The 43,073-nt window shown below is 44.2% G+C and carries 32 protein-coding genes, 6 pseudogenes and 1 riboswitch; of the genes and pseudogenes, 5 read left to right on the top strand and 33 right to left on the bottom strand.

The window, feature by feature from the left end; translation table 11 throughout:
- Positions 1-65 precede the first annotated feature (65 nt).
- Entirely contained in the window at positions 66-1,202 is a 1,137-nt protein-coding gene (locus RAC86_RS08575) for a 5-methyltetrahydropteroyltriglutamate--homocysteine S-methyltransferase (RefSeq protein ID WP_015250894.1), read from the top strand.
- Positions 1,203-1,254: 52 nt separating this feature from the next.
- On the opposite strand, the gene RAC86_RS08580 is transcribed toward RAC86_RS08575, so the two are convergent.
- The 5 genes from RAC86_RS08580 to RAC86_RS08600 form a co-directional block, all read right to left on the bottom strand.
- On the bottom strand, positions 1,255-2,028 hold the full coding sequence (locus RAC86_RS08580; RefSeq protein ID WP_029318623.1) for a 3-hydroxybutyrate dehydrogenase: 774 nt from the start codon (positions 2,026-2,028) through the stop codon (positions 1,255-1,257).
- A gap of 16 nt (positions 2,029-2,044) precedes the next feature.
- Complete coding sequence (locus RAC86_RS08585) at positions 2,045-2,695, bottom strand: CoA transferase subunit B (RefSeq protein ID WP_003227231.1); 651 nt, start codon at positions 2,693-2,695, stop codon at positions 2,045-2,047.
- Positions 2,692-3,408, bottom strand: a complete 717-nt coding sequence (locus RAC86_RS08590; protein ID WP_003227229.1) for a CoA transferase subunit A — start codon at positions 3,406-3,408, stop codon at positions 2,692-2,694. Before RAC86_RS08590 ends, RAC86_RS08585 begins: the two co-directional genes overlap by 4 nt.
- 23 nt (positions 3,409-3,431) lie before the next feature.
- Positions 3,432-4,850, bottom strand: a complete 1,419-nt coding sequence (locus RAC86_RS08595) for a GntP family permease (RefSeq protein ID WP_088467445.1) — start codon at positions 4,848-4,850, stop codon at positions 3,432-3,434.
- A 153-nt stretch (positions 4,851-5,003) separates the two neighbouring features.
- Complete coding sequence (locus RAC86_RS08600; protein ID WP_015250893.1) at positions 5,004-5,852, bottom strand: methyltransferase domain-containing protein; 849 nt, start codon at positions 5,850-5,852, stop codon at positions 5,004-5,006.
- Between the two features lie 387 nt (positions 5,853-6,239).
- A riboswitch (purine riboswitch) is annotated at positions 6,240-6,341 on the top strand.
- Between the two features lie 127 nt (positions 6,342-6,468).
- Here RAC86_RS08600 and RAC86_RS08605 point away from each other — a divergent pair.
- Positions 6,469-7,662 carry a NupC/NupG family nucleoside CNT transporter gene (locus RAC86_RS08605; protein WP_014115704.1) on the top strand — a complete coding sequence of 398 codons (1,194 nt, stop codon included), beginning with the start codon at positions 6,469-6,471 and terminating at the stop codon, positions 7,660-7,662.
- Positions 7,663-7,703: 41 nt separating this feature from the next.
- On the opposite strand, the gene RAC86_RS08610 is transcribed toward RAC86_RS08605, so the two are convergent.
- The 3 genes from RAC86_RS08610 to RAC86_RS08620 all read right to left on the bottom strand — a co-directional run bounded on the left by RAC86_RS08610 (position 7,704) and on the right by RAC86_RS08620 (position 10,918).
- Positions 7,704-8,375, bottom strand: a complete 672-nt coding sequence (locus tag RAC86_RS08610) for a DUF3298 and DUF4163 domain-containing protein (protein ID WP_014115705.1) — start codon at positions 8,373-8,375, stop codon at positions 7,704-7,706.
- 142 nt (positions 8,376-8,517) lie between these two features.
- Positions 8,518-8,808 carry a hypothetical protein gene (locus RAC86_RS08615; protein ID WP_014115706.1) on the bottom strand — a complete coding sequence of 97 codons (291 nt, stop codon included), beginning with the start codon at positions 8,806-8,808 and terminating at the stop codon, positions 8,518-8,520.
- 49 nt (positions 8,809-8,857) lie between these two features.
- Positions 8,858-10,918, bottom strand: coding sequence for a catalase (locus tag RAC86_RS08620; protein WP_072565511.1), 2,061 nt, complete (start codon positions 10,916-10,918; stop codon positions 8,858-8,860).
- Between the two features lie 203 nt (positions 10,919-11,121).
- Between RAC86_RS08620 and citH the strand changes: the two genes are divergently transcribed.
- On the top strand, positions 11,122-12,402 hold the full coding sequence (citH, locus tag RAC86_RS08625) for a citrate transporter CitH (protein WP_072565512.1): 1,281 nt from the start codon (positions 11,122-11,124) through the stop codon (positions 12,400-12,402).
- Positions 12,403-12,499: 97 nt separating this feature from the next.
- Entirely contained in the window at positions 12,500-13,078 is a 579-nt protein-coding gene (locus RAC86_RS08630; protein ID WP_072566792.1) for a DUF421 domain-containing protein, read from the top strand.
- Positions 13,079-13,114: 36 nt separating this feature from the next.
- Here RAC86_RS08630 and RAC86_RS08635 read toward each other — a convergent pair whose 3' ends face one another.
- The 5 genes from RAC86_RS08635 to RAC86_RS08655 form a co-directional block, all read right to left on the bottom strand.
- Complete coding sequence (locus tag RAC86_RS08635) at positions 13,115-14,221, bottom strand: hypothetical protein (protein WP_072565513.1); 1,107 nt, start codon at positions 14,219-14,221, stop codon at positions 13,115-13,117.
- A 97-nt stretch (positions 14,222-14,318) separates the two neighbouring features.
- The gene (locus RAC86_RS08640; protein WP_072565514.1) at positions 14,319-15,740 is read right to left on the bottom strand and encodes a glycoside hydrolase family 1 protein; all 1,422 of its coding nucleotides are present in this window, start codon (positions 15,738-15,740) and stop codon (positions 14,319-14,321) included.
- Between the two features lie 20 nt (positions 15,741-15,760).
- The gene (locus tag RAC86_RS08645) at positions 15,761-17,593 is read right to left on the bottom strand and encodes a beta-glucoside-specific PTS transporter subunit IIABC (RefSeq protein ID WP_072565515.1); all 1,833 of its coding nucleotides are present in this window, start codon (positions 17,591-17,593) and stop codon (positions 15,761-15,763) included.
- A 313-nt stretch (positions 17,594-17,906) separates the two neighbouring features.
- Positions 17,907-18,740, bottom strand: a complete 834-nt coding sequence (gene licT / locus RAC86_RS08650) for a transcriptional antiterminator LicT (RefSeq protein WP_014115714.1) — start codon at positions 18,738-18,740, stop codon at positions 17,907-17,909.
- A gap of 94 nt (positions 18,741-18,834) precedes the next feature.
- Positions 18,835-19,515: a hypothetical protein gene (locus tag RAC86_RS08655; RefSeq protein WP_072565516.1), complete on the bottom strand. Its 681-nt coding sequence runs from the start codon at positions 19,513-19,515 to the stop codon at positions 18,835-18,837.
- Positions 19,516-19,721: 206 nt separating this feature from the next.
- Between RAC86_RS08655 and RAC86_RS08660 the strand changes: the two genes are divergently transcribed.
- Positions 19,722-21,008, top strand: a complete 1,287-nt coding sequence (locus RAC86_RS08660; RefSeq protein WP_072565517.1) for an MFS transporter — start codon at positions 19,722-19,724, stop codon at positions 21,006-21,008.
- Between the two features lie 17 nt (positions 21,009-21,025).
- On the opposite strand, the gene dbpA is transcribed toward RAC86_RS08660, so the two are convergent.
- From dbpA to RAC86_RS08760, 20 genes and pseudogenes are all read right to left on the bottom strand, one after another.
- Positions 21,026-22,465 carry an ATP-dependent RNA helicase DbpA gene (dbpA, locus tag RAC86_RS08665; RefSeq protein ID WP_014115718.1) on the bottom strand — a complete coding sequence of 480 codons (1,440 nt, stop codon included), beginning with the start codon at positions 22,463-22,465 and terminating at the stop codon, positions 21,026-21,028.
- Between the two features lie 81 nt (positions 22,466-22,546).
- Positions 22,547-23,695, bottom strand: coding sequence for a rhamnogalacturonan acetylesterase (locus tag RAC86_RS08670; RefSeq protein WP_377885495.1), 1,149 nt, complete (start codon positions 23,693-23,695; stop codon positions 22,547-22,549).
- A 371-nt stretch (positions 23,696-24,066) separates the two neighbouring features.
- Positions 24,067-24,195, bottom strand: a pseudogene (locus RAC86_RS08675) (hypothetical protein); the annotation flags it as partial.
- Positions 24,196-24,212: 17 nt separating this feature from the next.
- Complete coding sequence (locus RAC86_RS08680; protein ID WP_072565520.1) at positions 24,213-24,668, bottom strand: hypothetical protein; 456 nt, start codon at positions 24,666-24,668, stop codon at positions 24,213-24,215.
- A gap of 17 nt (positions 24,669-24,685) precedes the next feature.
- Positions 24,686-24,982: a YxiJ family protein gene (locus RAC86_RS08685; protein ID WP_072565521.1), complete on the bottom strand. Its 297-nt coding sequence runs from the start codon at positions 24,980-24,982 to the stop codon at positions 24,686-24,688.
- A gap of 112 nt (positions 24,983-25,094) precedes the next feature.
- Entirely contained in the window at positions 25,095-25,325 is a 231-nt protein-coding gene (locus RAC86_RS08690; RefSeq protein WP_236827532.1) for a hypothetical protein, read from the bottom strand.
- A gap of 77 nt (positions 25,326-25,402) precedes the next feature.
- A pseudogene (locus RAC86_RS08695) lies at positions 25,403-25,876 on the bottom strand (DUF2716 domain-containing protein); the annotation flags it as partial.
- A 79-nt stretch (positions 25,877-25,955) separates the two neighbouring features.
- Positions 25,956-26,331, bottom strand: a pseudogene (locus tag RAC86_RS08700) (YxiG family protein).
- A 52-nt stretch (positions 26,332-26,383) separates the two neighbouring features.
- Positions 26,384-26,752 carry a hypothetical protein gene (locus tag RAC86_RS08705; RefSeq protein ID WP_072565522.1) on the bottom strand — a complete coding sequence of 123 codons (369 nt, stop codon included), beginning with the start codon at positions 26,750-26,752 and terminating at the stop codon, positions 26,384-26,386.
- Positions 26,746-27,224: pseudogene (locus tag RAC86_RS08710) on the bottom strand (YxiF family protein). Before RAC86_RS08710 ends, RAC86_RS08705 begins: the two are co-directional and overlap by 7 nt.
- A gap of 143 nt (positions 27,225-27,367) precedes the next feature.
- Positions 27,368-27,922, bottom strand: coding sequence for a DUF4240 domain-containing protein (locus RAC86_RS08715; RefSeq protein ID WP_072565523.1), 555 nt, complete (start codon positions 27,920-27,922; stop codon positions 27,368-27,370).
- A 512-nt stretch (positions 27,923-28,434) separates the two neighbouring features.
- Positions 28,435-28,761, bottom strand: a pseudogene (locus RAC86_RS08720) (DNA-binding protein); the annotation flags it as partial.
- A 40-nt stretch (positions 28,762-28,801) separates the two neighbouring features.
- The gene (locus RAC86_RS08725; RefSeq protein ID WP_080490497.1) at positions 28,802-29,209 is read right to left on the bottom strand and encodes a YxiG family protein; all 408 of its coding nucleotides are present in this window, start codon (positions 29,207-29,209) and stop codon (positions 28,802-28,804) included.
- Between the two features lie 33 nt (positions 29,210-29,242).
- A complete protein-coding gene (locus RAC86_RS08730; RefSeq protein ID WP_072565525.1) occupies positions 29,243-30,073 on the bottom strand; it encodes a hypothetical protein in 831 nt (276 codons plus the stop codon).
- A gap of 34 nt (positions 30,074-30,107) precedes the next feature.
- Complete coding sequence (wapA, locus tag RAC86_RS08735; protein WP_072565526.1) at positions 30,108-37,142, bottom strand: tRNA nuclease WapA; 7,035 nt, start codon at positions 37,140-37,142, stop codon at positions 30,108-30,110.
- A 168-nt stretch (positions 37,143-37,310) separates the two neighbouring features.
- Entirely contained in the window at positions 37,311-38,246 is a 936-nt protein-coding gene (locus RAC86_RS08740; RefSeq protein WP_072566794.1) for a DMT family transporter, read from the bottom strand.
- A gap of 146 nt (positions 38,247-38,392) precedes the next feature.
- Positions 38,393-38,839, bottom strand: a complete 447-nt coding sequence (locus tag RAC86_RS08745; protein ID WP_061186842.1) for a universal stress protein — start codon at positions 38,837-38,839, stop codon at positions 38,393-38,395.
- A gap of 102 nt (positions 38,840-38,941) precedes the next feature.
- Entirely contained in the window at positions 38,942-40,351 is a 1,410-nt protein-coding gene (gene bglH / locus RAC86_RS08750) for an aryl-phospho-beta-d-glucosidase (RefSeq protein ID WP_079287698.1), read from the bottom strand.
- A gap of 21 nt (positions 40,352-40,372) precedes the next feature.
- Positions 40,373-42,211, bottom strand: coding sequence for a PTS beta-glucoside transporter subunit IIABC (bglP, locus tag RAC86_RS08755; protein WP_109491768.1), 1,839 nt, complete (start codon positions 42,209-42,211; stop codon positions 40,373-40,375).
- 343 nt (positions 42,212-42,554) lie between these two features.
- Positions 42,555-42,962, bottom strand: a pseudogene (locus RAC86_RS08760) (DUF2247 family protein); the annotation flags it as partial.
- Positions 42,963-43,073: the final 111 nt, after the last annotated feature.

Here is a 43,073-nt window from a genome sequence, read left to right on the forward strand (position 1 = left end):
GCAAGCTCTTCCTTATCCAAAGGAAGAGCTTTTTTATATTTGAATGGAAAGAAGGAATGGACAACATGTCACAACAAACAACACCCGCAGAACAAAAATCACTTCAAAGAAAAAAACCGCCGTTTCGCGCGGATCAAGTCGGAAGCTTGCTGAGATCTGAGCCCGTCAAAAAAGCGCGGCTGCAAAAAGCGGCCGGCGAAATTACGGCTGCGCAGCTTCGCCAAATCGAAAACGATGAAATCATCCGCATTGTGGAAAAACAGAAGGAAACCGGCCTGAACGTCGTGACAGACGGTGAATTCCGCAGAGCATGGTGGCACTTTGATTTCCTGGAAAACTTAGATGGCGTTGAGCCGTTTACTCCTGAGCAAGGCATTCAATTCCATAACGTACAGACAAAAGCACGCGGCATTAAAGTCACAGGCGATATCGACTTTTCAACTCACCCAATGCTTGAAGATTACTCATTTCTCCATAGCATTGCCGGTGACGCGACGCCAAAGATGACCATTCCAAGCCCGAATATGCTGTTTTTCCGCGGAAAACTGGAAAAGGATGCGTATAAAAAAGATTATCACCTTTTCCAGCATGATGTATCCAAAGCATATAAAAAAGCGATTCAAGCGTTTTATGACAGAGGCTGCCGCTACCTCCAGCTTGATGATACAGCGTGGGCCGTTTTCTTATCTGAAAAAGGCTTAAAACAAATCGAAGCGTTCGGAACAACGCCTGACGAGCTTCGCCAGCTGTTTGCGAAATCCATTAACGACGCGATTGCAGACCGCCCTGATGACTTGACGGTAACCATGCATATTTGCCGCGGCAACTTCCAGTCCACTTGGACAGCGGAAGGCGGCTATGACGCAGCAGCCGAAACCATTTTTGACGGCTTGAATCTTGACGGACTTTTCTTAGAGTATGATGATTCACGCTCAGGCGGATTTGAGCCGCTCCGTTATGTAAAACGGTCTGATCTTCAGCTTGTTCTTGGCTTAGTGACATCTAAATTCGGTGAGCTTGAAAATCCGGATGACGTGAAACGCCGTATCGAAGAAGCATCCCGTTATGTAAGCTTAGACCAGCTTTGCCTCAGCCCTCAATGCGGATTTGCTTCAACTGAGGAAGGCAACAAGCTGACTGAAGAACAGCAATGGGCGAAGCTCCGCCATGTGGTTGAGATCGCTAATGATGTTTGGAAATAAGCAAAGAAAAAAACACACTTGATTCCCTAGCGGAGCAAGTGTGTTTTTTATGTCATTGTGCGGTGTAGCCCCCATCAAGGACGACAGCCTGCCCAGTGACGCCCTTCGCCTTCTCGCTTGCCAAAAACACGGCATAATCCGCAATTTCCTTGACGGAAAGCAGTCGCTTTTGCGGCACAAGCGGAAAAATGACTTGTTCAAGTACAGAGTCGTAAGGGACATTTCTAGTTTTCGATAGATCGCTAAGCTGATTGCGTACAAGCTGGGTATCGACATAACCCGGACAGAGCGCATTGACTGTTATGCCGTGGGGCGCGCCTTCCAGCGCCCCTACTTTTGTGAGTCCAATGACGCCGTGCTTGGCGCTATTATAAGCGGATTTCCCTGCAAAGCCCACTAATCCATTAACAGACGCAATATTAATGATTCTGCCAAACTGCTGTTTTTTCATGATCGGAAAAACATGCTTCATTGCAATAAAGGGAGCCGTCAGCATGACCTTGATCAGCTGTTCAAAGGTGTCTGTCGGAAACTCTTCAATCGGAGCGACGTGCTGAATACCGGCATTGTTCACCAGAATATCCAAGCGGCCGTATCGTTTTTGGATGACGTTTACCGTATCAGCAACTTGCGCTTCCTTTGTCACATCATACGGAATGGCCGCCGCGTCAAAGCCTTCTTCTGCAAGCTTGGAGGCTGCTTGTTCACATGCTTCCGGACGGAGGTCTGAAACGATGACGCTAGCGCCTTCACGGGCGAATTCTCTTGCCATTTCGAATCCGATTCCGCCGGCAGCCCCTGTCACCAAAGCGACTTGTTTTCTCATGTCAAACACCTTCCCATTAAGAATTGAGTACAGACTGGCTTACAGCGAAATCAGCTTCTGTTTTTTCATAAACCTCTTTAATTGTGACACCATCCTGAAGCTCCGTCAGTGTCATGCGGCCGTTCACAAAATCAAATACAGCCAAATCCGTAATCAGCCTGTGTACGACTTTCTGGCCTGTCAGCGGAAGGGAGCATGTTTTTTTCACCTTTGATTCACCATGCTTATTGACGTGCTCCATGATGACAACGATTCGTTTCGCCCCGTTGACGAGATCCATGGCGCCGCCCATCCCTTTTACCATTTTGCCCGGGATCATCCAATTGGCCAAATCCCCCTGCTCCGAAACCTCCATTCCGCCGAGAATAGCCAAATCGATATGCCCGCCTCTTATCATCGCGAATGACTCAGCGCTGTCAAAATAAGAGGCGCCCGTCACTTCAGTGATCGTTTCCTTTCCCGCATTGATCAAATCCGCGTCTTCCGTTCCTTCCAGAGGATAGGGGCCGATTCCGAGCAAGCCGTTTTCCGACTGAAGCATGACGTGAACGCCATCGGGTATCTCATTTGCGACAAGCGTCGGCATGCCAATCCCGAGATTCACATTCATGCCGTCCTTGATTTCTTGTACAGCCCGTTTGACCATTCGTTTTCTCGCTTCCTTCACTTGGCCTCACCCTTTCCCGATGCTTGCTGAACTGTTCGTTTTTCAATCCGTTTTTCTTGGCTCGCGCCAAGCACGACATGTTGTACGTAAATTCCCGGCGTATGGATGTGATCTGGATTGAGCTCTCCTGCTTCCACGATTTCTTCCGCCTCGGCAATCGTGATCTTGCCTGCCATGGCGGCAATGGGATTGAAATTTCTCGCCGTTTTCCTAAAAACCAAATTGCCCATGGTGTCCGCTTTCCACGCTTTGACAATCGCCACATCGCCGGTAATGCCTCGCTCCAGCACATAAGTCCGGCCGCCGAATGTTTTATGTTCTTTTCCCTCGGCTATGGAGGTGCCGACGCCTGTCGCCGTATAAAATCCCGGTATGCCTGCACCGCCTGCACGAATTCTCTCAGCGAGCGTTCCTTGGGGAACAAGCTCGACCTCAAGCTCTCCGCTTAAAAACTGCCGCTCAAAAATTTTATTTTCACCGACATAGGAAGCGATCATTTTCTTGATTTGCTTGTTAGCCAGAAGCAAACCAAGCCCCCAGTCATCGACTCCGCAGTTATTGCTGACAACGGTTAAATCCTTTACTCCCTGATCTCTTATAGACAAAATGAGCTGTTCAGGGATGCCGCACAGCCCAAACCCTCCCGCGATCAGCGTATCCCCATCATGAATCAGTTTCGCAGCTTCCTTGCTTGATGACAGCACTTTTCCCATATTGATGCCCCTTTCGTTTTCTTCTACACTAGACCAGTCAGGCTGTAAATCGCGATCACAGCAAATACGGCAGCCGTTTTAATGAGCGTGATCGCAAAAATATCGCGATAGGATTGCCGGTGGGTCAAACCCGTCACGGCCAGAAGCGTAATAACGGCGCCATTATGCGGCAGTGTATCCATCCCGCCTGATGCCATTGAAATGACCCGATGCATCACCTCTGGCGGAATATTGTAAGCCTGAATCGCTTGTAAGTATTGTTCTGACATCGCGCTTAACGCAATGCCCATTCCTCCTGAAGCCGAGCCGGTGATTCCCGCCAGCGCAGTTGTCGTAACGGCGCCATTTACAAGCGGATCGGTAAAAGTATGTGAAATTCCGCTGCTCAGCTTATGAAACCCCGGCAGCGCGGCGATAATGCCGCCGAACCCGTACTCGGCACCCGTATTCATAGATGCCAGCAAGGCGCCGCCAATTCCTTCATTCAGCCCTTCCTTCAATTGGGCAAACACACTTCTCCAATCAAATAAAATCGTTGTGATGATGCCAATCACTAAAGCAATCTCCACCGACCAAATAGCAGCTGCTGAAGAAATATCAAGCCTGCCGAACTCCTTTAATCCTATGGAAGAAAAATCAAATCCATTCGGATACCACTTTGGCAGGTAAATGGTAAAATATTTATTCACTGCACCGACGAGAATAAGCGGGACAAAGGCAAGCGCGTGCCGAATCGGGCTTTTGTCCGGTTCAGCCGCGGACTCAATCGATTCAGGAGCAGGAGCATTCTGCGAATCAAAACCGCCATAGCCTTCGCCAGATGCCTGCGCTTTTTTCCGCCTTGATTCCAAATAGAGCATCCCAGCTGCCAGCACAATCACTGCGTCCATCAAGCCCAGCCAAGGGGCGGCATAAATGTCTGTTTTGAAAAACGACGTCGGAATGACATTTTGGATTTGCGGCGTTCCCGGAAGTGCGTCCATCGTAAACGTAAAAGCCCCTAAAGCAATCGTTCCCGGGATGAGGCGTTTTGGTATGTTTGCTTCTTGGAACATGTTTTTCGCAAAAGGATATACGGCAAATACGACAACGAACAGGCTGACACCGCTGTACGTCAAGACAGCACCCATCAACACAATGGCAAGTATCGCTCTTTTTGCCCCGACAAGCCGGACAATTGTTTTCGCGATTGTTGCCGCAAGCCCGGCCATTTCAACGACCTTTCCAAAAATGGCACCGAGCAAAAACACTGGGAAATACAATTTAATAAAACCCGCCATCTTCTCCATAAAAATTGATGAGAAAAAAGGAAGCACATGGCTTGGATCTGTCAGCAGCACCGCGAATAACGCGCAAATCGGCGCAAACAATATGACAGAAAATCCCCGATACGCCGTAAACATCAGCAAACCTAACGCCAATAGAATGATGATCAGTTCCACACACACATCCCCCGTTTCCGCGAATCAGAAAGCGTTTACATAAACCTGTCCGCATCGGCTGTTTCCGTCCCCTTTCCATATGTACGAGAAGCGTGGGCCAACTATTCCGATTAAAAAAGGAAAGCTCCTTTTTTCGGAGCTTTCCTCTGCCATTCATTTCATTCCTATTAGGATATCAACATCAACCGTAATATCGGCTGATTTCATCTCTTTCAGGAGGCTGACTCGATCTTTCGGCGCCGACCAGGCAAGCGGCGTCATCTTGAGAAGCCAGTGGATCGCCTGCTGGTCAAGCGTTTTAACATAGCGCAGCCTGAAAGGACGGCTGTGTGCTGCATTTGCTGTAAAACGCTCAACAGCTGCCGCATTGGAATACGTGCGCCTTGGTGAATCATTATATAAAAATTGCCTTAATTCTATTAAATAGTCGCTTCGCGGCACTACTTTTACGAGCATGCCATCATTCTTCAGCAGTCTATGAAACTCTGCATAATTGGACGGCGAAAAAATAGACAGAACAACATCAAATTGGCGATCATGAAAAGGAGCATGCGCCACATCGGCAACCGCCCACATCTGATCTTTGAATGCCTTAGAAGCTTTTAAGATCCCATCCTTCGAAAGATCTATGCCGGATCCTATCGCTGCTTTCCCTGCATAATCAAACCCGCAAAGCGCATTCAAATGAGAACCCTCACCGCAACCGCTGTCCAGGATGGTGAATGCCTCATGACCAGATTTGGGATGACTGATGAGTTCTGCAATCGCATCATGGAGCGGGTCAAAAAAACCACATTCTCCAATCAGCCTGCTCCTCGCTTCAAAAAGCTCGGCACCGTAACTGGTTTTGACCGGCTTCGTCAGAAAGTTCACGTAGCCGTGCCGAGATAGATCAAATGTATGTCCTCGTTCTGTACAAATCAAGCTTTTCCCTGATGCCGCATCCATAGAAGAATCGCAGAGCGGGCATCGAAACATGCTGAAATCAACTGTTCGCTTCATGATAAAAAACACCCCATTCATTCATTTTTAGATAAATGAAAAAGGCATAGACAAATAAACCTAGGCCTATCTCAAAAATTGGCCAGGTCTGGCAGTTTGTCTACACCTGTCATTATCTATAACGAATGAATTGGATAATCATGAAAAAAACTCCCTTTCTGCTGTATGGGTTTCCCCATTTCCATCATACAACAAATCTCCAGGAGCTGGAACCTTATAGTGAAGAAAAATCAGTACTGACATGCTGGTATCCCGCCAACATCATATCAGCATAGCAATCCAGCATGTTTTTCCTTTATTTTCTCATTTTAGAATATAAATTTTATTATTGTGAAAATAGTTAAAAAGGTTGATTTTCAAAAAGTGAAAGGATAAAATACTGCTATCATCTTAGAAAAAAGACATTCTTGTATATGATCAGTAATATGGTCTGATTGTTTCTACCTAGTAACCGTAAAAAACTAGACTACAAGAAAGTTTGAATAAATTTGAACGAGTTGAAAAGGACAAGTTCTTTTCTGTTTGCTCTTATTTTTCACACTTTCTGCACTTCCAGAATTTGTGAAGGATAGGGGCTTTTTTTGTTTCCATAATAAACCTCATAGGAGTTGCTATCATGTACTTTTTATTAAACCTTGTCGGTCTCATTGTGATTATGGCAGTTGTATTCCTATGTTCTCCGCAGAAAAAGAAAATCAAGTGGCGCCCGATCATTACGTTAATTGTTCTGGAATTGCTGATTACTTGGTTTATGCTGGGAACAAAAGTCGGGAGCTGGGCCATCGGTAAAATTGGTGATTTCTTCACTTGGCTGATTGCTTGCGCCAGTGACGGTATCGCGTTTGCCTTCCCGTCAGTCATGGCGAATGAAACAGTAGACTTTTTCTTTAGTGCACTTCTTCCAATTATCTTTATCGTCACATTCTTTGATATTTTAACATATTTCGGCATTTTGCCTTGGCTGATTGATAAAATCGGATGGGTGATTTCAAAGGCTTCCCGCTTGCCGAAATTAGAAAGCTTTTTCTCTATTCAAATGATGTTCTTGGGAAATACTGAAGCACTTGCGGTCATCCGCCAGCAGCTTACGGTATTAAATAACAACCGCCTGCTTACATTCGGCTTAATGAGCATGAGCAGCATCAGCGGCTCCATTATTGGATCTTACCTGTCAATGGTGCCGGCGACATACGTGTTTACAGCGATTCCGTTGAACTGCTTAAACGCGCTGATTATCGCAAACCTGCTGAACCCTGTTCATGTGCCGGAGGATGAAGATATCATCTATACACCGCCTAAAGAAGAGAAGAAAGACTTTTTCTCTACGATTTCTAACAGTATGCTTGTCGGCATGAACATGGTTATCGTTATTTTGGCAATGGTGATCGGATATGTCGCATTAACGTCTGCAGTCAATGGCATTCTTGGCGTTTTCGTACACGGCCTGACCATCCAGACAATTTTCGCTTACCTCTTCAGTCCGTTCGCTTTCCTGCTTGGGCTCCCAGTACATGATGCAATGTATGTTGCTCAACTGATGGGCATGAAATTGGCAACGAACGAGTTTGTTGCGATGCTTGACTTGAAAAACAATCTCAAATCACTTCCGCCTCACACAGTTGCAGTGGCGACGACATTCCTGACGTCATTTGCCAACTTCAGTACAGTCGGCATGATTTACGGAACGTACAACTCGATCCTTGACGGCGAAAAGTCAACGGTCATCGGGAAAAACGTGTGGAAATTGCTTGTCAGCGGAATTGCGGTATCTTTACTGAGTGCTGCGATTGTCGGCCTGTTTGTATGGTAGAAACATTGAGCCATATCCCTTTGCGGATATGGCTCTTTTGATTATTGATAAATAGAGGAAGGCACCTGCACATCCCGGATTCCGGCTGCATATGGTCCTAAGTCATACTGCCCGAAGACGATGGCGATTCCGTTTTTCGTAAAGTAAAACGTTGTGTCTTGATTAAGGGTAATATCCTCTTTCTTTACATCAGGGAAAAACAGCTCATCGTGTTTTTTGATATAGCTATACAGATAATCTTGCGTTTTGCTGACTTTTGTTTTGGTATTCAGAATCTGGTTCAGTGTCACCCGCTTTTGTGTTTTCAAGTCATAGTTGAAGGACTGAACAGACGTTAAACCATGGGCGCCGCCTGAATATATATAATTGAGTGTTTGAATGCTGAGCTTGCCCGCCGCATTGTATTTGACGCTGAAGGATGTTTGGTATTCCGCTTTGAATCCCTGCTGTTCGCCTGCTTTTTTGTTTTTCAGGTATTCCTGATATGATTGTTCAATGTAGGCTTTCAGCTCTTGATTGATTTTCTTTTCAAACGCGGCATTCCCGATGTGATGCACCTGAGGATACTTTAGCTCCTTGATCTTTTTGTACGTATGGCTGCTGACAGTCGGTGTTTTCGCTTGAACCGCTTTTAAAGATGGGGCTGCATATGCCAATACAGAAAAAAGCAAAACAGCAATCCCCGCGGCTTTCAGCATGTGATTCCATTTCATACGATCTCCTCCTTTGATGTCGTTGCTTATCATTCCCTCTTTTAAGCAATACACACTTTTATAGACTGATAAAATCAAAAGAAGTTTCTAGGTCTAACAGCTCGATTTCCCCAATAAAAAAAGAGACAACACATGTCTCCTTTTATTGTTTACGCTCAGCAATGGCTTCGTGAACCGCTTGGGCCAAATCTATATTTCCAAACATTTCTAATACCGCAATGACGGCCTGGTCCGGAATGTGCTCTGATTCGTGTTTCGGCACGACCAGTTCGTCCATGGTTTTTTTCAAGCTTTCATTGAGCTTTTGCTGCGGATACGCTTTGGCGTACAGCTCCAGCGGATCAAGATCATGGTTCACGCACCATTGGGCAAACACCAAAATCATCATATTTTCATCGCGTTCGTAAGCTTCAGCGAGCTGTTTTTCGTTCATCTGTCATGCTCCTTATGAAAAGTATCTTCCTTTAAGATACAGGAGCGGATCAAATTCGTCTATCCCAATGGCGGTGAGCGGCGACCGCCTCAATAAACGCCTTGCTGAAGGCGGTGTAGTCAGCTTCATCTTTAGCAGTCACGATGCCCGGGCCTTCTGTTGTCCCGACAGAGGATTGAAGAAGATCAATTCCTTCATTTGCCGCACCGATCGCCTTATAGTGATTATAGGCTTCTCTGATAAATGACATCGCTTGTTTGTTGTCTTTTAACTCTGGTCCTCCTGCGGCATAGACGGAATCATACAGAACTGAATCAGCCGTCAGGAACGTGCCGCTGGCCTCAAGCTGCTGTCCGATGCCGCTTGTGATGTACCCCAGCGTTTGGCTGATGATATCTGCTGTGATCCCTTCATGCTCTAAGGCGTTCAGCACTGTTTGCAGCTCTTCTTCATGAAATCCGTTTCCGGCGAGAACGGCGACTTTTCTCGTTGACGCTGTTTTCACAGTGCGGGCCTGGCTTAACGCAGGTGAGGTAAGAATTTCTTTTGATGCTTTTCGTTTCGCCGGCGGCGCCACACCTACTCCATTGGCGATTTCTTCCGCTAAGCCTGTATCGACATTGCTGAAGACGTCAACAACCTGCCGCTGCACGTCCTTGCTTTTGACCTTTCCGACCTCGAAGCAGAAAGCAGAGATGATATGCTGTTTTTCGACAGGAGACATGCTGTTCCAGAAAAGCTTCGCCTGTGAGTAATAATCGTTGAAGCTGTCGCTCCGCTGGCGGATTTTTTTGCCCTCGACTTTCTCCTGATAGTGGACGTAGCCGCCTTCTTCAGCTGTCGCAGGCGACGGGTCATTGTTTTGCAGAGAGTTTTTATGATAAGCGACCGGCCCTTTATTAATTGTCATCCGGTGATAGCCGTCGTATTGGTTGTTATGGAATGGACATACCGGCCGGTTAATCGGAATCTCATGGAAGTTCGGGCCGCCAAGACGGATGAGCTGTGTGTCGGTATAAGAGAAAAGCCGTCCCTGCAATAGCGGATCATTTGTAAAATCGATGCCTGGCACAACATTTCCCGGGTGGAATGCGACTTGCTCTGTTTCCGCAAATACATTATCCTGGTTGCGGTTCAGCGTCATTTTCCCAATGACTTTCACCGGTACAAGCTCTTCCGGCCATAGCTTGGTTGGGTCAAGAATATCAAAATCAAATTTGAATTCGTCTTCTTCATCAATCATCTGCACGCCGAGCTCATATTCAACCGTGCCGCCGTTTTCAATCGTTTCCCACAAGTCGCGGCGGTGGAAATCGGGATCTTTCCCGGCAATTTTCTGCGCTTCATCCCATACAAGAGAATGCACGCCGAGCACAGGTTTCCAGTGGAATTTCACGAAACGTGCCTTTCCTTGTTCATTGACAAAACGAAACGTGTGAACGCCAAAACCTTCCATCATTCTGTAGCTGCGAGGGATGCCTCTGTCAGACATCGTCCACATCACCATATGTGCCGACTCAGGGTTATTGGCGACAAAATCCCAAAACGTATCATGAGCAGTCGCGGCTTGGGGCATTTCATTATGAGGTTCAGGCTTAAACGCGTGAACCAGATCCGGAAATTTGATCGCATCCTGAATGAAAAACACTGGGATATTATTTCCCACAAGATCATAGTTTCCTTCTTCAGTATAAAATTTCGTCGCAAAGCCTCTGGCATCCCGCACCGTGTCTGCGGAGCCTTTAGAACCCGCGACTGTAGAAAACCGGACAAATACCGGCGTCTTCACCGAAGGGTCCTGAAGAAATTTGGCCCGTGTATACTCGGTCATCGGTTCGTAGACCTGAAAAAAACCATGCACGCCATACCCGCGCGCATGCACAACACGCTCCGGAATCCTCTCATGGTCAAAGTGCGTCATTTTCTCCCGGAAGTGAAAATCCTCCATCAGCGTCGGGCCCCGGACCCCGGCCTTTAACGAGTGCTCATCCTCTGACACCCGCACGCCTTGGTTTGTCGTCATTTTCTTCCCGCTGTTATCGGCCCTGTACTGCTCAAGCTGCTCGTCCTTTGCGTGTTCATTTACACGTTTGTTTTGATCATCATTCATGTCTGCTCCCCCTTTTCAAACGAAACATTCTACAGCACATTTACCCGTGGCATCCTTCATATAAACTGCTAATCCGCTCAATAGGATTTTAGGTCTACATATACATATGTGGTCATACATATTTGAAATAAGCCTTCTTTTCAGAAAGAAAAAGTGGAAGCGCTTACCAAAAAAATATGCTATTGAATGGGGGAGGTCATATCGTGCTTGCCATACTCGGTTTTGTGATGATTATTGTCTTCATGTACCTTATTATGTCTAACCGGCTTTCCGCTCTTATTGCTTTAATTGTCGTTCCTGTTGTGTTTGCCCTGATCAGCGGATTTGGCAAAGATCTCGGCGAGATGATGATTCAGGGCGTTACAGACCTCGCTCCTACCGGTATCATGCTGTTATTCGCCATCCTGTATTTCGGCATTATGATTGACTCAGGTTTGTTTGATCCTCTCATCGCAAAAATTTTATCTCTTGTCAAAGGAGATCCGTTAAAAATTGCCCTCGGCACAGCGGTTCTGACGATGACCATCTCGCTGGACGGAGATGGGACAACAACCTATATGATTACCATTGCGGCGATGCTGCCTCTGTACAAACGGCTCGGCATGAACCGTTTGGTGCTAGCGGGAATTGCGATGCTCGGTTCCGGGGTCATGAACATTATACCGTGGGGCGGACCGACGGCGAGGGTTTTGGCTTCCTTAAAATTGGACACGTCGGAGGTCTTCACGCCGCTGATTCCCGCTATGATCGCCGGCATTCTCTGGGTGATCGCCGTTGCTTATTTCCTTGGAAAAAAAGAGCGGAAGCGTCTCGGCGTCATTTCGATTGAACACGCACCGTCCTCTGATCCGGAGGCAGCGCCGCTCAAGCGTCCCGCCCTCCAATGGTTTAATCTGCTGCTGACTGTTGCTCTGATGGCCGCTCTGATCACCAGCCTGCTGCCGCTCCCTGTTCTTTTTATGACCGCGTTCGCCATTGCCTTGATGGTCAACTATCCAAATGTCAAAGAGCAGCAGAAACGGATATCGGCGCATGCGGGAAATGCGTTAAACGTTGTCTCGATGGTGTTTGCGGCAGGCATATTCACAGGCATTCTCTCCGGCACAAAAATGGTGGATGCGATGGCGCATTCTCTCGTTTCACTTATCCCTGATGCCATGGGCCCGCACCTGCCATTGATCACCGCCATCGTCAGCATGCCATTCACCTTTTTCATGTCAAATGACGCCTTTTACTTTGGTGTCCTGCCCATCATCGCCGAAGCCGCATCCGCTTACGGAATAGATGCCGCTGAAATCGGAAGGGCCTCCCTGCTGGGACAGCCAGTGCATCTTCTAAGTCCGCTTGTGCCTTCCACCTATCTATTGGTTGGAATGGCAGGCGTCAGCTTTGGCGATCATCAAAAATTCACCATCAAATGGGCAGTGGGGACAACGATTGTGATGACGATTGCGGCGCTTTTGATTGGGATTATTTCGTTTTAATGAGAAGAGGATTTCCGCTGGCGGAAATCCTTTTGTTCTGTATAATCCGAAAACCCAAGATCATACTATGGAAAAATCAACACAAAAAGGTGATTGCATGAATTTTGCTTGGGAAGCACTCATTTTAATTATATCCGGCATTATATTGCTCAGAATTTCTGGCAGAAAATCGATCTCTCAAATGACGTTAGCACAAACTGTGGTGATGATTTCAATTGGAACAATTATTGTCCAGCCGATTATAGAGACAAGTTTATGGAAAACCCTTGTGGCAGCCAGTATTTTTACTCTGGCGCTAATACTCATGGAATGGTTCCAGATAAAAGCCAATTGGATGGAAAAGTTCATAACAGGCAAAGCAAAGTTAGTCATTGAAGATGGCAAACTCAATATAGAAAATATGAAAAAATTGAGGCTGACAGTTGATCAGCTTGAAATGCGAATGAGGCTTCACGGAATCTCCAGCATAAAGGACGTTAAGAATGCAACGATTGAGGCAAACGGCCAATTAGGATATGAATTACATGATGACAAGAAGCCGCTAACCATGGGTGATTTTAAGAAAATGATGAATGTTCCTGCTGCAAATACAATGAATCGGCCTGAACCTGATAAGCAAGATAACATTTTTGAAGAGTTAAAAAACTCTAGTCATTCCGCTAGCCAATTAAAATAGGCTATTTCATTGTAATGAAATAGCCTAAGTGAATTCTTATTGAATATACGAAATGACTGGCAAGCTTTCAACGCCTGATGCATAGTAGTAATTTAAAACACTGAAAAAGTCGATTGCTTTGCCGGTTTTTACATCAACGATTAAAATGTGATCACCATAGTTTTGATCATCTGCATCAAGTCTTCTAGGTGTTTTTTTGCCTAATGTATCAAGAAAAGAGTCATCGTAACCTACCCCTGATTGATACGCTGATACATGATGCATAAACAGCGTCCCTGTATCTAAGTAAACCATCACTGCCGCATTTGAGCTCGCATAACTTGAACGATAAGTAACAGGATCAGAAACATTTTTCACCTTCACATCGGAAATAGAATGGGTGCGCTGATTATACCCGCCGCCATACGAAAAATAATATTCTCTTTCCCAGCTTAATGAAGATGTTTTTGTGCTGGTATTGTACAACAATGTTCCGTTTGCATAGACAGAACCGTCTGCGTACTCAGCAACAAAGGCTTGCAAATTAGAGGTGATCGACTTCACACTTGTGTAATTTGAAGGGTTTTTTGCATTTAACTGAATGTTGTATGAATCTCCCAGCGTTCCTTCAGAATAGACCCGAATCATATAATCGCCGGCCGGAAGCTCTTTTAAAAGCACTAAGTTCCCCGCATCCATTGTAATATTAGTCGGCTGTGCTTCACCCGTATCCCAATTGACAACATACAGTTTTAAATAGTACTGACTGTTGCCAGACAAAATCCGTGTGATCAGAGTTCGATCTGACGCAGTGCTGAAGAAATACATATCGTCAGGGTTATTATCGTTAAGTACAGATGAAGTATCGAATACTTGGTCTTCGGAGTTGTACATGGAAGTTGTTTTAAAAACATTCTCATTGGCAGGCTTCTTCACTTTTATTGTTGCTGCTTTTTTATCCTTTTTAAGGCTCCCTGCATCTGCTTGCTTTAAAGAAACATCCTCCATTTCCTTATGGTTTTTCAATGTTTCCTGCTGTTTCGTGATTGCTTTCTCTTTTGGCACATTTTGCGCTGCAGCAGCATTTGAATTCAGACAAAAGCTAAAGGCCACAATCAAGACAACACACAATAGGGGTAATGAAAATATTTTTTTGTTCTTCATATACAAACTCCTTCCAGGTTTTATACTGTACATATCGGCAGGAAACTCCAACCAGTTTACATTTATGACTCAATGTTCATAATTTGTATATATTTAACTACTCATTCGAAATTTCACCATTTGAAGCAATCAGCTCTTTATACCAATAAAAGCTTTTCTTCCGGATACGGCGCAGATCCTTCAGATCAAATTCATCACGGTTGACGTAAATGAAGCCGTAGCGTTTCGAGCAGCCTTGGTGTGTAGAAATCAAGTCAATGGCTGACCATGGGGAGTAGCCGAACACATCGACGCCGTCTGTGATGGCCCACTGAATTTGTTCGATGTGCTGTTTTAAATAATCAATGCGGTAATCGTCATTGACCGTATCGTTTTCTTCTAGTTGATCGAAGGCGCCAAGCCCGTTTTCTGTGATGATCAGTGGCAGCTGGTAACGGTCATAGATTTCTCTTAGCGTGGAGCGGAAACCGACCGGATCAATCTCCCAGCCGAAGTCATTTTTCTTCAAATGCGGGTTGCTGCTTCCGCGGTAGACGCCAGCTTCTCCCGTTTTCAAATGCTGGTCACCTCCGCGCGCCACTTCGTCCGATCCGTCGCCTTGGCTCGCTGCCGCTGTTTGAGAGGTATAGTAGTTAAAGGCGATAAAATCAGGTTTCGCGGATTGCAGAATCTCCATGTCACCATCTTCAATAACTGGCGTATAGCCTTTTTCTTTCATATAAGCCCACGCCGTCGTATTGTAGCGCCCATGAACTGCCATGTCTAAATAGAGCCAGTTCCGAATCGCATTATAGTTAAAAGCCGCCACAATATCCTCCGGTTTAGAAGACGCCGGGTAGATGAGCGCGATATTCGGAGCAGGGCCGATTTTTGCGCCCGGCAGCATGTCGTGGCAGAGGTTCATGGCTTTTGCCTGCGCCACCAGCATGTGGTGGTTTTGCTGATACAGCTCTTTTTTCGGATTTTTAAGATTCGGATCAAGTGTACCTAAAGCGCTTCCGTGAAGGATCATCATGTTTTGTTCGTTGATGGTCAGCCAGTACTTCACGCGGTCGCCGAAGTGCTCAAACAACACTTTGGAATACCGTTCAAACGCATCTATTGTGGCTCTTTGCGACCAGCCGCCTTTTTTCTGCAGAGCATTCGGCAGATCAAAGTGATACATCGTGACGATCGGCTCAATCTTATATTTGAGCAACTCATCAATCAGATTGCTGTAAAACTCAATTCCCTTTTGATTGATGTCTCCGTCGCCATCAGGAATAATCCGCGTCCATGCGATAGAAAACCGGTACGCTTTAAAGCCCATTTCAGCAAACAAGGCAACGTCTTCTTTATAGCGATGGTAATGGTCGCTGGCGACTTTAAAATCAGTCGTTCCCTCAGGATAGCTGTCACGTGCGTCAATCACTGACGGGCCTTTTCCGTCTTCGTTCCACGCGCCTTCAACTTGATAGGCAGAAGTCGATGCCCCCCACAAAAAATTCTCCGGAAATGCTGCAAGTGTTTTATAGTTCATCGTCTGTTCCTCCAATGGTTTTAGATTAAAGAAAAGATTCTTTCTTCTATTTTGACTTGCTTTTGATCTGTTTGAATGACGTCGGTATATTGATCTGCGTTTGTGATGACGATCGGTGTGTTCATATCAAACCCCGCCTTTAGTAAGTCATCCAGGTCAAATTCAGCAAGCAAATCACCTTGTTTGACTGCTTGTCCTTGCACTACTTTAGGATAAAAGTATTTTCCTTCCAGCTTCACCGTATCAAATCCGAGGTGAATGAGGATTTCCGTTTCCTGATCGGTGACCATGCCGAATGCATGGCCCGTCGGAAAAACGGTTGATATCACGCCATCAGCTGGTGCGACGAGTCTGCCTTTCTCCGGAAAAATCGCTATTCCCTTTCCAAGGGTCTCAGATGCAAACACTTTATCCTTCACTTCTGTTAGCGGAACCACTTTTCCTTCTAACGGACTGCTGATCTCTTCACGCCGGACTGAGGGTACAGGTGGTTCTGCTTTTATTTCTATTTGTTCCGCGGGATCTTCAAACCCGACAATGTACGTTAAGATGATTGATAGAATAAAAGATACCGAGATTCCCAAGATAAAACCGGCAAAGCCCTGTCCGTAGAAAATCGGGATCGTCAATAGACCGGGTGCGCCAGAAGCGATGGCCACGCTGTGAGCCTGTCCGATAATCGCCCCGCCAACAGCAGCACTAATGACACCGCATACAAAAGGTTTTTTCAGCCTGAGCGTCACACCGTAAACGGCTGGTTCTGTGATGCCAAAAATCCCTGTGACAGCGGCGGAACCGGCAAGCGCCTTTAATTTTTTGTTTTTCGTTTTCAGCATGACACCCACAGCAGCTCCTGTTTGTGCAAACACGGCTGCCGCTGTTGCCGGTTTGATCGAATCCTGCCCATTGACCGCAATGTTATTTAAAATGACCGGCACAATCCCCCAGTGGATGCCGAAGATGACAAGAATCTGCCAGAGTGCCGCGATCACGGCACCGGCCAGCATCGGGTTAAAGCTGAAGATTGCCAGAATCGCAGACGCAATGGCATTTCCCGCGTTTACACCAAGCGGGCCGAATACAATTAATGTGAGCGGCACAATGGTTACCAGACAAATCAGCGGGGTGATGAAGGTTTTCACACTGTCATGAATCACCCGGTTCAAATACTTCTCAACGTAACTCATCACAAAAATCGCCAGAATGATCGGGATCACAGTTGACGTATAGTTCATTAACACGACTGGAATGCCGAAAAAGTCCGTTTCTGCATTACCATTCTTCAACTCAATGATCGTTGGATAGATAAGCGCACCCGCAACTGTGACAGAAACAAATAGATTCGCGCCAAATTTCCGGGCAGCAGTAATGGCCAGCAAGAGCGGAAGAAAGTAAAACAGGCTGTCCGCAGCGGCATACAGTATCGTATAAGTGGTTTCCTCTGTTTTGAGCCAGCCGGCATTTGTACATATCATCAGCAGGCCCTTTAAAATTCCCGCTCCCGCCATCACGCCAAGTAAAGGTGTAAAAATGCTCGATACGATATCAACAAGCCGTCCGAACAGATTCCCTTTTTGGGCAGACCGTTCAGCTTGGTCATCATTCAGCAGATTAGACATTCTCCCAATCTCTTGATATACCTCTGAAACGTGATTGCCGATCACGACTTGAAACTGCCCGCCGCTTTCCACTACAGTTACGACATCATCCAAAGCTTCGATTTTATCTTTATCCGCTTTCGACCGATCGTTCAGCGTAAAACGCAGGCGTGTCGCGCAATGTACTAAAGAACGCACATTTTCTTCCCCGCCGACCAGCTGTAAAATCTCTTTTGCCGCTGCTTGAACCCCCATTTTCCTCTCATCCCTTCTGTTAAAAAATAAAAAACCTAAACTACCCCTATCGCAATAGGAACAAGTAGTTTAGGTTTTGCCTGCCTGACCAGTAACAATCCTATGAAACGCCATCATTCGGTTTTTTCTGCGAAACGCCATCATCACCATCCCTCTGAAAAAATAAAAACCTAAATTACCATCAGCACAGACAGAGATCATCCGCACTCATTGTAATTTAGGTTTTGCCTGCTTATCAGTAACAATCCTAACATCATCATATATGAATGTAAGAAAAAATTAACACAAGGAAATGAATATGTCAACGCTTTCATTATGTTTGTTTGACGACCCTTTCTATGTGAATCGTTAAATACAGCAGCTCGTCACTGGTGAGCTTGTGTTCATACTCCTGCTCAATATAAGTTTGGATTTTCTTCGTGCATACATACGCGCGATGATACTTTTCTTTCACCGTCTCCAGCAAAAAATCGTCCTGGCTTTCCATATGTGTGCCGTTAAATAGACGCTGCGCGAAAAACTTTAAGTGGGTGACGAACCGATAATAGTGAAGCGATTCTTCGTTGAATTCAATTTTAAAATGGTATTTTACAATACTCAAAATCTCTTGCATGACTTTTGTAATGTTGATGATATTAGGCATCTCTTCGTTGAGCTCGGCATTTACGATATGCAGGGCAATAAAGCCTGCTTCATCCTCCGGCAGAGACACGCCAGTCTTGTTTTTCACCATCTCCAACGCTTCTTTGCCGATCGCAAACTCATCTTTGTACAGCCGCTTTGTTTCCCACAGCAAGGCGTTTTTGATATCAAGCCCCTTCTGATTGCGCTGGATGGCAAAGTTAATATGGTCGGTCAGCGATACATAGATGCTGTCGTTGAGCTTTTTGCCGAGCTGTAATTTCGCATAGCTGATAATCTCTTCGGATACTTCCATACACTCGATCGGTATATCATACAAAAGGGTTTTGAATTTTTCTGATACATCCTTGTTATCGAGCGTGAACACCTTCTCAATGCGGTCTTCATCGACATCATCGCCGGTCTTTTTCTGGAACGCGAGCCCCCTGCCCATGATGACCAATTCTTTTCCCTGTTCATTGACCACGCTGATCACATTATTGTTGATCACCTTCGCAATTTTCATGACATGTCCCTCCAATCAACTAAGAACAGACTACACCTTGATTGTACATTCTTTTTGTACTAGGTCAATATCATCAGGGAAAGACGGGAACAGGTTAATACAATTCACTCAGCATCGGCTGCCCGGGCTGTTTTTGAAGCATTGTCTCCAGATGGCGTTCAAATGATGCCTTGTCAGCCCCCTGCTTCTTGACAATGCTGTTCATGATTTTGACGCTTTCGGCGCTGTATTGCGTATATTGTTTTTTCAGCTGATCCAGCTGCTGTCTTGTCTTCTTCGCGTTTTTCGATGTGACTTGGCTGATAAGTTTGATCATGCTTTCTGTGACCTCAAAAAAAGCGGTTCTATTCTCTTTCAGCTGTTGCATTTCGTTGTGGCTCATTTCTTGATTGTGGGTTTTTTGGAGCAAAGCAACTGCCTCGTTGTTTTGCTTTTTGAGCTGTTTATTTTCAAATTGAATCGATTCAAGGTTCTCCTTCGCAATGTCTGCTTCTCCTTCAGTCATGCTGCTCCGGACGAAGTATTCAGGATTGCCGATTCCATAATCAAATGCTTCGCTTACACGTATCATGGAACTGAATACAATGGCCAGCTGCATATCGTTTGGGAGTGTCTGGAAGTCCTGCTTATTCTTATTGCTCATCGGTTTGACTGTGGTTTGTTTTACTGTCTCTTGATCACGATCTGCAAACGTCTGAGCCTCATCTTCACTTTCGCATGCGCTCATCACAAAAACTGTGACCAGCAGGCTTATACACAAGCCTATTCGCCTCATGCTCAGTCTCCTCTCCGCTGCACCTCTTCTGGAAAATACGGCAAAATATAGATAAATGGTACCAGATACACCTATGCCCATCAATAAACCAAAAGTATGATTTGAAGCACAAAAACATAAATATTTTGTAAAAATTGACGTTCATTCCATTCTTTTCAGGCCCATTTCTCGTACAATAGAAGTATCGTTACCGGAGGAGGGCGCTGATGATGAAACGTTTTACGAAACAAGAAAACAGCTGGGTTTTATATGACTGGGCAAATTCTGCTTACTCGATTGTCGTAACCACCGCGGTATTTCCGTTATTTTATAAATCAGCGGTTGCGGAAAGCGGTATCGGCGCCGCTCAATCGACTGCCTATTTAGGCTATACCATTGCGATTTCAACGTTTATCCTTGCCATGCTCGGGCCGATTTTAGGCACGATCGCCGACTATGAAGGGTGCAAAAAACGGTTCTTTGGTTTCTTTGTGTCAGCCGGTGTTGCCAGCACCGCGATGCTTGCCTTTATCCCGAGTGAACATTGGCTGCTTTTATTGCTGTTTTATACCATATCGGCTATCGGTTTTTCCGGCGCCAACGTGTTTTATGATGCCTTTCTCGTTGACGTCACTTCAGAAAAACGGATGAATATCATCTCTGCACGGGGTTTTGGCTTAGGGTACATTGGAAGCACGATTCCATTTATCATCAGCATTGCTGCCATCCTGCTTGCACAAGCTGAAACGATTCCGATGTCTGTATCGGCCGCAAGCCAGCTGTCTTTTTTCATAACGGCTGCCTGGTGGGGGCTGTTTACCATCCCGATGCTGAAACATGTCCATCAGCGCTATTACATCAAAAGAGAACCTCATATCGTCATCAACAGCTTCAAACGGCTCGGCCAAACGGTGAAACGGATTAGGCAGTACCGGGCGCTGTTCCTCTTTTTGCTTGCTTATTTCTTTTATATCGACGGAGTCGGCACTATTATTACGATGTCGACATCCTATGGATCTGATTTAGGGATCAGCCCCACAAGCCTCCTGATCATCCTGTTTGTCACCCAGGTCGTCGCCGCGCCGTTTTCCATTGTATACGGAAAACTGGCAGAACGCTTTACGGGGAAGACAATGCTGTACGTCGGGATCGTTATTTATATGATTGTCTGCGTGTACGCCTACTTTCTGGAGACAACGCTTGATTTCTGGATACTGGCCATGCTTGTCGCCACCTCTCAGGGCGGCATTCAAGCCCTCAGCCGTTCTTATTTCGCCAAGCTCGTGCCAAAGCGCCACGCCAATGAATTCTTCGGCTTCTACAACATTTTCGGGAAATTCGCTTCGATTATGGGACCGCTGCTCATCGCCGTTACCGCCCAGCTGACCGGGAAATCCTCGACTGCAGTGTTCAGCCTGATTGTTCTTTTTATAATCGGCATTGTGATTCTCACGTTCGTTCCGGAGGAAAACCGTGCCGATGTCAGTAAACACCAAAATGACCTGCCCCTTTAATTGGAGCAGGTCATTCATCATTTATTCGCTTTATTCACCTTCAGCTTTTTCCCTTTGACGGTTGTGTTCTTCATCACTTTGAGAACATGAGGGCCCTTTCCGTTTAAAATCTCCACGTAAGAGGCGTTATCCATGATCGTGATAATGCCGATGTCATCAGCTGACACACCGTCAATTTTGGCAATCGTTCCTACAAAATCAATGGCTCTGATTTTCTTTTTCTTTCCGCCGTTAAAATACAGCTTCATAATGTCTTTATTCAGCTCTTCGCTTTTATCCTTTTTGAATTCCGGACGGTCATTCAATTTAGATAGAAAATCAGGTTTCTTCTTGGCCACTTCTTCTTGAGAAGGGGCTTCTATTTTTTGAATCTCAAACCCGATATATTCTTCAATGTCGGCTAAAAACCGTTTTTCGAAGGCAGTGACAAACGAAATGGCCTTTCCTTTGTTCCCTGCGCGCCCTGTCCGGCCCGTGCGGTGGACGTAGCTTTCCTTTTCAAGCGGCAGATCATAGTTAATGACAAGGGAGATATTTTCAATATCGATCCCGCGCGCGGCGACATCTGTCGCGACTAGGTACCGATACTCGCCCCGTTTAAATTCATTCATGACGTCGAAACGGTCTTCCTGAATCATTCCGCCGTGAATTTTATCGCATGGATATCCTAAGTCATCCAATTCATCGGTCAGCTGATTGACATGCTCTTTCGTCCGGCAGAAAATGATGGAGCTGTCGGGATTCTCCGTCATCAGTACATCTTTCAGCAAAGAAAACTTATTCTCTTCTCTTACCTGAATCACCGCATGATCAATATTCCTTGTGGTTAGGCCGGCCGCTTTGATTTCGATATGCTCCGGGTTTTGCATATATTGACGGCTCAATTTCTCAATATCCTCCGGCAGTGTCGCCGAAAACAGCATCGTCGTGCGCTCAGTCGGCAGATGCTTGATAATCGCCTCCACTTGCTCGATAAAGCCCATATTCAGCATCTCATCGGCTTCATCAATGACCAAATAGGAGAGACGGTCTAACGGCAGCGTGCCCTTTTCGATATGATCCAGTACACGTCCCGGCGTGCCGACAACAATGTGGCTTTTTTGTTTAAGCTCAGCTTTTTGTTTGTCAAAGGATGATTTTCCAAACACAGCTGTCGCTTTGATTCGTTTAAATCGTCCGATGTTCGTGATATCCTCTTTTACTTGTACGGCAAGCTCACGGGTCGGTGTTAAAATAAGCGCCTGCGGCTTGTTTTCATCCCAATCCGCCAGCTCACAGAGAGGAATCCCAAACGAAGCCGTTTTCCCGCTTCCCGTCTGTGATTTGACGACAAGATCTTTTCGTTCAAGGGCGGCGGGGATCACGCTCTGCTGCACCTTGGTCGGTTCTGTATATCCTAGCCCTTCTAATGCTCGTAAAATGTCATGACTGATTTGATAGTTTTTAAAATGACTCATGTATAAACTCCTGTCTCTTGCAGATGTTCTCATTATACTCTAATTGGCGAAGGCATATGTGTTTTGTCGAAAAATGACGTATTAAAAGCCATCGATTCCCTGGCGTTTTAACTCCTGAACAGCTAGTCGCGCCAGTGCGTCGGCTCCCGCGCGGTTTGGATGCAGCGTATCTCCGTCCATGTATAATGCGAGTGTTTTTTCCGGGCCGATTGATGTAAAGTAAGCCGAGCTGAGAACATTTAAGTCAATGAGGTGTGTTTTTTCCTCTTCGGCCAAAGCCAAAATAGAAGCCCTGTACCATCGGTTTACAGACGAATGGATGCTTTCAGAAGTAAAATCTGTCGCCCGTCCCTGGGGTGTTGAAAGAATGACTTCCGCACCCTTTGCTTTCACCTGGCGGATCATATCACGCATAATCTCCTTAAACTCCGCTTCCGATTCATTATGCTTCGGATTTGTGTCATTAATGCCAAGCTGCAACATAAAATAATCCCCCGGCTTAATATACTTCAAGATCGCCTCCAGCTGTCCATCATTTCGAAACCCTCTCGCAATCTGCCCGCCGGACGCCATGTTTCTCACTTGGAAGGTGTGTTTGTCGATATAGTGAGGCAGCATCTGCCCCCAGCCCGCCTGCTTGCTGCTGTTGAGCGGATAATAATTGCACACCGTCGAATCGCCGCCGACATAAATGGTTCGATTCGTCACAGGCTGATCAGACAATTTCTTGATTTTCAAAGCGCTGAGCGTAAAAGCGGTGCCTGCCTTCCCCTCTGTCACCAGCAGATTCAGCTGCCCGTCGGTGACAGGAATTTGGAACGTATCCTCCGCACCGTCCCCCGTCATATTGATGACCTGAAACACACCCTCCGCCGCCACACTGGCCCTTGCCGTATTGCCAAGCGTCACCTTTACCTCATAAAGGCCGTTCGGAAGATCCACATGAAACGTGTTGTCGCTTTTCGTCCCATACGCCAAAAACTGAACCGCATCACTCTTCACACCAGTCCCGGATGCCGCCACATCCTTCATATTCTCCGGTGTTTGAAAACCGTAACCCTTTGACCGGTCATACCGATCAGACGCCCTGACACCAATGTAACCAGGCTCAACCGAACCGCTCCCAAAGTCAAACTGATACACCTTCGGCTCCGCCGCCTTCACACTCTCAATCCCGCCGAAACACAGCATCAGCATCATCACAAAACCCGCAGCCATCCATTTTTTCATCAAGAAACCCCCTCTATGAAAACGTATACATTAATGCATACTCGGTGATTGTTTCTTTATGATGACTGAATGCAGAAAAAAATGGCGTTGAAAAATAAAATTGATGTGCCATATTTAAAAAGGGGGGTCTCAAGCAAAAAAGGGGAAAATCAGTGTGACTTCTTGTCACACTTGATCACATCCCATCCTCCGCAATAGAAACTCATTTGGTTTTCTTGATCATACACATAATAACGGAGTCTTTCCCATTGATCGTCAGTCGGTAAAATGTCCAATTCAATCCCATCGATGGATTCAAGATCATCCAGCTTCGATGCACTGATGTCTTCAAACCGCAGATGAATGTCACAGGTTTGAGTTGATAGTTTTAATTCAAACACAGGAATTTGAATATAACGTTCATCTGCTTTCATATAGAAAGTAAATTCGTTTAATGTAAATGGGCCTGTATCCGAATGAGAAAGATGCTTTTTCACTTTCTCATATTGTGTGATATTCAAATGGATTCCCCCTATTTTTATGAGTGATGGCTAACCATATAAATGTCCACAGCATCGAAATCAAACCACATGATCCGTTCGCCTGAGTCCGTTAGGCATTGGAGTTTGCCTTCGGAAAAATAGTTTTTATCCGGTTGAGGATCAGTGATCAGAAAAACATCATCATTGATGGAAGCTAACAGAAAGAGAAAATCTGCAATGTCCCGGTCTGCTTCATGTACTACGCATTGGAAATGAAATTGCCTTTTCGCCAGCTTCGTCACTTTGTAAGCATAGCCTTTGACAAACTCTGACAGGTCTTCTATAAATGAACCAGTCGTTATCACCTGTATCATGATTCGCTCATAGGTAAGCCCTTGCCAAAAACGATAAAACGACTCTGCATCTTTAAGTTCGCATGACGTAACGATTTGGTCAGGTTTAAGATCAACCATGTCCAAATTGCCGATACTGCTTATAGAGGTTTTTTCCATAAAACCTTCCCCCCTTATCAGTTGGATAGCGCAACGTAAATCTCTTGTCTGATTTGTTCATACAAGAAAATGTGATGATACAGTTCGTTATCGTTTTCGATCATGTCCGGTGGTATTTCAGGATACAACTCAAAAAAACTTTTCTCCAACGAACGCCGCTGATGCCGGGGCATCCTTTTATTCGCCAGCACATAATCCAAACTGCCGGCAACAAGCATAAAAAACTCATGTATTTCCGCTTCAAAGCCGTACATTTCATCAGGGTACGGCTTGTCCTCAAGCTCTCGCTGCCTCTTTCTCAGCTTTTGAAGCACGCTGATCCTCCCCTTTCCCTACTCATCTTCCACCACCTTATATTGCCGGCAATATAAGCGGAATGTCTGCTCTTCCCATTCTTCCACAAGGTACGTGCCTTGTGGTTGCGTTTCAATATGGAGAAGTCCATCTGATAGATCCGATAGGGTTTCGATTTCTCGTATCGTAATGGCTGAAACGTCTTTGAATATGACAAACAATCGTACGTGAATGATAAACAGCTGCTAACTCAATCGTATAAATGGCACCAAGAACGTTATCTGTTTCCCGATAAAAACGCCATTTCTTGATATGCTGAAACAAAATAGGAGTAGCTCCTGAAATACTCGACTCATCTGCCAATTTCGATTCCTCCGTTGATGGCTTCCCTATGCTTCATACTCACTTACATTATGAAAGACACATGTTCAATGACAAACTCATCTATCTTGAAACAGGATAGGCGGATAGTTATCTATCGCCTCCAACAGCTCGTCACCAAATACAGTGATTGTACGTTTCCACGGGTCTCCCAAAAGTCCCCAAGAGATATCCTGATGATAGAAGAAATAATAGTCTCCGTTTGGAAATACCGGAACAGGCCATTCGCCAAATTCATCCTTAGGCATTGTTAGATGAGGACTAAAGATATATCCATCATGCTGATCTAATGCGTATATCACATCGTGCTTTCCCGTACACGATTGAAATGCTTTTAAAATAGAAGTCTCTAAATCACTCAGCACTTCGCTCACATCATTATGACCAGCTTTACTGCTCATCCCGCTTGAGATATCAAACACTCGATATGGATCAGGCGGGATGATGTGATGACATCTGCTTCCGGGCTTCCATTTTATGAGCTGATTCACTTCTGACCAGATGCGGTCTAGTTTTGTCTGACTTAAAGCGCGTCAATTCATCATAATCTCATCAACACCTTATTGGATATCCTTCTTATAAATACCAGAAGAGTTCACTGCGTAAACAGCGTTACTTGTCAGTTTCAGCTTCTATAGCAATCAGCATGCTGTTCATATTTATAAGAAAATTAGCGTTTGAATAGTAGTGTTCAATTTTAGAATTCGAAAGGTTTCCGATCCCTTCTGGGTGATAACTGAACTCAAATATTTGCCAATTATATTATTCTGGAACAATTTTTTCTAATCTCATGTCGCCAATATCTGCACTAAAATAAATAGAAGCAACATTTTGAAATAAAATTTTATGCGTATATTCTCCTTCACCTTCAAAAACCTTAATATCAAGTGAGAGTTCTTTTTTAAACACATTAAAATCTAAAAAGAAGGACACTGCATCCCCCATCTATGTAATCTACCCATTCATTAATTGTTTTGTACATTGTCATCTCCTACCTCTTTTTAATCAATAACGCCTTACCACCAAGCAGAATAAACAAATTACCCCATATATTGTTTGATCCAATCATTTAAATCATCTGTTGAATGCAAATAAGTTTCAGGAGAATCTTTCAAGTCGATCCCACAAAGAAGGATTAACATATCCCAGACTCTATCGTCTTCTACTTCGGAGTCATCCGCATAAACATAAGTGCCCGCCCAATCCGACACTTCTTCTCTTGTTGTTTGTCCATTTAAGACACTTTTGATTTTATTTATACATTCTATTAGCTTTGGCTCGCTCAATTTGATCACCACGGATTCAAGTACTAAATGATTTGTTATTAGTATGCAAAGCACCGTACTGATATTTAGATATTGAAGCTTTTTCAGTAAAAGATATGTTCCAAAAGGTTTCCAATCTACCAATAAACAAGCTCACAGCCATATTCCGTGTGCAATACACATAATCCAAACTGACCCTTAGGCTCAACCAAAATAAAACTATGATTGAGAAGCCCTGCGTCGAACCCAATACATTCCAATATGCCGTCAAGGTGCTCGAGACATTTTCCAAAGGTACAAACTAACGCACCAATTTCGCTGCTGTGTTGATGATACAGCAGCACGGGCCGGTCATGATAAGCAACATAGGACTGAGATGAGATGTTTTCAAGATCAGCTGTTTCGCTTCCGTTTTTCCGGGAACATCAACCTCACGGATGTTGGCTGATATTGAATTTGATAAAACCAGCTCAAGCAATTGCTTGCTTTACGCCAGATCAGCAAAGCGATAACTGAAACCTTTTTCTGCACAAGGGACTAGTTTTTCTTTGATTTCGCTCATCAACAAACGTCTTTTATTCTCGGCGAGTTTTTCGATTAATTTTTTTTTTTGCATGAGCCGCATTCCCTCCGCCGTCAATTTCTCAAGTTCTTTTAAATTGATTCATCATTCTCTTGTTTTCTTTGTCATTTATCATTCAGATTTGTTCTAAAAAAAAGCTTGTATCACTTATTGATACAAGCTTCATATTCTACTATTTAAAACTCACCCAGCGGATTTTCCCCAAAACGCTCCCACAGTTTTGGAAACCTTTGAGGCAAATCTTCCTCTTCCCAATCCAATTCAATACCGTCCGATTCGGCAAGTCCCTTTTGTTCAAGCGCATCTAAAAGCTCGTCGTGTACTTCATCATCCCATTCATCGTCGCCAGTCTTCATATATGTCAACGCCTCAATTGCCACTGACAGCAAGTCTTCATTTTGTGGATAGCCTTCCTCGTCAAGCGTTTCCTCCGTGATGTATGCTGCCAAATACTCGTGATCATCCAGCACTTTTTCGAATGTCTCTTTGCCCTGGGCAATCAGCCATCCGCGGAAATAATCAAATGTATCGTCCGAACAACCGTCCATTAGGATGTATGCTGCCGCCCATAGTGAGGACAGATAGCTTTTTTGCATGAATGTCTGAAGCATAAATTCAAAATCAACGATCTCATTGATTTCTTTTTTCAATAATGCATCACGCAGCCACTCATTAGGTTCTTCCTGGCTGCCAGCTTGGTCAATAAGCTGCCAAAAAGATGTTTCATTCATTTGTTTTTCCCCCCTCTGATATCCCTCTTATAGATCCCTGAGTCTGATAGTGCATAAATAGCATTACTTGTTAGTTTCAGCTGTTGTATGGAGAGCTCCCGCCCGTCTTGATCACAGCATTTCATCTCTTGCACCGGCATACTGACATCAGCCGGAAGGAGGGACAGTGAATGTTCATCTTTGCATATCCAAAACCCGTCATCTGAAATTGCTAGCTGGTCATATACCCCCGAACATTCTTTATCAGAAACAATCCACACTCGTTTCACGTCGTTCTCATCAAATGCGGCAATGACTGTATAAGAGTAATACAGCATGTATATCAGTCCATCTTTTTCTGCAAGTGCATAGCAGTCATCTACCACGGGCGCATATATTTCTGAAAGCTGTTGATCAATGTGAGTTTCCTTTAGTTGTCCGTCTAAAGTGAAGCACAGCACACTTTGTCCACTGGGGTTTTCGTCATCATAAATACCTTCATCACTTAAACCGACCCATAGGTTTTGTTTCTCATCCAGAAGGCTGCATGAAGTCCCTGAAGGCAAGTAATAATCACTTTTCACTCTTCCCTCTTCTGAAAAAACCTTTACCTTTGGCTCGTACGATTCGTAATAAACGAAGACATAGCCATCTGCACATTGTTGGAAGAGCTGAATATCGCTATATGCAATCTGCTCTTTCACTTTAAAATCCCGAACATCACCGGAAGGATCATAGATTGAAACAGTGATATCACCTTTCTCACCTTTTCCAATGTAGACACGCCCCTGTGTATCAGCATGGAAAAAACAACCTTGGGTGTCCGTGTTGATGATTTTATTCATTTTTAATTTTTTCATTGGTTATGCTCCCAGATTAGAAAGGGTGAGATATGTTTTCTTACTCGTTAACCTTATACGCATAAAATTGTTTTGAATCAAAAGAAACAGACTCAGCCTCTACAGCTATCAATCTTCTGTTTATGTCAATGAGAAAATTTGCATTTGATTGATACTCTGGAATTACAGGATTTGATAGGTTTCCGATTCCTTCCGGATGATAACTAATCTCGAAAATTTGCCAATTGAACTCCTCCGGAATAGCCCTTTCCAACCGAATATCCCCATCACCTCCATTAAAATAAACAGAAGCTACATTTTGAAATATAATATTATGTGTATATTCAGCTTTATTTTGAACAACCTGAATCTCAAGTAAGAGTTCTTTTTTAAAGAACTGATAATCGACCTTTAAAACATTGCAACCCCCGTCAATATAATCTATCCATTGTTCAATTTTTTTGTACATTGTCATTTCCTGATCAATTGATCCCAGCAGCATTTAATTTTGCAAATATTCTTCGAGATTCCCTATATACCTCCCCGAACTAAAATCATCAAACTTTCTGAGTTTAAAACAAGGAAAGTGATGTTCAGCGATATTTGCGACTGTAACTTCTTTTTTAGTTTCTTCTACGAAAATCCAATTGTCTATAGATTCTTCTTTCCACTGCCTAGGCAGCTTCATAGAAAGTGCTGCTCCAATATTCAAATGGCAATACGTTTTCAGGACTTCCGTAAACCGATCAGTATCAATAATAAGGGAATTTTTGGTACTTTGATTGATTTCATCGTTTACATAAAAAGTAAATTCGTAGTCGCATTCATACGATTCTAATTCAATATACACTGATTGGTTAAGGTTAATAGATGAGAAATCAGCTCCTTCTTCATTGCCGTCTACTTGACTTAATACTTCATCAATTTTCCCAATATCATGCTCACTGAAAATCATCCGAAATTGTGATGGAAACTCTTCTAGGAAATACAGAAATTGCTTAATATCTGCCTGTTTTATCTTCATCACACCATAAAATTCACAAGTATTGATAGATTGAAACTTATGTTCTCTTCCTTTTTCACCCGTCATACATTCAAACTCACTCTGCACCACTCTCCATAATTTACGGTATTGCTGTACTCTAGAAATGGGCGACTCATAACTGACGATGCAGAGAAAGTAGCAGTGATAATGAGAAGGAACTAAATTTTCAATTAAACGCTCGGCTTCCCCCATATATTTCTCTTTGTCTTTGTTATCAAAAATTCTCGTCCCATGTAAACAGATTAAATTGTTTTTGCGTTCATGGAGCCTGCTAGTCCAAATCGGCAATGCATTTCCTCCTTCAAGGAATTCCTCCCATTAGTTAATAATTATAATGATTTTTTCTATCGTCATTATAATGTCTACCTCTATTTTGTGGTGAGCCTTTACCATAATAGTGTCCTGCCGGGTGCCAAAGTATTTTTCTAGCATACTTTCCTTTCCCATATATATAAGTCTTTCCAGGTATAATTTTACCTCTCTTATCTCTTGCCCTTGTCACTTTAGTTGGCTGTGCACTCACTGGAATACCCATTCTTCTTTTCGCTTCACGAAAAGCGCCTCTTCTCCCTGCCCCCTTAGGAGAAAGATTATGACTTTTTGTTTGTTTATAGTAACCTTTGGTTCCTTTAACTTTTTTAGCAAATCTATAAACTCTCTTAGCACCCTTAAATATCTTCCCAGGCCCAAAGTTAGAAGCAGCCGCCCAAGCAGCGCCTTTCCATCCTTTTCCTGATTTATATGCCTTATACCCATCATAGGCTGCAAACCCGGCATTTACCACAAGCCAAACCCAATGACCATCCGGATCAACATTCATCACCGGGTTATTATTTCCATAAGCATAGCCATTCTGATCCAATGAGTCTCCGTCGCTGCCCGGGTCTGGGTCGAGCGATAGGAACACGCCGTTTCTTGGCTCGTAGTAGCGGGCCATGAGATAGTACAGGCCGGTTTCTTCGTCGTATTGGTAGCCTGCGTATCGGTAGCGGTTGTCTTTTACTTCATCGTTTGCTTCGGTTTTTGTTGGATTTCCCCATGCGTCATATTGATACTTGGCAACGGTTTTCCCAGTGCTGTCTGAGATCGCGATGACGTCGCCGTGTGCGTTGTAGTGATAGAAATATTTCTTGCCATTCTCTGTGTAGGATAACAGCTGGCCGCTGTCACCGTACGTGTACGATTTTGTGACATTGTTGTCCGCGTCTGTTTCATACAAGACGTTCAAACTGTCTCCGTCATAGAAGTAGTTCGTGACGTTTCCGTTGACGGTTTTTTGGATTCTGTTTCCTTTTTCGTCATACTTATATGTTGCGAATGGCTTGTCTTCGCCCTTTTTTGTAACGGCGGTCAGGTTATCTTCTGCATCCCACGTATATGTGAATTTGCCGTCGGATGTACGGTTGCCGTTTTTATCGTAAGAGATGCTTTCATCATTGACTTTTGTCAGCTGATTCATGATGTTGAAGGAAGCATTCACCGTTTTGCTTGAACCGTTTTTTACAGTTGTAACGGTTTTCCGGTTTCCGAATCCATCGTATGTGTATTCAATGACAGTGCCGTCTTCGTGGGTTTCTTTGACAAGCTGATTCAGCTTTCCATACTCATACTTCACCTTACCGCTTGCTGAGCTGTTAATCGTTGTGCGGTTTCCGTTGGCGTCGTATTCATAGCTTTCCGTCAGAATGCTTCCGCCGTTTTTGTCGCCGATATGCAGCGAGCTTACAAGGTTTCTTTCGTCATAAGAAAAACTTGTTCCGCCGCCGTTGCCCGTAATAAAGGTTTGGACGTTGCCATTTTCATCATAATCAAATGAATAAGAAGATGTAGTGTCTTTCATCTCAATCATTTGATCCAGCTTGTTATACGTAAATTGATTCGTTCCTTTTTGATCCCCATGGCTCCACGAGAAGGTTTTCAGCTTATCGGAGTCACTAGGATATGTCCAAGTTTGGCTGCCGCCGCGGTCGGTCAATTCGGTTAAACGGTTTTTGTTGTCAAATGTCCGTTTCTTTGTGGTGTTCTGCTCTTTATTGACGACCGATGTTTCATTTCCATTTTTGTCATACGTGAAATTGTACTTTTCTGTACCGTTATACGACTTTGATTTCACCCGGTCTGTTCCATCATAGGAAAGAGACACTTCGTTGCCATTTGGTGAAATGGTTTTGGTCAGGTTGCTGTTGGCATCATATTCGCTTGCTAACACATTGCCCAGAGGGTCAGTTGTTTTGACAAGCTTGCCCATGACATCATATTCGTATTTATAGGTTTGATCTGCTCCCGCCCGGATGGTTTTGCTTACCTCATTGCCTTCCTTATCATAGCTGTGAAGGATAGAAGTGCCGTTGGAGAGCGTCATGTTTGTCAATTGGTCTGCCTGATCATACGTATAGGTTGTTTTTTCACCTTTTGCATCCGTTTCAGCTGTTTTCTTACCAGTTTCATCGTAATCAGTTGAAGTGGCGTAACCTAGTTCGTCCTCTTCCTTGGTCACATAGTTACCATTACTGTCATACGTGCTTTTTGTCAGAAGGCTTCCTTCAATCAGGCGGATATCATCAAACCAGACTGTTCCTGTCGCACTCTTTTGGAACAGAATGCTGATATCGACTTTATTGATCGGCTTTGTTTTTGGTATAACGATAGCTGCCCGGTTCCATTCCTGTGTTCCAGAAGGGAATTTGGCATTGTATACACCTGTGCTGCCGTCCGCGTAAGTGACATTAGCCTGCAGAGAATAGTCTTTTTCATCTGTAAATTTGACGCTGCTGGCTTTCGACATTCCTGTCAGTGTGAGATAAACTGGTTTGTCGTTTGCGCTTTGCCCTAAGACAACGGTTTGTTTTGTTACTGATCCGGCTTGGGACGCACTGGTCCGGGCAGCTTTTAATGATATGTCATCATTAAAGCCTTCCTCAGAATCAACGGAGGCCCCGCTTACATTCCAGTTTTCCGTTGCTGCTGTGAAACTGCTGTTTTGAACTGGGTTATAGCTTGACGAAACTTCGCCTTTTTCCAGCTGGACTTCATCAAACCATGCTTTTCCTTTGCCATCTTTATCTCTATGATCGACTTCCATGTACACAACAGCTTTTCCTGCATTTGCCGGAGTCGTAAAAGTGATTTGCCGTTTTGTCCAGTCATTTTTTCCGGCTAATGCACTGTATTCATTGTGAATCCATTGAATTCGTTTTTGATCTTTGTCTCGCAAATCAATGTTAAAGTAAGCTCTTGATTTCGCTAGATCTGTTTTGATTTTCCCACTTAATGTATAGGTTGTATTCGGCTCCAGCTCAACTGTTTGTGTCGCTGAGGAATATCCGTGATCTGTTCCGGCAGACGTTGATTGGCTCAAGACTTCCAATGCCTTTGATCCGGAAAGAACCCCGCTTTTATCGGCAATCACTGAGATTTTGCCGCTGTCTTTAGATGCAGTCAGATTCCAGCCGGATTTTTGCGCTTCAAAGCTTCCGTCTTTCAAAATATTAGTTGAAGCTGATAAATCTTTACTGGATTGAATCTGGTTTCCATATTTATCATAAACAGCTGCTGAAGATGATTTTCCGCTCTGATCGGTTTCGGATACAGCATCCAGTCCGTCATAAGCAATATCCGTGACATTGCCCTCGGTATCCTTCATCTTTGTGACGTCGTTGTTTTTGTTGTATTCGTATGTCTCAGTTCCATACGCGTCTTTAACGGATGTAACGTTGCCATCTTTGTCATATTGATAGCTTTCCGTTGCTTTTCCGGTTCCGACGTCGTTTGGATCTACATCTTCTACGACATTATTGCCTTCATATTTTGTATTTGTTGTAATTTTTAGCCCTTCCGCATCATCAATAACCTGAATGGGATTTCCCGCTTCATTATAGCCATACTGTACTTTCCGGCCATTTGGCTGTGTCATAAGAAGCGTCTTTTTATCAGCATCATAGCTATAGACATATGTTTCTTTTTTAGCGTTGATCGCTTTTTCGAGACGGTGTCCGCTATACTGATATTCGGTAAAGACAGGCTTTGCTTCGTTGCTGTTGGCTGAATATTGTTTGACAAGACGCCCTTCCGCATCATAGTCAAAGCTTGTGACAGTCCCATCTGTATCCGTGACTTTCTTCAGCAAATCACTCTCATATGAGTAGGTTACTTTCTTATTCTTAGGTCCGGTGATGGAGGTCACATGGCCATTTTCGTCATATGTGAATGTGAGCTTGCGGCCTGATGCGTCTGTAATGGCTGTCAGTTGATTTTTGTCATTGTAAGTATAGACAGTTGCATTGTTGTGGCCATCCACTACCTTTTGGAGTTTGCCGCCTTTTTTATTGAAATAAGCGTTGGTTTGATCCTTTGTTTTTAATATGAACTGATCAGCTGTTTCTGTTAATTCAAGATATACACCGGTCGGCGGCTGATATGTGCCATCGGCTTTTTTCGTAAATCGATGGGTCGTAGCGTCTTCATCGATGTACATTGCCCCGCCATCCGTCGAGATGACAGATGTTTCTGCATCAGCATACCAGCCTTGCCCAAATAAATGATCAGAGGTGTCAAGACTGTTGTAGGTTCTCGATAAGCCAAGTCCCGGTCCGCGTCCGTCAATTGACAGGTCTTCTTCATTCACAATAACATTGCCTGTCGCACCATTTAACTGGCCGCTTGGGATATCAATGATAGACCAGTATTCTTCTGTTCCAAGGAATTCTGCGCCTTCATGGAACGTTGGGTTAAAGGGTGCCGTCGGAATCGTTTCACCATTTGCATTATAGGCGGAAAGCGTGAAAGAATAATTCTTCTTCCCTTTGTAATTCCCATTTGCATTGTTATAGACAGGTGATGGATCGAGTGCCAATTCACGGCCCTTTCCGTCTGTATGCAGCTTATAGCTTCCGGCTTTTATTTCCTCAGGCGTCGGCCAGATGTTTTTATTTTGGGTTGTCCAATGATCCACGTCACCAACATCATAGGACTGATATTCTTTCCCGTTATAGATGTTAATTTTATAGCCTTTCGCATTTTGAACCTTTTCCCATATCAAATTCACATAGCCCGTTTGGCTCGATTTTGTGTTTGTATACAAATAGCCAGTTAAATTCTTTGGCTTAGCGATATCAGGAAGTGTCGGATTAGCAGCCGGTGATGCAATGGCTTCGCCGTCTTTGTTATAGGCGATTATTTTAAATGAGTAATTTTTTTTGGCTCCGTCTCCTCCGGCGTTTTTATAAGTTGGGCCAGGATTGATCGGCAGCTCTGCTCCGTTTCCGTCCTTTAAATGAAGAGCATATTTTCCCGCTTTGATTTCTGCACTTGTCGGCCAGATCTTTTTCCCCTTGGTGGTCCAAGACGTCTGATTTCCCAGATCAAGTGTCTCAAAGCCTTTCCCATTGAATACCTGAATTTTATAGCCGGTGGCTCCTGATACAGCTTTCCAAGAAAGATCAAAATATCCTGTGGCATTTCCATTATTATAGCCCTTGGTTGACGGTGCTTGTGCTTTTCCTACATTAGGGATAACGGGCTTTGCCGGTGCGGACATCGCTCCTTCACCTTGGTCAAATATCGCACTGACGCCAATCCAATAGTTTTTGCTTGTGGCATAGCTTCCGCCAGAATTCTTATAGACCGGGGATGGGTCTAGTGCCAATTCGGCTCCGTCCTTGCCGTCCACATGCAGTTTATATCGCTTGGAAGCAATTTCTGCGCTCGTAGGCCAGATCTTTTTTCCTTTAGTGCTCCACGATGTGACGTTGCCTGCAGAGATCGCTTGATACTCTTTACCATTGTAAATCCATACTTTATATCCTTTCGCACCTTCAACCTTTTTCCAGCTGATATCAAAATAACCAGTGGAGTCTCCGTTGTGATACGCTTTAATGGAAGGGGTGTTTCCCTTTGGTATGGTATACGTCACTTCAATATACGGTTTATTGGCGGAGTTCGCTGAAGAAATTAGTTTTTTCCAGTATTCCTTACCGTTTCCGTTTGTATGAAGCTTAAACCCATAGTTGGCCCCGCCGGAGTTCCATGACTTTACAGCAGCGGTCACATCATAACTCGCCCACTGTCCTTTATGGACGTCGACTTTTCCGATATTTTTAGATGCCGGTTTGGTGTTCCATGTCACTTTTGCATTATCATAATTGCTGTTGACCGTATCCAGCCAAAGACCGGTTGCCTTTGTTCCATAATAGGAATGGGCAACATAAGTTTTTAATGTAGCCTTGGTGACAGTCATATTTTGAATCGGTTTTAAGTTATTAAATTTCATGAACGCATAGTTTGTGCCTGTTGTTTTGTCATAGTATCCCGTTTTCAGCACATAAGACTTTAAATTAGCATCCCATTTTTGTGAGGAGGCCGAATAGTTCGTCGTCGGATAGGCACTCATGACAAACGTATCTGATGATACAGATAAAGATGTTGACGGGTCGATAGATACTGGATATACGCGTTCCGGGTCTTTCAGCCAGTTCTCGTCTGCTGTGAGGTGAAGCAAATACCCTTCTTCATTCTTTTCCAGCTTATAGCTGACTTTGTCTGACCGTTCAACCTCGCCAGAAAGCTCATCTAACTTTGAATCCGTCATAAAAGGTTTAGGCACAGAAAAAACAACTTTTCCTTTTTCATCAGAAAAATCAATGGATCCATCCTCTTGTTCTTTAGCCTGCAAATCGGTTTTTACCTGAAATGTAAATGTATTGTATCCATCATACTGATGAAGGACTAAATCTTCTTTTATGTTTTCGTTGAATGTGAAAGTCTGAAGATCAATATTCGGAAAAACATCCGGATAAACAATCTCATTACTGTCAGTCTTATAATCTGCTGAGGTATCTTTCGGAGTAAGTGAAGTTTTATTTGGGCCTTTCGCTTCTACAAGTGAATATGTAACCTTGTGGTCATTGTGCTCAAAAGTCGCATAAAGCCCGTTCTTCATTTTCTTTTGAAAATCTGAATTCAAAATGGCATTCTCTGTCTCGACTTGTTTGCTGGTCGACTCTTTTAACTCAGAAGAAATGTCTTCCCAGTCAGCATTCGGTGTTTCCTTAGTATGAATAGGGTCAAGATATACTTCCTGTTTATAGACACCGTCTCCTTCATAATAAAGCTTTGTATTTTCTGTTCTTTCTGAGGTGATCTCTCCCTCTTTGTTTATATCGTTCGGATCAAAAGGTACGGCTTCCTCAGTTTGTTCATTCCGAGGAGTTTCTTCTGGATCATCGGCAACGATACGATTTCCAGCCTCTTCTTCTGTGGTTTTTGCCAGTACATCTGCCGGCAATAATGAAATCATTAAAGACAACACTAAAAATGCTGCAATGAACCTTTTAAAGGTCCGCCTCTTTCTTTTTTTCATTCCCTCTCTCCTTTTGTAATAAAAGTAATATTTACTCAATAATCTTAACTAGACTGAAATATTATTACAATATTTTTCTAGAAAGTTTATCTTATTTTAAGGATTAGCGAGAGTAAATTGACCTAAAACAAAAAAGGCCAATTAGGCCTTTTTACATTCTTTCTATCATTATTGAATTTGTTCCATATCCTTACCCTCAGCAACCACATCCGCTTTTCTCTGCCTCCTGACAAGCGTCAAAGCCATGCCCGCAAAGATCATCACGATACCTAGTGTTTGATAGAGGTCTGGGCGGAAACCTGTGAAGACGGTATCGAGTACGATCGCAACAGCCGGGTCGAGGAAGACAATGATTGAAATGAATTTCGTTGATAAAAATCGTAAACTGTCAAAAAACAGTAAATACACAATACCCGTATGGATGATACCGGTAGATACCACCATAATCCAGTTTCCTTGAGACAGGTCAGCAAAAGCGCCGAAGTGAATAAATGGAATCAGGATGATAACCCCTAAACCCGTTTGCAAGAAGGTTGTCGTGTAAGGACTGAGGTTTTGAATGCCTTTTCCCAATAAAGTGGTGAACGCATAAAACAGTGCGGCGAGAACGGCCCATATGATCCCTGATCCCATCAGCTGTGTCAATGAAGTGCTGCCGTTAATTCCGGAAATCAGCGCAGTTCCCAGAAAGCAGATGATAATGGAGCTGACGGAGATCACATTTAATTTCTCTCTGTAGATGATGCTCCCCAGAAGAAGAACAAGCACCGGTGCAAGGTGATAAACGGAGATGGCGATCGTGACAGATGTTTCTTCAAAAGACTTAAATAAAAACACCCAGTTGAATACAAGAAAGAAACCGCACGCTAATGTTTGCAGCACTTCTCTCTTGCTCCACTTTTCAGTTTTATACTGGCCGGACGCCAGCCAGCAAAAGCTTAAAAATAGCGTCGCGCAAAGGCAGCGGACAAAGACCAATTCAAATGACGGCAGATTGGCATGCTCTGAGAAAAAGCCGATGGAACCGAAAATCACCATGGAGATGACCATTTTCAGCACGGCTGTTGATTTTTGTTTTGACGATATGGAAAGATCCTGTTGCATCAAGCGTATTCTACCTCCAGTACCCATAGCATATTTTTTATAAATTCAGAAATCTACACATGGAATTCCTCTTTTTTACATGTAGATATTATAACACTTCTATTCTAAATAGAAAAAAGCGCCCGAGAGGCGCTTTTTTAACAAATCTATCGAACAATTAAAACCGGGCAAGTTGATAATTGAGACACTTTATGGCTGACGCTTCCCAGCATCATTTCTTTCAGGCCGCTGATGCCCCGGCTGCCGACTACGATCAGGCCGACGCCTTTCTCTTTTGCGGTATTTAGTATCTCATGAGCCGGCTCGCCCTGCGCGTAAATGATTTCAGCTTGAACACCGTTCTCGGCTGCTTTTTCTTTTGCATTCTCAAGGATTTTGAGGCCCTCTTTTTTAACCTCGTTCCTGATTTCATCAATAAAATGTTCAGGCACATAGACAATTCCCGTCAGAGAAGAAGTCGTGACGACGGCTTCTCTCCCCACATGAAGAATGCTTAGTTCCGCCTGCTGTTCTTTGGCCAAATGCACTGCGGCATCAAGCGCTTTTTCACTCATGTCTGATCCGTCAATCGCAACTAACATTTTGTTAAACATGCTCTTCCCGCCTTTCGGACTGTGGGTGCTTCATCTTTCTCTTTTATTGTCCGCCTGCTTTTAGTTATTGTCAATTGAAGCGCATGAGTTTTCAAAAAATTGTCAGAGACTCTCTCCGTTTGTGGCGATGACCTGCTGATACCAGTTGAAGCTTTTTTTCTTGATGCGGTTTAATGTTCCGTTTCCTTCATTGTCCCGGTCCACATAAATGAAGCCGTAGCGTTTTTTCATTTCCGCAGTAGATGCGCTGACAAGGTCAATTGGCCCCCATGATGTGTATCCGATTAATTCAACGCCGTCCGCAATCGCTTCGCGCGCTTCAATTAAATGATCACGCAGATAGTTGATTCTGTAATCGTCCTGGATCGTGCCGTCCTCCTCAACTTTGTCGACAGCGCCCAGGCCGTTTTCCACGATAAACAGCGGCTTCTGATAGCGGTCGTATAGGGTGTTGAGCGTGATGCGCAAGCCTTTCGGATCAATCTGCCAGCCCCATTCTGATGATTTCAAATAAGGATTTTTGACTCCGCCCAGCAGGTTGCCCCCTGATTTTGCAAGCTCTTCCGGATCAGTGCTCGCCGCCATCGACATGTAGTAGCTGAATCCAATGTAATCTACCGTATGTTCTTTCAAGAGCTCTTCATCGCCTTCAGCCATTTCAATTTCAATATTGTTTTCTGCCAGATAGCGTTTCATATATCCTGGGTACGCGCCTTTTGCCTGCACATCTGAGAAGAAAAGTGTTTTGCGCTCATTCTCCATTGCCGCGAAGACATCCTCCGGCTTAGAGGTCATCGGATAGGTTGTCGTTGCCGCTATCATACAGCCGATTTTCGAATCAGGGATGATCTCGTGACCCGCTTTGACGGCAAGAGCACTGGCCACAAACTGGTGGTGTGCCGCCTGATACATTGCGTTTCGTTTGTTTTCTCCTTCTTCAAAGACAAGGCCGCCTCCGGTAAACGGCGCATGGAGCACCACGTTAATTTCATTGAACGTCATCCAATACTTCACTTTGTGTTGATAGCGTTGGAATACAGTTTTGGCATAGCGTTCATAGAACTCTATGACTTTGCGGTTCTTCCAGCCGCCATAATGTTTCACTAAACCGAGCGGCATTTCATAATGAGAGATGGTTACGACAGGCTCAATCTGATGCTTTAACAGTTCATCAAACAGATCATCATAAAATTTGAGGCCTTCTTCATTTGGTTCCTCTTCATCGCCATTTGGAAAAATTCTTGTCCACGCAATCGATGTACGGAACGCTTTAAAACCCATTTCCGCAAACAAGGCGATGTCCTCTTTATAACGGTGGTAAAAATCAATTCCGGTGTGATACAGATTCAAGGAAGTCATTGATTCATCAAATGGAGACATGATGCCGTTCGGCGATACATCAGCTGTCGAAAGCCCCTTACCGCCCTCATTATAAGCACCCTCAACTTGGTTGGCAGCAACTGCGCCGCCCCATAAAAATCCTTCTGGAAATCGTTTTGCATTTGAACTCATATTGATCACCCCATCAGTTTTTTAAGATAAAGCAAGCAGCGCTTCTTTTGTCTGCACTTTGCCGATTTCTTTCACCGGTGAAAACGAATATTGGTCTGTGTTGGTCACGATCACCGGGGTAATGACGTCATATCCCGCGGCTTTGATTTGTTCCAGATCAAAGGACACGAGCGGATCTCCCGGCGCGACCTTGTCGCCTTCTTTGACGTGAGCTGTGAACCATTGTCCCTCGAGTTTCACCGTGTCCAATCCAATGTGTATGAGGATTTCAGCCCCCTGATCACTCGTAATGCCAATTGCATGTTTTGTTTTAAAAATGGTGGCAACGCTTCCATGAACAGGTGAAACAACTTCTCCTTCTTCAGGCTCAATGGCAAATCCTTTTCCCATGATCCCGGCAGAAAACACCCCGTCATTGACTTCGCTTAATGCTTTCACTTCCCCTTTAATAGGGCTGTGAATGATTTCTCCGCTGCTCTCATAGCTTTTTCCTGCAGCCGGCTGCTGGCTGCCGTCAGACGGTACATCCTCGAATCCAAGCAAATACGCAGCTGCTGTTCCTGCTGCGAAAGCAATCACAAGACCGATCATCGCGTAAATAAACGTTGGGCCGATAAAGACAGGGATACTCGGCAGACCCGCATTCCCCCCGACAATATAGGAAGCAACACCCGTCATCCCGTAAAAAGCGCCACCGGCCGCACCGCCAATCAAAGCGGCCGCAAACGGTTTCTTCAAACGCATATTCACGCCGTACATCGCAGGTTCTGTAATTCCCATCAGCGCCGTTATGCTTGTGGTAAGCGCGAGTGATTTAAACTTTTTGTTTCTGGAGCGAAGGAAGACGGCAAATGATGCCCCGGCCTGCCCCATATTCGCCAAAAACATAGCCGGCAGTAAATAATCGTGGCCGTTTTGAGCGATGTTGTTGATCATAATCGGCACAAAGGCATAATGCATGCCTGTCATAATGATTAAAGAGAACGTTCCCGCCAGCAAAATCATCGCTACCAGCCCTGCATGATCAAATAAATAATTGACCCCAGCAGACAAGTATTCTCCTAAAATAGCGCCAAGCGGACCGACAGTAATCAATGTTAGCGGCACGACAATCAATAATGTGAATGTCGGAACCACAATCAATTTGAGAGACGAGTGAGTAAAACGGTCAATCCACTTTTCCACGTATGAAGCAATCCAAATCGCCAGCAAAATCGGAATGACTGTTGACGAATAAGTGGCAGCGGTTACAGGAAGCCCGATAAAGGAAATCGGTTTCCCCGCACCAAGCAGTGCCGTCAAATCCGGGTGCAAAATCGCCGCCGCAATGGCTGCCGCTACATACGGATTGCTTCCGAATTTTCTCGCCGCACTCATCGCAAGCAGAAGCGGCAGGAAGTAGAACGCGCCGTCACCGACAGCCGTTAAAATGACATGAACCTGACTGTTCTCAGCCATCCAGCCAAACGTGACCGCTAGCGCAACAAGCCCTTTGATCATCCCCGCTCCCGCAATCGCAGGCAGAATCGGGGTAAACACACCAGAAATCACATCAAAGACCGCACTCAGCACATTCTTTTTCTGAGAGGATGAACCAGCGCTCTTCTCATCACTGAGATTGCTATGCTGCAGCATCGCCTGATACACCTTTGGCACATCGTTTCCGATAATGATTTGAAACTGCTCGCCGCTGATGTTGGTGCCCATCACACCCGGCAGCTGCTCCAACTGACTGCGATCCGCCTTTGAGTTGTCATGAAGATTAAAACGCAGCCTCGTCATACAGTGAATCACGCGCTGAACGTTGTCTTCACCGCCTACGAGTTGTAATATGTCTTTCGATAATTTATCATAATCCATGTGTATACCTCCTTTTTATGGGGGGGACTGCTGGATGAAAGGTGGCCGCCTTTCACCAGCTTTTTTTGTATCAAAAAACGCATCACCTCCTAAATGAGAATAAAAAAAACCTAAATGACGCAGATTGCCAGAGTCTCCTCCTGCACCTGCACCATTTAGGTTTTGCCTGCTTTCGCAGTAACAATCCTGACGGGTCGCTGTATTTGTTTGTAGGTATACTTTAGCACTAGATTTAGAGGATGTCAACGCTTTCATTTTTGGTTTTTGACTAAGGGAAATTACTTTTTAAGTACTATTTTTGTTTATAGCGATAAGCCATTTTGTATATTTTGTTTTTCTTTTACTAAAAAGTCTTGAAACAATTGCATAATCTATTTATATTTTGTTCATAGGAATATAAGCGCAGGTTGCATCCGTTATAAGACGGCTGATAATGAATGAAATCCTCCATATCTTCAGAGGAATTCATAACTGCGTAAACTTCTGCAAGCTTGCTCAAAAGCTCTACATGTTCAGTGTACTTTAATTTTATTTCAAGAAGAATAACATATCTCCATTTTCTTTTTTCGATAGCATAAAATCTATTTTCTTCTACTCGTATTATATTCAAAATGGCTTCTTCAATATTATTCTTGTCTCTCCAAGCCAGTTCTAGAATTTCTTCTTGTTGTACACCCGGATGGTTCATCACATATTCAACAGCATTATTCATTACTTCAATTTTGTTTATCCATCCCTGCTTCAAACCAACGTAAAGAGTGCATAATTTATATGATGCACTTTAAAGGTTTTAAAGGTGATTTTCAATTTTTAACATCCTTGAATTTTTTATTTTATCCCCATATATTTCACTATTAAATAA

It is taken from the genome of Bacillus sp. LR_5 (assembly GCF_042709275.1).

Excerpts from the sequence above, each read along its gene's own strand:
- RAC86_RS08575 (WP_015250894.1), top strand. The coding sequence starts at position 66 with ATGTCACAACAAACAACACCCGCAGAACAAAAATCACTTCAAAGAAAA.
- RAC86_RS08580 (WP_029318623.1), bottom strand. The coding sequence starts at position 2,028 with ATGAGAAAACAAGTCGCTTTGGTGACAGGGGCTGCCGGCGGAATCGGA.
- RAC86_RS08590 (WP_003227229.1), bottom strand. The coding sequence starts at position 3,408 with ATGGGAAAAGTGCTGTCATCAAGCAAGGAAGCTGCGAAACTGATTCAT.
- RAC86_RS08600 (WP_015250893.1), bottom strand. The coding sequence starts at position 5,852 with ATGAAGCGAACAGTTGATTTCAGCATGTTTCGATGCCCGCTCTGCGAT.
- RAC86_RS08605 (WP_014115704.1), top strand. The coding sequence starts at position 6,469 with ATGTACTTTTTATTAAACCTTGTCGGTCTCATTGTGATTATGGCAGTT.
- RAC86_RS08610 (WP_014115705.1), bottom strand. The coding sequence starts at position 8,375 with ATGAAATGGAATCACATGCTGAAAGCCGCGGGGATTGCTGTTTTGCTT.
- RAC86_RS08615 (WP_014115706.1), bottom strand. The coding sequence starts at position 8,808 with ATGAACGAAAAACAGCTCGCTGAAGCTTACGAACGCGATGAAAATATG.
- RAC86_RS08620 (WP_072565511.1), bottom strand. The coding sequence starts at position 10,918 with ATGAATGATGATCAAAACAAACGTGTAAATGAACACGCAAAGGACGAG.
- RAC86_RS08630 (WP_072566792.1), top strand. The coding sequence starts at position 12,500 with ATGAATTTTGCTTGGGAAGCACTCATTTTAATTATATCCGGCATTATA.
- RAC86_RS08635 (WP_072565513.1), bottom strand. The coding sequence starts at position 14,221 with ATGAAGAACAAAAAAATATTTTCATTACCCCTATTGTGTGTTGTCTTG.
- RAC86_RS08640 (WP_072565514.1), bottom strand. The coding sequence starts at position 15,740 with ATGAACTATAAAACACTTGCAGCATTTCCGGAGAATTTTTTGTGGGGG.
- RAC86_RS08645 (WP_072565515.1), bottom strand. The coding sequence starts at position 17,593 with ATGGGGGTTCAAGCAGCGGCAAAAGAGATTTTACAGCTGGTCGGCGGG.
- licT (WP_014115714.1), bottom strand. The coding sequence starts at position 18,740 with ATGAAAATTGCGAAGGTGATCAACAATAATGTGATCAGCGTGGTCAAT.
- RAC86_RS08655 (WP_072565516.1), bottom strand. The coding sequence starts at position 19,515 with ATGAGGCGAATAGGCTTGTGTATAAGCCTGCTGGTCACAGTTTTTGTG.
- RAC86_RS08660 (WP_072565517.1), top strand. The coding sequence starts at position 19,722 with ATGATGAAACGTTTTACGAAACAAGAAAACAGCTGGGTTTTATATGAC.
- dbpA (WP_014115718.1), bottom strand. The coding sequence starts at position 22,465 with ATGAGTCATTTTAAAAACTATCAAATCAGTCATGACATTTTACGAGCA.
- RAC86_RS08670 (WP_377885495.1), bottom strand. The coding sequence starts at position 23,695 with ATGAAAAAATGGATGGCTGCGGGTTTTGTGATGATGCTGATGCTGTGT.
- RAC86_RS08680 (WP_072565520.1), bottom strand. The coding sequence starts at position 24,668 with ATGGAAAAAACCTCTATAAGCAGTATCGGCAATTTGGACATGGTTGAT.
- RAC86_RS08715 (WP_072565523.1), bottom strand. The coding sequence starts at position 27,922 with ATGAATGAAACATCTTTTTGGCAGCTTATTGACCAAGCTGGCAGCCAG.
- RAC86_RS08725 (WP_080490497.1), bottom strand. The coding sequence starts at position 29,209 with ATGTACAAAAAAATTGAACAATGGATAGATTATATTGACGGGGGTTGC.
- wapA (WP_072565526.1), bottom strand. The coding sequence starts at position 37,142 with ATGAAAAAAAGAAAGAGGCGGACCTTTAAAAGGTTCATTGCAGCATTT.
- RAC86_RS08740 (WP_072566794.1), bottom strand. The coding sequence starts at position 38,246 with ATGCAACAGGATCTTTCCATATCGTCAAAACAAAAATCAACAGCCGTG.
- RAC86_RS08745 (WP_061186842.1), bottom strand. The coding sequence starts at position 38,839 with ATGTTTAACAAAATGTTAGTTGCGATTGACGGATCAGACATGAGTGAA.
- bglH (WP_079287698.1), bottom strand. The coding sequence starts at position 40,351 with ATGAGTTCAAATGCAAAACGATTTCCAGAAGGATTTTTATGGGGCGGC.
- bglP (WP_109491768.1), bottom strand. The coding sequence starts at position 42,211 with ATGGATTATGATAAATTATCGAAAGACATATTACAACTCGTAGGCGGT.